The sequence below is a fragment of the Maridesulfovibrio ferrireducens genome, from assembly GCF_016342405.1.
GTDB classification, from domain to species: domain Bacteria; phylum Desulfobacterota; class Desulfovibrionia; order Desulfovibrionales; family Desulfovibrionaceae; genus Maridesulfovibrio; species Maridesulfovibrio ferrireducens_A.
In genome coordinates, this window is the sequence record NZ_JAEINN010000005.1 from 115343 (window position 1) to 170416 (window position 55074).

Consider the following 55074-nt stretch of genomic DNA (forward strand, 5'->3'; position numbering starts at 1 on the left):
ACGCACAGGTCATTAAATGTGATGTTCCTCTTAGTGAGATGTTCGGTTACGCAACCGATCTTCGCTCCAAGACTCAGGGACGTGCAACATTCTCCATGCAGTTCGATCATTACGAGCCGGTTCCAGCAAGTATTGCAGAAGAGTTGATCAATAAAAACTAAGATAAAAATAAGTTTATCCTAGATTTTACTTGACAGCGACAGCTGAAAAGCAGTAAGCCTCCCGAACCCACAGTGTTTGGGAGGCTCTTTATTTTTTACGGGAGTCGCCCGTGAAACCACGGAGATAAGGTATAAGGTCCGGCATGCTGGCTGGACGACCATACCAGGCAATGAGAGGAACCTCACAGCCTTTCAGCCGTTGCAAGCTAGCCGTCTCTGAATCTATTCAGGAGTATTATTATGGTTTCTATGACTAATGATCGAATTCGTATCAAGCTCAAGGCTTACGATTACCGTATCCTTGATAAGGCTGTAACTGAGATTGTGGATACTGCCCGCAATACCGGCGCAGCTATCGCAGGTCCCATCCCATTGCCTACACAGATTCACCGCACAACAGTGCAGAAATCTGTGCACGTAGACAAAAAGTCTCGTGAGCAGTTTGAGATGCGGATTCACAAGCGTCTGCTTGATATCCTTGAACCCACCCAGCAGACAGTTGATGCGCTTGGCAAGCTTAGCCTGCCCGCAGGCGTCGACGTCGAAATTAAGCTATAGGGGGGGCAACATGGCAAAAACTATCGGATTACTCGGTAAAAAATTGGGCATGACCCGCGTGTTCTCTGACGATGGTAGCATTGTACCAGTCACAGTACTCGAAATTGGACCATGCCCTGTCATTCAGGTTAAGACTAAAGAGAAGGAAGGCTATAACGCCATCCAGATCGGATACGACTCACTGCCCGAGCGCAAGGTGAACAAACCCTCTAAGGGACATCAGGATAAAGCCGGCAAAGGCTATTTCCGCCATCTGCGCGAATTCCCGCTTGAGTCTGTAGCTGATTATGAACTTGGCCAGGAAATCTCTGTTGACATCTTTACTCCAGGTGAAAAGGTTAAAGTAACCGGCACATCTAAAGGTAAAGGTTTCCAGGGCGTAATGAAACGTTGGAACTTTAAAGGTATGAAAGCATCTCACGGTGTTGAAAAAGTTCATCGTTCACCTGGTTCAATCGGCCACGCTACTTTCCCTGGTAAAGTCTTTAAGGGTAAAAAAATGCCCGGTCAGATGGGTAACGAGCGCGTCACTGTTTCCAACATTGAGATCGTTGACGTTCGCACCGAGGAAAACGTTCTCGTGGTTAAGGGACAAGTTCCTGGAGCCAAGAACGGATTGGTGATGATCCGCAAGACCAGCTAGAGGGAAAAAACATGGCTACCATTACTATATACGATCAAACGAAAAAGGAAGTAGGGAGCATGGATCTTGCTCCGGAAGTATTTGAAGTTCCGGTCAAGCCCGAAATCCTGAACCTTGTTGTCCGCGCTCAGCTCGCTGCAAAGCGTAGCGGAACTCATGCCACGAAAACTCGTGCTATGAAACGCGGCGGCGGCGCCAAACCTTGGCGTCAGAAAGGAACAGGACGTGCACGTGCCGGTTCCACCCGTTCTCCGCTTTGGCGGGGTGGTGGTGTGACTTTCGGTCCACAGCCCAGAGACTACTCCTTCAAGGTTAATAAAAAGGTCCGTCGTCTTGCTCTCAAGATGGCTCTTACTTCAAGATTCAGCGAAGAACAGCTGATGATTATTAAGGATATAGACCTTCCCGAGATTAAAACTAAGCTTTTCGCTCAAGTTGCAGAAACTCTCGGACTTTACAAGGCCTTGATTATTGTCAAGGATGCTGATAATAAACTCCTCCTTTCTGCGAGGAATATCCCAGGCATCAAGATGATCTCCGCTGACCAGATAAATGTTTATGACATTTTGCGTCATCGTCAGGTTGTTATGCTTGAGAATGCAGCACAGGATCTGCAGGAGAGGTTAAAATAGTCATGGACTATACTCAGATTCTTATCAAACCGGTCATTTCGGAAAAGGCTACCGACATTAAAGAGACTTCTAATCAAGTCACTTTTTATGTGCTACCTTCTGCCAATAAGGTTGAAATCAAAAAAGCTGTTGAAAGCGCTTTTGATGTTAAAGTCGATTCCGTTCGTGTTATTAGGAAAAGACCCGGTCTTCGCAGAAAGTTCGGTCGCGTTGTCGGTAAGCAGTCCGGCTATAAAAAAGCTTATGTTAAGCTTTTTGCGGGCGAAAAAATCGAATTCTTCGAGGGAGTTTAAGAGATGGCTACTCGTAAACTGAAACCAACCTCACCTGGTCGCCGGTTCCAGACGATCTCAACATTTGATGAGATCACTAAGTCTACACCGGAAAAGGCTCTTACTAAAGGGTTGACCAAAAAGGCTGGTAGAAACAATAACGGTAGAGTTACCTCACGTCATCGTGGCGGTGGTACTAAGCGTCTTTACCGTATCATCGACTTCAAGCGTAATAAAGTTGAAGTCCCAGCAACTGTTGCTTCAATAGAATACGATCCCAACAGAAGTGCTCGCATCGCTCTGCTTAATTACGCAGACGGTGACAAACGCTATATTCTCGCTCCGGTTGGTCTCAACCAGGGTGATAAAATTATTGCAGGAGAAAAAGCCGATATCAAACCCGGCAATGCTCTCCTTCTTAAGAATATCCCTGTTGGTACTATCGTTCATAATATAGAATTGCATCCCGGTAAGGGCGGACAGTTTTGTCGCGCTGCCGGTACTTACGCTCAGCTTGTGGCTAAAGAAGGCAAATATGCTCTTATGCGTATGCCTTCCGGTGAAGTCCGCAAGGTTCTCGCAACATGTTGTGCTACCATTGGTCAAGTTGGAAATATCCAGCACGAAAAGATCACTATAGGTAAAGCAGGACGTAATCGCTGGCTTGGTCGTAGACCTAAAGTCAGAGGTGTTGCTATGAACCCTGTTGACCATCCACTCGGTGGTGGTGAAGGTCGTAGCTCCGGTGGTAGACACCCTTGCTCTCCGTGGGGTATGCCTGCTAAGGGATACAAAACACGTAGTAAGAAGAAACCTTCTTCCAAGCTCATCGTTAAACGCCGCGGGCAGAAGTAGGAGACTGTAATGCCAAGATCACTGAAAAAAGGCCCGTTTATAGACGATCATCTGCTTAAAAAGGTCGTAAAGGCTCAGGACTCTGGAGACCGCAAGGTAATTCAGACCTGGTCCAGACGTTCAACCATCATTCCAGAAATGGTGGGACTGACCTTCGCAGTTCACAATGGCCGTAAGTTTATTCCTGTCTTCGTCACAGAAAACATGGTAGGACACAAGTTGGGTGAGTTTTCACCTACTCGTACTTATTATGGACATGCGGCAGACAAGAAAAGCAAAGCCAAACGCTAGAAGGGTTAAGCAATGGAAGCTAGAGCTATTGCAAAATATATGCGCATTTCTGCACAGAAAGTGCGCTTGGTAGCGGAAAACATCAAAGGGAAGCCTGTTGAGGAAGCTCTCAACATACTGAAATTCACACCTAAAAAGGGTGCCGAAATGCTCAGTAAAGTGCTATATTCTGCTGTTGCTAATGCAGAGCAGATTCCCGGAGTGGATGTTGACACTCTCCGAGTATCCGTCGTCAAAATTGACGAAGGTCCTACTTGGAAGAGGATTCAGCCCAGGGCTATGGGACGTGCGTTCAGAATTCTGAAGCGTACGAGCCATATAACCGTCGTAGTAAAAGAATCGTAGGGTAGTGTCATGGGTCAGAAAGTACATCCATACGGGTTCAGGCTTGGTTACACCAAGAACTGGCTTTCCAGGTGGTTCAGCAAAAAGGACTACCCCGCTTTCGTCTGTGAAGACGACAGCATTCGTAAATATGTTAAAGAGAAGATCTTTCATGCAGGCGTAGCGAAGATCGAGATCGAACGTGCCGGTGGCAAAATTCGTCTCATCATTCACACTGCTCGTCCCGGTATTGTTATCGGTCGTAAAGGTGTTGAAATCGAAAAACTCCGCAATGATCTTCGTCAAAAATATAATAAAGAATTTGCCCTTGAAGTAAGTGAAATTCGCCGTCCTGAAACAGACGCGCAGCTCGTTGCAGAGAATATTGCTCAGCAACTCGAACGCCGTGTAGCTTTCCGTCGTGCGATGAAACGTACTGTAGGTCTTGCTCGCAAATTTGGAGCAGAGGGAATCAAGGTTGCATGTGCTGGTCGTTTGGCCGGTGCTGAAATCGCTCGTACTGAATGGTACCGCGATGGCCGCGTTCCTCTTCAGACCCTTAGAGCTGACATTGATTATGGTGTTGCGAGAGCAAGTACCACTTACGGTGTCATCGGCGTTAAGGTCTGGATCTTTAAAGGAGAAATTCTTGATCACGAGGTGAAACAGTAATGCTTTCACCTAAAAAAATGAAATTCCGTAAACGCCAGAAAGGTCGTAACAAGGGTAAAGCTCAGCGTGGTTCCACAATCGCATTTGGTGATATCGCCATTAAGACTTTGGAGCACGGAAAACTGAGTAACAACCAGATTGAAGCCGCACGTATCGCTATTATGCGACACATTAAACGTGGTGGACAAGTCTGGATCAGGATTTTTCCTGATGTGCCAGTTACTGCCAAGCCTGCTGAAGTCAGACAGGGTAAAGGTAAAGGTTCCGTAGTTGGTTGGTGCGCACCAGTCAAACCAGGACGCATTCTTTACGAAGTAAAAGGTGTAGACCTTGCGCTCGCTAAAGAAGCCCTAGTTCGTGCATCTCACAAGCTTTCTGTCAAGACTACTATTGTAGTTAAGGAGGGTTTGTAAAATGAAGACTAAAGAACTACGTGAACTCGATACTGCTGCTCTAACTGAGAAACTTGCTGCTGCTAGATTGGAGCTTTTTAATCTCCGCTTCAAGCACGCAACTGCTCAGTTGGAAAATACCCAGAGACTAGTCGAAGTCAAAAAAGACATCGCCAAGATTCAGACACTTCAGCGTGAAAAGGAACTGGGAGCATAAGCCATGGCAGAGCTTAATTTAAAAGGAAACAGGCGTGTGCTTAGCGGTAAAGTCGTCAGCGATAAGGGTGACAAGACTATTGTCGTCCGTGTTGAGACTCTCGTTAAACACCCCTTGTATAAAAAATTCATTCGTCGTCACACCAAATTCATGGCACATGATCCTGCTAATGAATGCGTTATTGGCGATAAAGTACAGATTGTAGAATTCCGTCCCCTTAGCCGGCGCAAAAGGTGGCATTTGGATAAAATTCTGGAAAAAGCAGTTTAGGGGTATACGCCATGATTCAGACAGAATCCAGACTAGACGTAGCAGATAACTCCGGCGCCAAAAAGGTTCTTTGTATAAAAGTCCTTGGGGGCTCAAAGAGACGTTACGCAAGTGTCGGAGACATTATTGTGGTTTCCATTAAGGAAGCTATGCCCCATTCCAAAGTGAAGAAGGGCTCTGTAATGAAAGCAGTCGTAGTACGCACCAAGAAAGAAATTGGTCGTCCTGACGGGTCTTACATCAAGTTTGACAATAACTCTGCCGTTCTTCTGAACAGCTCAATGGAACCAGTAGGGACTCGTATTTTCGGTCCCGTAGCAAGAGAATTGAGGTCAAGCGGCTTCATGAAAATAGTTTCTCTTGCTCCTGAGGTTCTTTAAAATCCTTATCACGAGAGAAGGTTATACGGCATGAACAAGATACATGTTGATGACAAGGTAATGGTCATCGCCGGCAAGGATAAGGGGAAGATCGGCAAGGTCATAAAGATCAACCGCAAAAAGGACACTGTCCTTGTTGAGCAGGTTAATACGGTTTCTAGGCATACTAAGCCTAATCCGTATGCTAATCAGCCCGGCGGTATTGTTGAGAAAGAAGCCCCTCTTCACATCTCCAACATTCAGGTTGTGTGCCCATTGTGCACAAAAGCAACCAGAGTTGGAGTTCGTGAAACCAATGACGGAATTAATGTCCGTTTTTGTAAAAAATGTAACGAAATCATCGACTAGGGTCTTGCGATGACACGTCTCGAAAAAATATATACGGACAAGGTCGCCTCGGTTCTTAACAAAGAATTCGGGTACAAGAGTTCAATGGAGATTCCTTGCATAAAGGCTATATCTCTTAACATTGGACTCGGCGAAGCAAGCCAGAACGCAAAGCTCATTGACGGTGCTGTATCTGAACTTACTGCTCTTGCAGGTCAGAAAGCAGTTGTCACCAGAGCCAAGAAATCCATTGCAGCATTTAAGCTGCGTGAGGGTATGCCAGTAGGCGCCCGTGTGACCCTTCGCAGGGATTACATGTGGGATTTTCTTGATAAACTCGTTAGTTTTGCGCTCCCGCGCGTACGTGACTTCCGCGGAATTCCTGACAAAGGATTCGACGGACGCGGTAACTTCACTCTGGGAATCAAGGAATTAACCATATTTCCTGAGATTCGGCTTGATCAGATCGAGCTTACCAAAGGGATGAATGTGACTATCGTCACCTCCGCTAAAACTGACAAAGAAGGCAAGATGCTCCTCGAGCTTCTTGGTATGCCCTTCAAGAAATAGGAGGTCGGTGTGGCCAGAACAGCGTTAAAAGTTAAGGCTAGACGTAAGCCTAAGTTCAAGGTGCGCGGTTATAATAGATGTCCCATATGCGGACGTCCACGTGCATTCCTGCGGAAATATGGCGTATGCCGTATTTGTTTCAGGGAAAAGGCCCTCGCGGGTGAACTTCCCGGCGTGCGTAAAGCCAGCTGGTAATATAAGGAGTTTGAAATGCCTGTTGTCGATCCAATCGCCGATATGCTGACCCGCATTCGTAATGCGCACGGTGCTTACCATAAGTCCGTGTTCATTCCCGGGTCAAAAATTAAAACCGCAATCGCCGGAATCCTTAAGGATGAAGGTTATATCGTTGACTTCACTACTGAAGACAAAGATATTACCGTGACACTTAAGTATGTTGATGGAAAATCGCTTATTAGCGGTATGAAAAAAATCAGCACACCCGGAAGGCGCGTATTTGTAGGCGTTGAAGATATTCCCAGTGTCCTTAATGGACTCGGGATTTGCATACTTTCCACTTCAAAGGGCGTAGTTGACGGAGTCAAGGCGAAAGACTTGAATGTCGGTGGCGAGCTCTTGTGCGAAATCTGGTAGAGAGGGTTTAAGATGTCCAGAATTGGAAAAAAACCTATTGATATACCTTCTGGTGTAGAAGTGACTATCGGAGCTGATGCAGTTTCGGTTAAAGGTCCTAAGGGATCTATTTCTACTCCTATACACCCCATGGTCAGCTATAAAATAGCTGACGGTGTGGTTGAGGTAATGAGGTCTGGCGAAACTCGCCAGGAATGTGCACAACACGGCCTGCATCGCACACTTCTTTTCAATTGTATTGAAGGAGTCTCTAAAGGCTACTCCAAAACATTGGAAGTTGTAGGTGTCGGTTATAAGGTATCCGTTCAGGGCAAGAACATCATACTTAACGTAGGATATTCTCACCCTGTACAGTTCCCGCTTCCTGCTGGCATAGAAGCCAAAGCAGAAGGTAGCAAGCTTACCGTTAACGGGATTGATAAACAACTCGTTGGCGAAGTTGCCGCACAAGTTCGTCGTGTACGTCCACCTGAACCTTACAAAGGCAAGGGTATTAAATACATTGATGAACAGATCAGACGTAAAGCCGGTAAGTCCGGTAAAAAATAGGGTACAGCCATGAAAATGACTAAAGAACAGGCAAGACGTCGTAAAAAAGTACGTATCCGTAAAAAGATTAGTGGTACTGCTTCGCGTCCTCGTCTTGTTGTTTTCCGTTCAAACAAGTACATCTACGCTCAGCTCGTAGATGATCTGATTGGCAAAACCGTGACCGCTTCCTCTTCTTGCGCTCTTGTTAAGGGTGACGATGCTGTGAAGCTCACCTGCAAGACCGCTGAAGCTGTTGGTAAGGATATTGCTGCCAAGGCTAAGGAATTGAATATCGACAAGGTCGTTTTCGACCGCGGCGGATATATCTATCACGGCAGGGTCAAGGCCCTTGCAGACGGCGCTCGTGAGGGTGGCCTGAAATTCTAAACTTATGGGAATCTCCATGGAACAGAATGATCTGGGTCTGATTGAAAAAATCGTTTATCTCAACCGAGTCGCTAAAGTGGTAAAGGGCGGTAGAAGGTTCTCCTTCAGTGCCCTGGTTGTGGTAGGTGACGGTAAAGGTCAAGTCGGTTTTGGACTTGGTAAGGCTAACGAAGTTCCTGAAGCTATTAGAAAAGCTTCAGAAAGAGCACGGAAAGACATGATTTCCGTACCTCTTCTCGACGGAACTCTTCCTTATGAAGTTCTGGGCCGTTATGGTGCCGGACGTGTTATGCTTAAACCCGCTTCAAAGGGTACCGGAATTATTGCCGGTGGTCCTGTCCGTGCGGTGCTTGAAGTTGTAGGCGTTCATGATATCCTTACTAAGGCTATCGGCACCAATAATCCGCATAATGTACTTCGCGCGACTATCGCCGGGCTTGCTTCTCTGCGTAGCGCAGATGAAGTTTCTCTGCTTCGCGGGAAGAAAGTTGTGACTCCCAGAAAGTAGGAGTACTGAAATGCTTAAAGTTAAACTTATTCGCAGCAAGATCGGTTGCAATCCTAAACAGCGCAAGACTCTTGTGGCTCTGGGATTGCGTAAGATCAGGCAAGAGAAAAGCTTTGAAGATAACCTCGTTATTCGAGGCATGATCAATAAAGTTTCGCACCTTGTGGAGGTAACAGAATCATGAGGCTGCATGAATTATATCCGTTCCCTGAGGAACGCAAAAATCGCAAACGCGTAGGTCGCGGTGGTGGATCTGGAATGGGGGGAACCTCAGGAAAAGGTCATAAAGGTCAGAACGCACGTTCTGGCGGTGGTGTCCCTGCCTGGTTCGAAGGTGGACAGATGCCTCTAGCTCGCCGCTTGCCTAAACGCGGTTTCAAGAATCCTTTCCGTGAGGAATATGTTGCTTTGAATATTGGAGCAATTCTTGGAGCCTTTGAAGGTAAAACTGAAATCACTCTTCAGGATATTTATGATCGTGGTCTTTGCAAAAAGACAGCTCTCGTAAAAGTTCTTGGAATGGGTGAAGTCAGTGCAGCGATAACTATCGAAGCACACCGTTTCAGCGCGTCTGCAACTGAAAAAATCACCAAGGCCGGCGGAACGGCCACAGCTCTGGAAGGATAATTGTGGCAACTGCTGGAGTTGACAATCTTTCCCGACTGCCGGAACTGAAGAAAAAAATCCTTTGGACTTTTCTTCTTCTGGCTGTCTACCGGGCCGGGATTCATATCCCGGTTCCCGGTGTAGACAGCGCTGCATTGGCCGACTTTTTTGAGAGTGTTTCAAACACTCTCTTCGGCCTTTTTGACATGTTCTCCGGTGGCGGGTTGCGTAATCTGTCTATATTCGCGTTAGGCATCATGCCCTATATCTCCGCGTCTATTATCATCCAACTTCTTAATGTAGTAAGTCCGGACCTTAAAAGACTTAGTCAGGAAGGGGCTCAGGGACGCAAGAAGATTACCCAGTATACCAGGTACGCCACTGTACTCATTACGATAGTGCAGGGGTTTGGAATAGCCATGGGACTGGAAAGTATGGTCAGTCCTACTGGTGCGCCTGTTGTCCTTTATGCTGGATGGACCTTCCGCTTAATAACCATTCTCACTTTAACAGCTGGAACCGTTTTCTTGATGTGGCTCGGTGAACAAATGACCGACCGCGGTATTGGAAACGGTATATCAATGATCATTTTTGCTGGTATCGTAGCAGGTCTTCCATCTGCTATTTTTAATACCGTTAGATTGATGCAGGCTGGAGAGATTACTCTCTTTCTGCTTATTTTTATTTTAGCATTCATGATCGCGATTTTAGCTTTTATCGTGTTTATGGAACGAGGTCAGCGTAGAATACCGATTCATTATGCTAAGCGTATGATGGGACGGAAAATGATGGGAGGGCAGACTACACATTTGCCTCTTAGAATTAACACTGCCGGTGTTATTCCTCCTATCTTTGCTTCAAGTATTCTGCTCTTTCCTACCACTTTGGCTAGTTTCTCTAATAACGAGTGGCTGTCAAAGATGTCCGCGCATTTTACGCCGGACTCCATAATTTATAACCTTATATTCATCTCCCTGATTATCTTTTTCTGCTACTTCTATACAGCGATCATTTTTGATCCTAAAGGAATTGCAGAAAATATTCAGAAACAGGGTGGCTTTATTCCTGGTATCCGCCCGGGCACAAAAACTCGCGAGTACATCGACCGAGTTCTTGCAAGGATTACTCTTTGGGGTTCTTTGTATGTTGCCGCGATCTGCGTACTTCCCATGTTGTTAATATCTCAGTTCAATGTTCCTTTCTATTTCGGAGGAACTGCACTGTTGATTGTAGTAGGTGTGTCCATGGATTTCATGGGCAAGATAGAATCTTACTTGATTTCACGTCAATATGACGGACTCATGGGCAAAGGAAGCAAGGTTAAGGGCAGGTAGTAGTTTTGAAGAAGTATAGAGGGATATACCTCAAAAATGAAAAAGAGATTGGCCTCATGCGTGAGGCCAATCGTCTTGTTTCTACAATTCTCGATATGTTAAGCGAAGCAGTTAGGCCAGGTATCAGTACTATGGCACTCGAGGAAATTGCTGATAAAGCTTGTGAAGATTTTGGGGTAGTACCCGCCTTTAAGGGGTATCACGGTTTTCCTTTTGCTTTGTGTTGTTCCGTCAATGAGGAAATTGTTCATGGGTTTCCATCCAACGAACGAATCCTTAATGAAGGCGATATCGTCAGCATTGATATGGGTGTTGTGTACAAAGGTTTTTACGGAGACTCTGCACGCACTTATCCCGTAGGTTTAGTTCCTGCTACCACTCAGATGTTGCTTGACGTGACTCGTGAGTCGCTTATGAAAGGGATTGAACAAGCGCATCCCGGGAATAATCTTTATGATGTTTCCCGTGCGATTCAAGAGTATGCAGAGTCATTTGGATATGGAATTGTTCGAAGGTTCGTTGGGCACGGCATTGGCCGTAACTTGCATGAGAAGCCTGAAGTTCCGAATTTTGTTCCTGCCGGATTACCTGGTGTGAATCTCAGAACTGGAATGGTTATAGCTATCGAACCGATGGTTACAGCAGGTACATATGAGGTAGAAGTTCTATCTGATAAGTGGACAGCTGTTACTAAGGACAGGAAGCTGTCCGCCCATTTTGAGCACACAATTGCCATTACATCAGATGGCCCGATTATATTGAGCCTGTCTTAATTTTAGATAATTTCCTGTCAGGGCTTGATTTTTGTAGAATAGTTCTGTATAAATCTTTTTTTTGAATTTTCGTGGCAACGGAAGACTTAAGCATGGACTCAACTGCCTTTTAGCCGGGTGGTTTTGAGACATCATTGGCCCACAGTCGGCTAGCTCCCGATTGGTTAAACTGTTAAACTGCATTATTTGGAGACGGTCATGAAAGTAAGACCATCTGTTAAGAAGATTTGTCCCAAATGCAAAGTAATCAGACGCAAAGGTGTTCTTCGGGTGATATGTGAAAACCCAAGACACAAACAGCGTCAAGGATAGAGAGGTATAACTGTGGCTCGTATCGCTGGAGTAGACCTTCCGAAAAATAAGCGTTTGGATATTGCGTTGACTTACATCTTTGGTGTAGGTCGCACTACCGCACTCAAGGTTCTTGATACCGCTGGTATCGACTGGATGTTGAAAACTGATGACCTTAGTGGTGATCAAGTCAACACCATTCGTAAAGAACTTGAAGATAACTATAAAGTTGAAGGTGACCTCCGTCGCAATCAAGTTGCTGATATTAAGCGCTTGATGGACATTGGTAGTTACCGTGGACTCCGCCATCGTCGCGGACTGCCCGTACGCGGTCAGAGTTCCAAAACCAACGCAAGGACTCGTAAGGGTCCACGTCGCTCAGTAATGAGTAGGAAGAAGAAGTAAATAAGACCAATCCGCAGTTTTGGGACCCGGCTTTATCAGGTCTTCGTTCTGCTGGTATAAATTCAACTCATCTGGAGAGAATGGTATGGCTAGACCTCGCCGTTCCGGCAAGAAAAAAGAAAAAAAGAATGTTCCTGTGGGCCTCGCTCACGTTAAAGCAACATTCAATAATACTATAATTACCTTCACTGATTTAAAAGGTAACGTAATCAGTTGGGCTACTTCCGGCGCATCCGGTTTTAAAGGATCTAGAAAATCTACTCCTTTTGCTGCACAGATTGCTGCAGAAACCGCCGCTAGAAAAGCTCAAGACCAGGGTATGCGTACCGTGGGAATCTTTGTAAAAGGCCCCGGTTCCGGTCGTGAGGCTGCTATGCGCGCCATCGGTAACATCGGTATGAAGGTTAACTTCATTCGCGATATCACGCCCATACCGCACAACGGCTGTCGTCCGCCGAAGCGCCGCAGGGTCTAACGTTCGCAGGAGAAAAACCTTGGCTAGATATACAAAAGCAAAATGCAGACTCTGCCGCAGAGAAGGCGAAAAGCTCTTCATCAAAGGCGACCGCTGCTTTACTGATAAGTGTTCATATGAACGTCGTCCCTATGCGCCTGGTATTGCTGGACGCATGAGAAAGAAAATGAGTGACTACGCAATTCAGCTTCGTGAGAAGCAGAAAGTGCGTCGCATGTACGGTATCCTTGAAGGTCAGTTCCGCGGTTATTTTAAGCGCGCTGATTCCATGAAGGGTGTAACCGGTGCGAACCTTCTCATTATTCTTGAAAGTCGCCTTGACAACACTATTTACCGTTTGGGATTTGCCAATTCTCGCAATCAGGCTCGCCAGCTTGTTAGACACGGCATCTTCAATAAAAATGGAAGGCGTGTAGACATTCCTTCCATGCAGGTAAAGCCCGGTGATGTTATTGAAGTTCGCGAAGAATCCCGTAAAATTCCGGTAATTCTCGAAGCTCAAGAAGTTATTGCTCGTCGTGGATGTCCTGAATGGCTCCAGTCCGACGGTGCAGCCTTTAAGGGTGAAGTAAAAGCGATGCCGACTAGGGAAGACATACAGTTCCCTATCAACGAACAGCTGATTGTCGAGCTGTACTCCAAATAAGAAGGATTAGTGCATGCTTATTCAAGACGGTGACAAACTCATCAACACACGCAACTGGGCCGAGCTTGTCAAGCCGGAACAGCTCGTGCGCGATTCCAAGTCCAACGAGCTATATGGCAAGTTCATTTGTGAACCCTTGGAGCGTGGATTTGGCACAACCATAGGTAACTCCCTTCGACGGGTACTCCTGTCTTCTATGCAGGGAGCAGCTGTGGTTGCTGTTAAGATCGAAGGCGTCCAGCACGAATTCACCACCATTGAAGGTGTGATGGAAGATGTCACTGAAGTCGTGCTGAACATCAAACAGATTAGATTCGCAATGACTACTGATGAACCCCAGTTCTTAACCCTTGCGGTTAATAAGCAGGGTGTCGTCACCGCAGCTGATATTCAGGAAAACCAGAACGTCAAAGTCCTCAATCCTGAGCAGACTATTGCGACTCTCTCTGAGAAAATGGTACTCGATATGACTTTCGAGATCCGTATGGGTAAGGGATACGTTCCTGCCGATATGCATGAGGGTTTTGTAAACGAAATTGGTCACATTCAGACTGATTCAAGCTTCTCTCCTATCCGTAAGGTTGCTTACAGTGTAGAGCAGGCTCGTGTCGGACAAATGACCAACTACGACAAGCTCGTACTTGAAGTCTTTACCGATGGTTCCGTCACTCCTGAAGATGCTGTCGCTTATAGCGCCAAAATTCTTAAGGAGCAGCTCTCCGTCTTCATCAATTTTGATGAAATGGGCTCTGAACAAGAAGAGTCTAAGGAAAGCGACCTCGACCTGAACCCGAATCTGTTTAAAAGTATCGATGAACTTGAATTGTCCGTTCGTGCGACTAACTGTCTCAAGGCTGCTAACATTCGTATTGTTGGTGAACTTGTACAGCGTACAGAGCAGGCCATGCTTAAGACCAAGAACTTTGGACGTAAGTCTCTTGATGAAATCCGTAGAGTTCTTGACAGTATGGAACTTAAGTTCGGGATGCCCTTAGAGGATTTCGACAAAAAGCATCAGGAATGGCTGAAGAGGAAAGAGAAAAATGAGGCATAATAAATCCGGAAGAAAGCTCAACAGAACAGCTTCTCATAGAAAAGCCATGTTCCGTAACATGGTCCGCTCTCTGTTGACTTATGAACATATCCGTACCACCGAGCCAAAGGCGAAAGAACTGAGAAGTTTTGCTGACAAGCTGATAACTCTAGCTCTTCGTGATGACCTTCACTCAAGACGTCTTGCTTACAAGACTCTCGAGAATCATAGTCTCGTACAGAGACTTTTTGATGAAATCGGCCCCCGCTTTATTGGCGGAGGTGGTGGTTACACCCGTATTATCAAGCTCGCTGAACCACGTAAGGGCGATTGCGCTCCTATGGTGATCATCGAACTTACAAAACGTGCTGAAGCTCCTGTAGCTGCGGCGACTGAGACTCCTGCTGAGGAAACTCAGGAAGCATAAATTATGCTACTTAAAAAGGGGCGGAATTCTTTCCGTCCCTTTTTTTTAATCGAATGTATAGATATTTCTGATGCGAGGTATTGGGATGGACTTACGAAGACTGGAAGCTTTTTGTAAAGTTTACGAATTGAAAAGTTTTTCTAAAGCTGGACGAGAGCTTTATCTTTCGCAGCCTACTATCAGTGCGCATATTTCTACTCTTGAAGAAGAGTTAGGAGTGCAGCTCTTTGACAGACTCGGCAGATCTATTATGTCAACTCAGGCCGGAGAGGTGCTTTATCGAAACGCCAAAGATATTTATGAGCTAATCGGGAAAGCTCATTCTGAGATAAATTTACTTCGTGATAAAGTTGTAGGTGATTTAGATATCGGCGGGAGTACTATTCCTTCGCATTATCTACTGCCTGGAATTTTGTATGATTATTGTAAAAGATTTCCAGATGTACGAGTCCATATGTCGGTTGGTGATACTTCCGAAATTTTACAGAAGATCCGCTCCGGGGATTTGATTCTCGGCATTGTCGGAGCTACCAGCGATTCTCCAAACGTAGAGTTTATTCCTATCATGAGAGATGAGTTGGTAATTGTTGCGCCGCCGGTTCTCGTTAAAAATTATGAAGGTATCGTAGATATCCAGCAATTGGCAGAGTTACCGTGGGTGATGCGCGAAGGTGGATCTGGAACTCGTAAAGCTCTTGAACAGGGTCTTGCTGAGCTAGGTACCAATGTTCGCGACCTGAATGTAACTGTATGGGTTGAGTCCACTCAGGCTGTTGTACAATGTGTTAAAGCGGGACTTGGCATTAGTGTTACATCACGTTTAGCCGCTCAGTCTTTGATAGACTCAGGTGAATTGGTACATATTAGCGATCTTCCACTTAATCTTGAGCGCAGTTTTTATCTCGCGCATCTTAAAGGGAGAGAGTTTTTCCCTGCCGTTCGTTATTTCATTGAGCATGTTAAGAGCAAGTCTTTCGAGTTCAAATAGAACTTGGCCAATAAAAAAGAGCCGGAGTGTTGTTTAACATCTCCGGCTCTTTTAGTTTTTATTATATTTTAATAAACTTAAGTTCAGGAACTTGCGAAATTTGACCGCTTTTTTTCAAATACTCTGCAAAAACTTTAAGACCTTTAATTTCTTTTTCCTTCAAATTATAGACAAGTCCTTCAAAGTAAGACTTCATTTCATCAGGCGAAAGAATACTTTTTTCTGCTGTAATTTCTGACATGCGGTCAATATTAGACTGTCCCCATTCTTTCCCTTTTATTAAAGTGCGGACGGCCTCTTTTATTTCTTGTTTATCAGCTACATCTTTACGAACAAGCCAGACTCCGAAAATAAAGGGCAGTCCAGTCCATTCTCTCCAAGCTTCACCCAGATCCAATTTGTAAGGATAGTCTTCGTGATGGCGAAGGTTTAGAGCTTCATCACCGATTGCAAGGATAGCCTCGGGTCTTTCTCCTGCCTCAAGAAGTTCTGTCGCATTGCCTGTTTCATATTGAGGATTTACCGGAATATACTCAGTCAATAAAATTTCAAGCAGGGCTGCCGAGGTATGAGTCTGCGAACTAACTAGAATTTTACATCCTTTCATATCTGCAATTGGCTTGCGGCTGATTAGTAAAACCGATTGTACAGGCCCGCAACTTCCTATTGCGATGTCGGGAACAAGTTCATACTGTTCAGCGTGGCGTAAATATTCAATTGAAGATGTTGATGCAATATGAAGCAATCCTTCCGCCATCAACTTATTAAGTTGCGCAGGAGGTCCATAGAAAAAATTAAAATTATTTCTAATCAGCCCGGATTCAAGTGGATAATAGATTGGCAGTACATTTAAATATGAAATTCTGCCGACCTTAATTTCTTCAGACATTGCGACTCTCCATCAAAGTGTAATCCATGCGTCGCTGTTTGGGAACGAAACCTGCTTTTGTTATAAGATCAGCTATTTCATTTTCAGACAGTCTGAAACTTACTCCTGCTGCTTTGACAACATTTTCTTCAATCATAGTTGATCCAAAATCGTTGCCGCCATAATTCAATGCAAGCTGAGAAATTTTAGGCCCCATTGTGACCCACGATACCTGCACGTTGTCAAAGTTATCGAGCACAATTCTAGAGACAGCTAACAAGCGTAGATATTCAACGCTGGTCATTCTGCGGGCATTTGGAATATTTGTATTGTCGGGCTGGAAAGTCCAAGGAATAAAAGCTGTAAATCCTCTGGTGCGATCCTGCACTTCACGAAGGGCTAAAAGATGTTTTATCCTGTCAGAAGGTTGCTCCTCGTGTCCGAACATCATGGTCGCAGTGGTTCTGATTCCCATGTTATGGGCTGTTTCCATCACGTCAAGCCATTGTTCGGTTGTGCATTTGTTGGGTGCAATTTTGCTTCTCACTTCATCTACAAGTATTTCAGCTCCGCCGCCGGGGATGGAAGCAAGTCCAGCGTCAATGAGTCTCCTAAGTACTTCTTTTACAGAAATACCTTCAAGTTCACTGAAATAAACTATTTCAGGAGGTGAGAATGCATGTATATGGACCGGATAATTATCTTTTATAAACCGGAGCATGTCTTCGTAATAAGTAAGAGGCAGGTCCGGATTATGTCCCCCTTGCATGAGAATTTGTGTGCCGCCAAGATCAACAGTTTCCTGAAGTTTTTGTGCGAGCTCTTCTCTACTGATGACAAAACCGCCATCTTGACCGGGGGCCACGTAAAATGCGCAAAATTTGCAACCGCATGAGCAAATATTTGAGTAGTTTATATTTCTATCAACGACGTAGGTGACATTCAGGTCAGGATGTTTAGCCATTCTGATTTGATTCGCTAAGCTGGCTAAATCGAATAAGTCCGCTTTTTCAAGCAGCGTCATTGCTTCATCAAAATTTATGCGTTCACCCGCTGAAACTTTAGCTCCGATTTCGAGTACTTCAGCCGGACTTTGAGTAAGATTTGTCATATTAAATATCCTTTTAACTCAGGAAATTTCATTAAAAGCAGCATCGCGTTCAACCGGGGTAAAACCGCAACCGATAATCATTTCTTCTAATTCTTTTCTGCCCAGAACTTGCTCTGATGTTGCTCCGGCCATATGACCGATTTTTTCTTCGACAACTGTTCCGTCAAAATCATCAGCTCCATAATGAAGAGCAACCTGAGCCTGTTTAACAGTGAGCATCACCCAGTAGGCTTTTATGTGCGGAATGTTGTCCAGCATCAATCTGCTTATGGCGATTGTTTTCAGTTCGTCGATTCCGGTCAGCGGGTTGTCAATTTTCAGTTTGCTGTTTTCAGTAAGAAAAGGAAGCGGGATGAAACAGTTAAAACCGCCAGTGGCATCCTGTTGCTTGCGGAGTTGGTCGAGGTGATCGAGGCGGTTTTCTATTGTTTCGACATGTCCGAAAAGCATTGTGCAGTTAGTAGTGTATCCCAGAGAATGAGCTTCCCCATGAATTTTAAGCCAACTGTCACCGTCTATCTTTTTAGGACATATTTTGTTGCGTGTTTCAGGATCGAAAATTTCAGCGCCTCCACCGGGAAGCATTTCAACTCCGACAGCACGCAGTCTTTCAAGTGTTTCGATTGTAGAAATTCCGTCTATTTTTGCAAGATGGGCAATTTCCACTGCTGTGAAACATTTTAATGTTGCCTGCGGAAATTCTTTTTTAATCGCAGTAAAAGTATCTTCAAAAAATGAAAGAGGGATGTCGGGGTGGCAGCCTCCGACCACATGAATTTCACGCGGAGTAACTGGCGCGCTGCGTAGCTTTTCAAGGATATCTTCTTTAGATAGCTGGAATGATCCTTCCTCGCCGCGTTCACGGGCGTAAGCACAGAACTTACAGCCGTTAATACAAATGTTTGTATAGTTGATATGGCGATTGAGAACATAGAAAGTTTTGTTTCCATGCAGTCTGCGTCTGACTATTGATGCAAGAGCACCCAGTGCTGTCAAGTCCGCGCAATCATAAAGGGTGTGACCATCTTCTATAGAGAGTCTGTCACCAGCCAGAACTTTCTCCAGAATGGAGCCGAGTCCTACATTATCAAAATATTTTTTTGAAATCATAAGTTCACCTTTGTTGAACCGTAAATAAAAGTCGGTTCGAACCATGTCAATACTGGATTTTCAATCAATAAAAATATAAAACTCATTTCCATGAGTAAAATACTAGAAATGGGCTATTCACCATGCCCTAACGATACTTTTATATTTCACGCTCTCGCAAGCGGAGCGATCAATATTGAACCTTACAAATTAAACATTACTCTTGCGGATGTAGAGGAGTTGAATTCCCTGGCCCGTGCAGGGCGGATGGATATTTGTAAAGTTTCAGTTCATGCGGCCGCGCATATTTTGAATGACTATATTCTCCTACGCGCTGGCGGTGCCATGGGCAGAGGAGTCGGTCCGCTTCTACTGACTCAGGAACCTTGCACTATAGAGGCCCTTAATGGCAAGCGTATCGCAATACCCGGACGACATACGACTGCAAATTTATTGTTTAATCTGATGTGCCGCGAAGCCGGAATACAGGTTGAAACGGTTGAAAAGGTTTTCGATGAAATTATGCCCGCAATTGTTTCGGGTGAAGTTGACGGCGGAGTGGTTATTCACGAAGGGCGATTCACCTTTAAGGGGCTTGGTTTGTCAAAGGTAGCCGACCTCGGCAAGTGGTGGGAGGATTATTCTGGTCTTCCGATTCCACTTGGTTGTATCGCGATAAAAAGATCTCTCGGAAGCAAGGTCGCCTTCTTAATAAATTCCGCAATACGTAGAAGTTTGACGTTATCATACGTAGATCCGGACCAGTCGTGGTCTTATATCAAAGAGCATGCTCAGGAAATGGATGATGATGTGGTCAGTGAGCATATTGATACTTTCGTGACCGATTACAGCATGGATGTCGGAGAAGAAGGGGAGAAGGCTGTTTCTAGACTTCTCCATGAAGCTGCTCAAATGGATTCGATTGAACTTCCTGCCGGTCCTTTTTTTATTGAGGAAGAATAAATCTCATTATATTAGTTCTGATTTTTTGCGGCTACGATTGTCCTGACTGAGTATTACACCGCACATGACCAGTCCTGCGGCTATGAACTGCATGGTGTTTAATTTCTCGTCCAGTATTGTCCAGCCCATAATCAGAGTAAAAACCGGAATCAGATTAACGTATGCTGTAGTCTGATTCGCAGGTAATCGGCTCATTCCGTAGTTATACAATCCGTACGCACCGAGGGTGATACCAATTCCTAGATATATAATGGAAAAGGCTGCAGCGGGGTGAAATGTTGTCGGCATAACAGTTGTCGGAAGCGCTAAAAGGGGAAGATAAAAGATCGCCCCCATAAAAGCTTGGAACGCGGTGATAAAAAGAGCTGAATAATGGGCTGTCATTTTTTTTAAAATGGTCATGTAGCCGACTGCGCAACACATTGCTAAAAATTCTAAAAAATTACCTAGCATAGGGTCGGGGGATGCTTCTGTGGAACTGCCGTAGATAGAAAGCCAGATTCCTCCGATTACAGCCATCACGAAACCGATGAGAGTTTTTCTACTCAGCTTTTCGCCTAGAATAAATCTTGCAGACACAGCCATAAGCAGCGGAAGAGTTGCCACAATCATTCCGGCTTGTGAGGCGGAAGTGTATATCATGGCGTGGCTTTCGAAGACGAAGTACATACATGGCTCACAAAATGCCATGACGAGCAGCCATTTTAGATCACCTTTTTGAAATTTTTGTTTTCGAAAGGTTGGAATAAAAAATACAAAACATAGTGAAGCCAGAATCATTCTTCCAAAAATTACAATCATGGGATCGTAAACAGCTAAAGCTATTTTTAGAACGACAAAGGAACTGGCCCAGAGAAAAACAGCAATGACAAGGGCTACTACAGGTAGATATTTTGAATCAGAGACGGACATTTTATTTCTCGTAATGGCAATTATTTTACACGGTGTAAGTGAAAAATGAACATTGGGTTGATTTTAGGAAAAAGGGAGTATTTCGCAGATCCGTATTGCGTGGCTGATAGAATTGTGTTGCTCGGATAAATGGAATAGAGATTGTTATTTTGTTTGTCAATGGATTGATCTATGTATTCAGGCAGCAAATATTTCGGTTTAAAAAACAAGAAAACCCCGGAAGAATTTCTTCTTCCGGGGTTTTAGTAATTTTAAAGAAGATTCAGACTATTTGCACCATGCAAGCAGGTTGAACGGGGTATATTTGTTATCGGGATTTTCTGCGTAACGGCAGCCGAGGTTTGAGTCCTCGCGTTTGTTAATGATGTCTGAATCAGAACCTACAAAAAATGAACATTTGTTATTATTACAGACAACAATAACTCCCCATCCTGATTCAGGAGGAGCAATCCACGGGGAAAGAGGTTCGTTGCAATGAGGGCAAGTTCTTTCTTCTAATTCTACACCGCTATAAATATAGGTCATGGCCTGTCTCCTTGGTATATACAAAAACAGATTGATGATGTGAATTAATTCACAACAAGCATAAGATAATGATCGTTACGAGAACGTCAAGAGGCTGATTCAATTACTTCGCGTAAAGCCTTGAAAAGAGCTTTAGAAGATTTGGGAGGTTTTCCTGCCTCTATTTCTTTTTTAGCATTTCTGGCAAGTTGCGCGATTCTTTGTCTTTCGGCATGTGGATGAAGTTCCATAATTTCATCAAGCGTTGTCTGATCGCCTTCGAGCAGTTTTTCTCTCCACTTCTCAAGTTGATGAAACCTCATGTTCTTTTCACTGTTGCCGAATTCGAGGTCGTTCAGAAAATCGATTACGGGTTGCGTTTCAATTTCGCGCATCAGTTTGCCGAGATACTGAGTCTGACGTCTTTTTGCTTCGTGTGCTGTGATGGCTTTGGCAGTCAGGACTTCATCAATGAAGTATTTAGGGAGTTCCGATTTTTTTATTGCTTCAGAACCTACTTTCATCAACTGTTCGGCCAGTTTTTGTAACTTGGTCATATCCCTTTTTTTCTGGGAGCGACTAGGTCCTGAATATTCCTCTTCGTCATCGTATAAATCTTCTGTGTTATGCATAATTTTGTTGTTTTGTAGTTATGGATAATCATAATAAAATGATGTTTTAGAAAAAAGGCATCATCTACTTTTTTACGAAGAACCACAAGCTAAGAAATTTAGCTTCGATTAGTGATCCAAACCCCGGAAATAGTAAGAGTACCGCCAATTATCAGTGACATCCCAATTTGCTCGTCAAGAATAATAGCTCCAAGAAGGATAGCTGTGATCGGTACCAGATTGATGAAAATACCTGTTTTTGACGGACCTATTTTACCGATAGCTTCACAATACCAACTGAAAGCCAGACTTGTACCGAGAAAAGCAAGAAACAGGAGGCAGCCTAGGTCCAGTAATGACATGACCTTAACTTCAGCAATCAGGCCGTGTGAAAAAGCCGGAATCGAGAGCATCATGGCTCCGAATAAACATGACCAGTATACTGCGTTGAGCGGGGAAACTCTTTTCATTACGGGCTTTCCAGCCAAAGAATAAGCCGTCCAGCTGAAAACACAGCCGATAATACAGAGATCTCCGAAGCTGATTCCTTTAGTCAGAATCGCAAGAGGGTTTCCATCTCCGACAACGGTACTTACTCCGACAAGAGCAATTAGAAATCCGGCCGCTTTTGATAGAGTGAATTTCTCTTTAAATATGATGGCGGAGCCGATGGCTATTACTGTCGGGACAGCCGCAATAATCAGGGCGGCTCGCCCGGCTGTAACGGTTTGAAGTCCAGTAAAGAACATTATGTTGTATAGAGCGACTCCGGTTATACCCAGAAATATCAATGGAAGCACGTCTTCTTTGTTGCACTTTGGAGCTTTTCCGGTTGCTCTGCATACGAGTATGAACATAAAAAATGTTGCGAACAGGAAGCGAAGAAAAGCCGCCGAATAAGGAGTCATATCTCCGGCGAGAATTCTTCCGGCAATCCATGTTCCGCCCCAGAATATAACAGATCCGATCAGTTTGAGATAAAGAATGCTGGATGATGACATTTATTTTTAATGCTCTCTTTAAGGAGTTTAAGGGAGATAAGGTCTCTAGCTTTTTAGATTTAAAGATGAATTATTTTGTTGGATGAAATGTGTCAAGGAAATGTATATGTGATTTGTACGAAAATGCTGGAGTTCTTGGTAATACTGTTTTACGAATATTATGCTGTAAATACTTCTAATTGGCTTTCAAAAGTTCTAATGATTATCAAGATTAGGGTTTTTTTAGTGGATTATTGTGTATAGTGGTTATTGTGCATTCATAGTTTTTTACTCTTAAGATGAATGCTTAGTTGCTGATTTGTGTTCTTTACTTTATTGACGTTGAAATATCTTGGTCTGATTTATGTTCTTAAAAAACAGGGTTTAGCTAAATTTTAGTCTGCTTAGGGTGGTGTGTGGCGTCTTTTATCTTGACAAAACCTTTAAAATTGAATTTTATTCGTATAAATACATGAGTAAGAGAAAGATTGACGAAACTGACAGAAGAATTCTGACAATACTTCAGAATAGTGGAAGGATTTCTAATGCCGATATCGCAAGAAAAGTCGGAATGGCACCTTCTGCTGTACTTGAACGAGTGCGCAAGCTGGAAAGCAAGGGCATACTTGTCGGATATGAAGCCATTGTGGACCCTAAATCTGTAGGCAGATCGCTTACAGCTTTCATTTATGTTAACGCAAGTGAAGGGGTAGGGGCTACAAAGACCGGCGCAGAATTAGCCAATGTTCCTGGAGTATTGGAAGTTCATTATTGCGCAGGACGGGACAGCTATCTTATTAAGGTCCGGTGCGAAGATACTGACGGCCTGGCTATCATGCTTGGCATTATCGGGCGCATTGAAACCGTAAGAGATACTAATTCCACCATCGTTTTAAATACGATTAAGGAATCCCGTGCTATCCCCCTGGGCGAGGATATTGATGACGGTTTTTAGCAGGCCGGAGAAATCTTCTGCTGAAATTTTGTAGCATAGTATGAATTGGAGATGTGAACGCTCCAGTTCTTGAAAGCCGCGAAACTTCGGTATGATTTTTAATCAGTCTGCGAAAAGTTTTTCAAAGACTAACATTAAAAATCATGGAGAAGATTTATGAGTGTAGAAATATCTACCCTTGACCCTCAGGTTATTGAGCGCGGTAAAGTCTTTTTTAAATCCATTTCCGGAGAAGCTCCATCCGTTTTTAATAAAGGCTGGTGGACTGGTAAGGTTATGGACTGGGCTATGAAGAATGAAGACTTTAAAGTTCAGATGTTCCGTTTTGTCGATGTTCTGCCTTACCTGAACACCTCAGAATCTCTTTCAAGACATATTGAAGAGTATTTTGCCGCAGACGATAGTAACATCCCGGACGTTTTGAAATGGGGCGCTACTAAAACCGGATTCGGCGGCGGACTTGTTGCAAAGGTTTTGAACAAAACCATCCGTTCAAATATTGAAGGTATGGCTCGTCAGTTCATTATCGGACAGAAGGCTAAAGAGGCTGTGAAAGGAATTCGCAAGCTGCGTAAAGACGGCTTTGCTTTTGTTCTGGATCTGCTCGGCGAGGCTACCGTCAGTCAGGAAGAGGCTCAGGCTTATCTTGATGGTTATCTTGAAGTTCTTGATGCCCTTGAGGGTGAATATAAAAAATGGGACGCTCTTGATGCTCCCGGCGATCTGGACTGGGGAAGTGCTCCTAAAATTAACGTCGCTGTAAAACCTTCTGCCTTTTATTCACAGTCCAAGCCTGTTGACCTTGAAGGGACAGTGCAGGGAATGATAAAAAGCATCGAGCCTGTCTATCAGAAAGTAATGGGTATGAACGGGTTCATGTGCATAGATATGGAAGCTCTTAAATATAAAGAACCTACCATTGAAATGTATAAAAGGCTTAGAAAGAAGTACCCTGAATATCAGCATCTCGGAATAGTTTTTCAGGCTTACCTTAAGTGCGTTGACCATGATGTCAAAGACTTGATCGATTGGGCTCGGGAAGAAAATCTACCAATCTCTATCCGTCTGGTTAAAGGCGCTTACTGGGATTATGAAACAGTCATTGCCAAGCAGAATGATTGGGAAGTTCCGGTGTGGACTCATAAGCCGGAGTCCGACATGGCTTTTGAACGCGTTTCCAAAATGATTCTTGAAAATCATGACATCTGTCACTTCGCCTGTGCTTCTCATAATATCCGTTCCATTTCAGCTATAATGGAAATAGCCAGCACAATGAATGTTCCAGATGAAAGATATGAATTCCAGGTACTTTACGGAATGGCTGAGCCTGTTCGTAAAGGACTCAGAAATGTAGCTAAGCGCGTTCGTTTATATTGCCCTTATGGCGATCTGATTCCCGGAATGGCTTACCTTGTTCGCCGTTTACTTGAAAACACAGCTAACGAATCTTTTTTGAAACAGACCTTTGCTGATGAAGCAGACATAAGTGTTCTTCTCAAGAATCCTGAACTGACTCTTGAGAGTGAATTGGCTAATAAACCCGCTGCTAAACCAGACAAAAGAATTCGCTATAAAGGCGTTGACGGAGAACTTGAGCCTTTCTCTAATTTTCCCCCTTCAGATTTTACTGAAAAAGAACAGCGCGACGCATTTCCTGTTGCGATGAGTAAGATTCGTAAGGAATTCGGCAAGCAGTATCCTCTTTATATTAACGGGCAGGATGTTGTTACCGGAGACACTCTCGATTCTTACAACCCTGCGGACCCTTCCGAGATTATCGGAACAGTTTGTCAGGCCGGGGTTGTCGAGGTTGATAAGGCTGTTGGCGTAGCTAAAGAGGCTTATATTGATTGGCGCAACGTTGAACCGAGAGTGCGTGCTCAATATTTGTTGAAAGCTTCTGCGTATTGCAAGGAGAATATTAATGATCTGTGTGCCATGCAGATTCTTGAAGTCGGCAAGCAGTGGGATCAGGCTCAGGCGGATGTAGGCGAGGCTATCGATTTCATGGAATATTATGCCCGTGAAATGATCCGCCTCGGTGATCCGAAACGTATGGGTAATTCTCCCGGTGAATTCAGTCAGTATTTTTATCAGGGTAAAGGTGTTGCTGCTGTTATTGCTCCTTGGAATTTTCCTCTGGCAATCAGCGTAGGAATGGTTTCAGCCGCGATTGTCTGCGGTTGTCCGGTTGTCTATAAGCCTGCGGGAATTGCTTCAGCAGTAGGACACGGACTTGTTGATATGTTTAAGGCCGCAGGTCTGCCGGATGGTGTATTCAATTATATTCCCGGTCGCGGGTCAGTTATGGGTGATCATCTCGTAGATCATCCTGATATAGCTGTAATAGCTTTCACAGGTTCAATGGAAGTCGGGCTGAGAATTCAGGAGCGTGCTGCAAAAGTTCATCCCGGACAGGAACACTGCAAAAAAGTTATCGCTGAGATGGGCGGCAAGAATGCAATCATTATTGATGATGATGCTGATCTTGATGAAGCCGTGCTCGGAGTTCTTTATGCTTCTTTCGGATTTCAGGGGCAGAAATGTTCAGCTTGTTCCCGCGTAATTGTGCTTGATTCCATCTACGACAGATTTGTTCATCGTTTGAAGGAAGCCGCTGAATCCGTTAAGCTCGGACCAGCCGAAGATCCTTCAAATTATATGGGACCAGTTGTCGATAAGGCTGCCCAGAAGAATGTACTTAATTACGGTAAAATTGCTGAAGAGGAAGGAAAGGTTCTTGTTAAACTTGAAGCTCCCGCCGAATACACATCAAAGGGCGGATGCTATACTCCTCTTCTGATAGTAGAAGGAATAACCAAAAATCACCGCATTGCGCAGGAAGAAGTCTTCGGACCTGTACTTGCTGTTATGCGGGCAGCGAACTTCTCCGAGGCTATAGACATTGCTAACTCAACACGTTTTGCGCTGACCGGAGCAGTTTACTCCAGAAGTCCTAAGAATCTGGAATATGCCTCCAAAGAATTCAGAGTCGGTAACTTGTATCTTAACAAACCGAGCGTTGGTGCTCTTGTTGAAAGACACGCCTTCGGTGGATTTAAAATGTCAGGTGTCGGATCAAAATCCGGTGGACCTGACTACTTGTTACAGTTTATGGACCCACGGTTAGTTTGTGAAAATACTATGCGCCGCGGATTTGCTCCAATTTCTGAAGACGATGACTGGGTAGCATAGCTACTACTTGGTGATTTACGAATATTGAAAAGGGGACTGCTTTTGCAGTCCCCTTTTTTTGTGAGTGATGTGTAGGTAAGTCTTACAGGATATGATTCTTTAATTGTTACAATTATTTAGTTTTCCTATCAATGAGTGGAGAGATCCTGCAAGAGATTTAATGCTGTTAACAGTATGAATTGATTTATCAACGCTTTCTGATGTTTCAGAAGAGATAGTGTTGATTTCCATGGTTGCTACATTTATTTGTTCGCAGGCTGCGGACTGCTCTTCTGTTGCGGTTGCAATAGAACGAACCTGATCAGCAGAGTCATTAACGATATCCACGATAGTTTTGAGAGATTGCCCTGCATCTGTAGCAAGGTCTGAGCACTGTCGGACAGACTCTTCAGTTGCTTCCATTATAGAAATGCTCGAAGCTGTGCCGGTTTGGATGCGGGAAATTGCATTGCCGACTTCCTGTGTGGCAGTCATCGTCTTTTCAGCAAGTTTGCGCACTTCGTCTGCAACGACAGCAAAGCCTCGTCCCGCATCACCTGCACGGGCAGCTTCAATTGCGGCATTTAATGCCAGCAGGTTGGTCTGGTCGGCAATATCAGAAATAACTCCCATAATTTGACCTATTGATTCCGCTTGGTGGCTGTGTTCAGCAAGGGCATTTTTTAAAGAAGCTGTGTGTTCCTGAACTTTATCTGTGGAGGTTACAACCTGTTCTACAATTGTAAAACCTTCGTTTGCTTTTTGGGTTGCTTCCTCTGTTCCGCTTGATGCGCTTGCTGAACTGCCTGCAACTTCTAAGATTGTTGCGTTCATTTGCTCGATAGCTGTAGCTGTTTCATGGGTGCGGTCTTTTTGATTGTCGGCACCAGTTTTTATTTCACGGCTCTGTTCGGAGAGTTCTTCGGTTGCTGTATTCAGATCAACAGTAATAGTCTCAATTTCTCCTGAAATTATTGACATTTTATCAATTAGAGAGGTTGCGTATTCTTTTTCTTTATGTGCTTCCAGCATGGACTGCTCAGCTTTTTCGGCTTGTGCATTAGCTTCAACACTTTTTTGCTGAGCTTCTTTCATGCTCAGTTCGAGTTTCACAATCATTTGGGCCATGGTGAAACGAAGCGATTCCAGTTCTCCTGTAAGCTCCATTTCGCTACAGGCTTTATAGTAGCCTTCACTTACCTGCAGAGCGCATTTTTCAAGTGCATTCAGCGGATTAAGTATTGATTTTATAATAAGTGTTATTGCAATTAACAGTAAAAGAGTTGTCGCAATTTCAACACTTATTACAATAGTTGATATTAGATTTTGTTGGTTCTCAAGAAATGCGCCGGCCTCGGTTGTCAGTTTTTTAAGGATCGGCTCCATTTGGCGTGCTATTTGAATAAATTTAACGTCGTCTTTTTTTATTTTTATTGTAAGACGGGCATATTCATCCATGTTGCGTTGGTATTCATCGAGATGCAGTAATAGTTCTTGTTTTCTTTCTTCTGTAAAATATGATCCGTTTATCTTAGAAACCAGATCAGTCATAATCGATTTGAAGTTTTCGAGTTGTTCGACTTCTACCCACATCATGAAATTCTTTTCATAGCGGCGCAGCATGTTAATGGAGGCTTTAAATGAATTGCCTTCTTCAAGTAAGTCTTTTTCAACATTACGGATTGCATCACGCAGTTTACCTTGTACTCCATCTTTATGTGTCAATCCGAGGCTTATATAATCATCCGATATTTGAGAAAAGGCAGACATGTAGATTGAAGAGTGTTTTATTCCTTCAATAGAAATTTTTTGTAAATTAGGGTCATCAATTTTTTTTAGATATTGCACCATTTTTTCAGAATTTGATTTCATTCTATCAAGGTACAGAGTTTCTTTACGCATTAGGAAATTCTTTTCCTGTCTGCGAGTTTGCAACAAATAAATGTCTGCGTTAACAGCATTTTCCTCAATAGTCATAGCTTTGTTGATTAATTTTTCTCCAACATAATTAACTGTGAAGATAGTTACTAATCCTAAGATTGCTAATAAGCCTATGAGCCATAATTTTATTCTAATTGTCATCAATTGTTTCCTTTTGCTATGCAATTGGCGATTCAGATGTCCGGAGAATAAAATACAAGCTATTAAACTTCAACACTAATAATATAATAATGTTACTTGGAGTTAGGAAAAGTATATTGGATGGTCGGGTTTTAATTTACCTGTTAAATAAGCGGGGTAGATTCATAAAAAAAGGGGACTGCTTTTGCAGTCCCCTTTTGAGTTAGATGGGTAATGAATGTATTTATTTTTTACAATTGTTTAATTTTTCAATTAATGAATGAAGATCAGAGGCCAGCCTTGTGATGTCTTCAACTGCTTCAACAGATTGATCAACACTTGCTGATGTTTCAGTGGAGATGGTGTTGATTTCCATAGTAGCAACATTAATCTGTTCACATGCCGCCGATTGTTCCTCCGCAGCTGTTGCAATAGATTGAACCCGGTCAGATGAATCGGTTACAAGATCAACGATTGACTTAAGGGCTTCTCCTGCTTTGGTGGCCTGTTTAGCACAGACTGTTACAGCGTTTTCAGTTTGTGTCATTATGTTAAGGCTTGAGGTTGTACCTGTTTGAATACCGGTAATTGCTGTGCCGACTTCTTGAGTCGCAACCATGGTTTTTTCTGCAAGCTTGCGGACTTCGTCTGCAACAACCGCAAAACCACGTCCTGCATCACCCGCGCGAGCAGCTTCAATTGCGGCGTTTAAGGCAAGCAGGTTGGTCTGGTCTGCAATGTCGGAAATAACACTCATGATTTGACCGATAGCGTTAGCTCGTGTGCTTTGCTCGGCCAGTGCATTTTTCAAATCTTTCGTGCGCGCTTGTACTTCTTCGGTGGAGGACACAACTTCTTCTACTATTGCGGAACCTTCCTGTGCTTTATTTGAAGCTTCTATTGTTCCGGTGGAAGCATCGGATGAGTTGCGGGCCACTTCCAGAATGGTGGCGCTCATTTCGTCCACTGCTGTTGCTGTTTCCTGAGTTCTGTCTCTTTGGTTATCAGCTCCGTCTTTAATCCCTTTAGCCTGCATTGAAAGTTCTTCGGCAGCTGAGTTCAGGCTGACTGCGATAGTTGCGGCCTGATCTGAAATTATAGACATTGTATCAAGCAGAGATGTTGCATATTCTTTTTCCGAGTGTGCTTCTTTCATTGCTTTTTTAGCATTTTCAGCCTGATGATCAGCTTCAATGCTCTTTTGTTCAGCTGTGTCCATACTTTTCTTTAGCACTACAACCATCTGAGCGATGATATTGCGAAGTGTTTCAAGTTCACCCGTAAGCTTTATCTCTTCGCAGGCTTCATATTTTCCTTCGCTGACATCTCGGGCACATTTTTGTAGCAAGTCAAGCTGGGTGATAATTGATTTTATAATGAGAGCTATCGTAAAAAACAGTATGATTGCCGTTGCCAACTCTACTCCGATAATCGTGTATGATATCTGGCTTTGGCGAGCGTGAAGAAATTTTTCAGCTTCAAGAGTCAACTCTTCAAGAATCGGCTCCATTTCATGCACTGTTTTTCTGAATTCGTTTTCATTATTTTTGATTTTTAGAATTAAGTTCGCATAATTATTCATATCTTCCTGATAAGAATTCAAGTGGCTAATTAATGACTCGGTGATATTTGGTGAATAGTCAGCCTCTTTTATTTGAGAGATCAGAAGTGACATGTTGGATTTGAATTTGTCAATATATTTGGTGTCTTGCCGCATAATGAAATCTTTTTCGTTTCGACGTAATTTCAAAACCATGACTTCAAGAGAGCTGTCCTTTTCCAGAATTACTTTTTCAACAAGATTTATTGTGTCGCGTAGTTGTTTTTGTAATCCGTCATTTTCTGAAAGACCTAATCTTATGTGGTCCTCTGTTGTTTTTAAAAAACTGTCCACATATAATGAAGCATGATCCAATCCCTCAATAGCGATATTGTTAAGGTGGGATCCTTTTAGGGCTTCAAGATCCTTTAACATTGTTTTTGATTTTTCTTTAAATGTTGAAATGTATTTTAGATCTTTTCGCATTAGGAAATCTTTTTCTGTTCTGCGGCTTTGCAACATGCTTATTTCAGCTTGAAATGCGTATTCTTCAATGTTCATAGCATCTTTCATGAGACTAGAGCCAACTATATCTACTATAAAAATGGCAAATAAACCCATAATTGCAAGCAATCCGATCAACCATAGTTTTACTTTAACTGTCATTCTGTTCATTCTCTTTTTTTATGATTTAATTGTTTTGTTTAAAAGAAATTACCTAATCAATTTAGTAGCTCAATGTTACTGTAATATTAAGATGCTACTTATTTGTATTATTATTTTCTAGTTAATTAAAAAGGACTCACTCATTAAGGGAATAAGTCTATTTGTTGCTTCCCATTCACCTTTTCTCCTGCTAAATGTTTAGATTGATAATTAGAAAAATTAAATTACGAAGGGTATATGGGGTCAGATTTTATTAAACTTGAAAAATCAGGTAGCAATCTTAAGCTTTCAGGTAGGCTTGATGCTGAGGGTGCAGGGAAAGTCTGGGAACAGGCTCGCTCAGAAGTCTCTTCCGGCGTAAATTCTATTGATTGTTCTGATATTGAATATATGGATGGAGGCGGAGCTTCTCTTTTCATGATGATGGATGCTGCTTGCCGCGATAGAGGTGTATCTCTGGCTATCAATAGTCTGGATCCTGAATTTACTAAATTTCTTGAACTTTTTGATGTCGAAAAAGCTTCACCGCCTCCGGCTTCCAGGGCTAAAAGAGGCGGCGTATACGGCTGGATTTATTCTATAGGAGAATCTGGTCAAATAGTTGCGAAGGATATGAGGCAGCAGATCGAGTTTGCCGGTAATTGTGTTCTTGCTTTTTTAGATATAGTTACCGGTCGTCGCCGTTTACGCTGGCCGGATTTTTGGCTGACAGCTGAAAAAGTAGGATCTGATGGATTGCCGATTATTTTGCTGATCGGTTTTTTGATGGGACTGATTATGTCATTTCAATCAGCAGTCTCTCTTCGCCGTTTCGGCGGGGAAATTTTTGTCCCTAATATGCTCGGTTTAGTAATGTTCAGAGAGTTGGGACCTATGGTTACCGCCATTTTACTAGCCGGTAGAACCGGCTCTGCATTTGCTGCTGAAATCGGGACAATGAAGGTAAATGAAGAGCTGGATGCATTAAGCACAATGGGGCTTAATCCGGTAAGCTTTTTAGTTGTCCCGAGAGTCCTTGCTACAATTTTAGTTACACCGCTTCTCACTTTATTTTTTAATTTTATGAGTCTTGTGGGAGGAGCTTTGGTCATGCTGTCCATGGGCTATCCTCTTGCTACCTTTTGCGGCAGAGTTTTTCAAAATGTGCAGTGGATGGATTTTTCCGGTGGAATGATGAAAGCTTTTGTATTCAGCTTTCTTGTTGCGGGAATAGGGTGTCAACGCGGCCTTGTTACTAAGTCCGGAGCCAGTGCTGTCGGTGATTCCGCGACGAGTGCGGTGGTCAGCGGAATTGTTTTGATCGCTGTTTTTGATGGACTTTTTGCCGTAATATTCTTTATGGCGGGTATTTAAATTGAGCCAGCCAGTCAAAAATATAATAGAGGTAGAAAATCTTACCTGTGCATACGGTGAGTTAGTTATAGTAAAGGATATTTCATTCGGCGTTAAGAGTGGGGAAATATTCGTTATCCTCGGTGGATCTGGATGCGGTAAAAGTACAGTACTGAAGCATCTGATAGGCCTTTTTCCACCGGCACAGGGGAAGATCTTAATTGACGGTGACGATATCGGTTCCGCTCATGGAAGTGATAAGCTTGATATTTTACGCCGTATCGGGGTGATGTATCAAACGGGAGCTTTGTTCGGTTCTATGACATTGCTTGAAAATGTGCGGCTTCCTTTAGAAGAATTTACCTCCATGCCGCTTGATGCCATGAATTATGTTGCCAGAATGAAGCTGTCACTTGTGGGGCTTGAAGGTTCTGCGGAAAAGATGCCATCGGAATTATCCGGGGGAATGATTAAGCGAGGGGCAATTGCCCGCGCAATGGCGCTTGATCCTAAAATTTTATTTCTTGATGAACCGTCAGCTGGCCTTGACCCTATTACATCTGCAGAACTTGATGAATTGATACGCAGTCTTTCGCGCTCGCTGGGGGTTACTTTTGTAATTGTAACTCATGAGCTTCAATCAATATTTTCCATAGCGGATAGAATTATAATGCTTGATAAAGGTACAAAAGGCATCATTGCCGAAGGTGATCCCCGCAAGTTGCGGGATGAATCTGATATTCCGTTAGTCCGCAGTTTTTTTCACAGAGAATTGGCTGATAAGACAAGTAATGCAACACCGGTCGTGGAGACAATATGAGCCGTAAGACAAATCCCTTCAGACTGGGACTTTTTGTAATAATTGGAACTCTTTTGTTCGTAATTGCACTTGCAATTTTAGGCGCAGGACAAATATTTGAAAAAACAATTAAAATGGAAACCTATATTAATGAGTCAGTCAATGGACTTGAAGTAGGCTCTCCCATAAAATTTCGCGGTGTAAAGATCGGGTCAGTCAGTACTATCGGTTTTGTAACTGATGAATATGTAACAATAAATGAAAGTGAATTAAGATATGTTTATATCCTTGGGGAACTTGACAGTAAGATGTTTAATTCTCTCGAAGGGGAGGATATGATAGAATCTCTGAAAATAGAGGTTCAGCGCGGCCTTCGTGCCCGTCCGGTTTCACTTGGCCTGACCGGTCAGCTATTTCTTGAAATTGACTATGTTAATCCCCAAAGAAATCCGCCACTCCAGATAACCTGGGATCCTGAATATCTTTATGTTCCTTCAGCTCCATCCATGCTCAGCAGGGTTGAAGGTGCTGTTGCTTCGATCAGTGAGACTCTGGAGGATATTAATCAAGCTAAGATTGCCGAAGCTGTTGATGATGTCCGTGCGGTAGCGCAAACTGTAAATGGATTTTTAAAGAAATCCGATGCCGCAGAAATCAGCAAAAATCTTACTGGAACATTGGCTCAGGCAGAAAAATTTATTGCCCGTATAAATACTCTGCTGGCAGATCCTGAAGTTGATCACTTGGTGCCGGATGTTGCTTCTGCTGCACATAAATTAAAAATTATCATGGATTCTACTTCCGGAGATATAATCGGAGCATTGAAAGATATTCGCAAAGCATCAGCAAGTGCCAAAAATGTAACCGGTGACATGGAAGGTTATCTGGAAAGTCCTGAGGGAAAGAAGACCTTAAGCGATCTGTCAAAGACCCTGAACAATATAGGACAGGCGTCGGATAAAATTAAGGACGCTGCAACCAGATTTGAAGGAACTCTATCACGGGTTAATGTTATGGTTGCAGGACAACAGGGAAACATTGAAGCTATTTTAGACAATGTACGAAGACTGGTAGAAAATTTACGGGAACTTAGCAGTGAAGCCAAACAATATCCTTCCGGAGTTCTTTTCGGAGATCCTCCTAAGAAAGGGCTGGTTAAATAATGGAGTGGACTGTGAAAGATTATATTTCAAAAAAAGCGTTAATACTGTTTCTTGCAGCAAGTATTTTAATTGTTGCTGTTTCCGGATGTGTAAAGCTCGAACGACCTTCGCTGGATCGTAAATATTATACGTTGTCGGCAGTTCGAAGTGGGCAGGGCGTATTTACGAATGGTACAACAAAAAATTTAATTGTCCGTCGTATTAAAGTTTCATCCCGGTATGAAGATAGAGATTTAGTGTATCACGTTTCTGAAAATGTATATGAAGCGGATTATTATAATGCGTTCTTCGTACCTCCTGCATCGATGCTGACACAGGAGCTGAAAGTCTGGATGGCTGATTCCGGTATTTTTGCCAATGTACTGGGGCCGGAAAGTATGGGAACCGGCGAGTTTTTGCTGGAGGGTGTAGTTAATTCTATTTATGGTGATTTTAGCGGACCTTCACCGAAGGCTGTAATTAATATGCAATTTTTCATGCTTGATAATTCCAGCCCGGAGATGCCGATAATTTATTCGCGTAGTTTCAATAGGGACGTTGTTGCAAAATCAGCTACCGCATCAGCGCTTGTCGTGGCAATGAATGAAGGACTCACCGATATTTTTAGTGAGCTTGAGAAAGATATAGCTAAAGTCGTAAACGTTAAGAATTAGGAAGCAGGGGCGCTACCAGTCTCACATGAAAAGTAGACTCTGTTTTTACCTTTTATTTTAGCCTGATACATGTTGTCATCCGCTCGTTTAAGCATTTTATCAAGACATTCGCCTGGTTCATATTCAGCAACACCTATACTAATGGTTTTATGAACAGGTGCTCCTTCATTAGGGGTATACTGTTCTTCTGCCATTGCTACGCGTATTTTTTCGGCTGTAAGTATAGCCTGTTTGCATTCCGTTTCAGGTAAAAGAATAATAAACTCTTCTCCTCCGTATCTAAAGGCTCTGTCTGAGTCGCGGATGGATTGCCGGAGGAGCTTGCCTACACGCTCCAGGACTTCATCTCCTGCGGAATGTCCGTAGGTGTCATTGAAATGTTTAAAGTCGTCTACATCCATTAGCAGGGCGCATAATGGTTTGTTGTCGCGCTTGCAGCGGTCAAATTCTGCGTGTGCAACGTCTTGTAGGTGTCTGCGGTTGTAAAGTCCGGTCAACTGGTCTGTGATGCTTAGACTTTTGAATCTTTCTTCACTTTCCCGTAACTTGTTTTCCGCTTTTTTCCTTTCAGATATTTCTTTTTTGAGTTTTAAATTTTTATCATCAAGTTCATGAAGCAAGAGGTTAAGTTGTGCAGAGTTGTCTTCCTGCAGTTCTTTAACTTCCATGAGTTCTTCGATAAGTTCTTCTTTACGAAGTTCGCTTTCTTTTTCTTTGGTGATATCTTTAAATATACATATTGAACTTTTGCATGAATTACTGTCGTCAGTGATATTTTTGACAGACATATCTACCCAAATTTCGTCATGGTTTTTATGCACCATGGGGAAAATTAAGTTGGTACTATATTCAGAATTTGAAGAAATATTTTTTATGAAATTAGCTGTATCCAGATCAGAGGATAGCATAATCTGATGAATTGGACTTTTTAAGGATTCTTCTTGTGAAAATCCGGTAATATCATTGAAACTTTTATTAGTAAAAATTATATTGCCGTTCTCATCGAGAACAACAATAGCACACGCCGCGTGTGCAAAAAGTTCTTTAAATTGGGCCTGTTCGCATTCTGGACATTTCTTTAAAATTTTATGTTTGAGTGTTTCATGCTTTTCACGCATGAGTACTAGCTCAGACGAAATCGATTTTAAGTCTAATTCATTGTTCATGTCACCCCTCCTAATACCACCCTTCGTATTATTGAGAAGAAACTTACGCTTATTTTTTCACTAATCAAGCTTTTTCTGCCGCTTATAATATAATTAATTAGGGGTTTAGGGAAAAAGTAATATAATTAAAGTGGTTGGTATAACCTTGCACTTTTGTAATTTTTAGACAACTATGTCGACGCACTTTGCTGATAAAGCAAGGCAGTAAAATAGTTAAGGGAATACAATACAATGATTACAATGAAGCTTCTTCTTTCGCCGATTATATGTGCGTTGATCGGTTGGGTCACAAATTTTCTTGCTGTTAAAATGCTTTTTCATCCGTACAAACCGATTAAAATCGGTCCATTTGTTCTTCAGGGGATTTTTCCTAAAAGACAGAAAGAGCTGGCGGAAAGTCTCGGTAAAATGATCGAGCGGGAACTGATATCTCATACTGATATCAAAAACGTTATTCATGATCCTGCTTTTATTGAAAAACATAAAGGGGTTATTCTTGAATATCTTGATGTCTTTTTTAGAGAAAAGCTGACAACTCTTCACCCTATGGTCGGAATGTTTCTGAATGATGAGAATCTTAAGACTGTCAAAGTAATGCTTTCCAAAGAACTTGATGAGATGTTGCCTAAATTGATTGAAACAACGGCTTCTGAGCTTGAGTGTTCGCTTGATTTTAAATGTTTGGTTCAGGATAAAGTTGAATGTTTTTCCATGGAGCAGCTTGAAGCAATTCTTTTCGGCATAATGAAGAAAGAATTCAGGTTTATTGAAGTAATCGGTGGTGTACTTGGGTTCATTATAGGTCTTATTCAGGTTTTCATTTTTATTATATAAATAATTTCTATAAAGATTTGTTAAGCCCATCATTATGAATTATCATTAATGATGGGTTTTTTTTATTGGGGGCCGGGGGTAATTGCGAAATGTCCGCAGGAGGTTCTGGTGAAAAAAATTATTTCTGTAGTGCAAGTCATGCTGCTGCTTATGATGGCATCATGTGCTCAGCTTACAGGTCCTTACTACCTTGAACAGGAAAAATACGATCAAGGAATTGCTGCTCTAGGCGAACAACTGAAAGAGAACCCCGAGGATGCTTCTTCAGCATATTATGTCGGGCGGTATTATCTTGCTTTGGAAAAACAGAAACAAGCTCAGCCTTATCTGCAACGCGCAGTCAAACTTGATCCGGAAAATGCCAATTATCATTTTTGGTTGGGAGTAGATTACTGGGCGTTAAAAGATTTTAAAAAGGAACGTGTTGCTTACGGGCGTGCGCTCACTTTAGACCCAAAGCATATTTCAGCAAATCTTTATCTTGGGCACAGTTACCTTGATAAGGGGAAATGGGCTGAAGCTCTGGTTCAGTATGATAAAGTTATTAAATTGGATAAATATAATCCAGAAGCTTTATATAACCGGGCAGATGCTTTGAAACATTTAGGACGATCTTCTGAAGAAATTACGGCTTGGAAAAAATTTCTAGAATATTATCCTGATGGGATTTTGGCTATGCGTGCTACCGAAAATCTTAATTTGCACGGAGATTTTACCTACCGTAATTTTATTTTAGGTAAGCGTAATGTTACATTAAAAACAATGAAATTTAAGACTGAATCAGCTCGTCTTGATGTTGCCAGTAAAAAATCGCTGCATGTGCTTGCTGCGATGCTTGAATCAAATAAAAAACTTAGTTTTCATATAGTGGCTTATAAGAAAGGAGACGTTGCTTTGGCTAACAAGCGTGCCCAAAGTGTTCGTGATTATATTATGGGAGGCCACCCACGGTTAGACTCTAAAAGAATGGAGCTGAGTTGGTTCGGTTCTGCAGAGCGCATTAAACGGGGAGGCAAAACCTTCTCCATTGATGACTCCGTTCAATTTATTACCGATGTTCAATAGAACCAATAGGAAATTATTATGAAAAAATTATTTAAAGTACTCTTTGGCGGTTTTGCCGTGCTGACTCTTTGTGTTGTATTAGTAGCTCCTTCCGTTTTAGCTCAAGAGGTTACTGCAACGGATGAAGCAGGCATAACTGAAACAACGACTGACGATACGACAACGACTGACGATACCACGACGACTGACGATACTACTGCGACTGACGATACGACAACTACGGACGAGACGACGACGGATGAAGGAACTGAAGAAGTTTCGGCTCCTTCATTTTCAAGTCCTGCTCAGGCAGCAAAAGCTGAAGCTTTAGCCGAAGCCGCATCGTCCGCTGCTGCGGAAATAAGTGCTGAAGAAATTGCAGAAGCAGAAGCTGTCGTGGATACTGCCAAGTCAGCTGTTGATGAAGCTCAGGCTGCTGTTGATGAAGCTGCTGCATCAGGTGATGAAGATGCCTTGGCTGCCGCAGAGGCTGATTTTGCGACGGCGCAGGAAGCGCTTGAAGCCGCACAGGGTGCAGCTGATAATACCCTTGCCGGAGCTGCCTCCGTTGATGTTGAAACAATTTCTTCTATGCGTGCTTCTGGTATGGGATGGGGCGTAATTGCTCAGGAGCTGGGAGTTCATCCAAGTACTTTGGGTCTAGGGCTTCAAAAACAGACTCGTGAACGTGAAGCTCGTGCCACAGCAAAGTCCACTAAGAGTAATCGGGCCACCGGACGTAACACCAAAGAAGGTGTATCAAAGACCCCCGGAGTTTCCGGTGGTAAAGGTGATAAGTCTATCGGTTTGAGCCGAGCTTCGAGTACTGCGAAGAGTGGCGGCAAGGGGTCTAAGTCTTCTAACGACAGTTCAGTCTCAGGTGGCCGCGGTAATTCCGGTTCAAAAGGCTCAAGTGCTGGAAATACTGGAAACGTCGGTGGTGGAAACAGCGGTAAGAGCAGTGGAAAAGGAAATAGCGGAAATAATGGTAAGGGCGGCGGAAACAGCGGTGGTAAAAAGTAACTGACCACTGTTTTTCTGTTCGTTAATAAGATAGTAAAAAAAGCGTCTCTGAAGTAATCTTCAGAGACGCTTTTTCTGTTGTGAAACATACCGTAAGAGGTAATGGAGATGCTTAATGGAATGGGGTGAAGTAATCAGGGTAACTCTTTTTCTCGGGACGGGGATAGGTCTTGCATTATGGGAGAAAGCCGTCCCTCGCCGTAATGGTTTGCCTGATCGGGGTTGGAGGTGGAGTAGTAATCTGGGGATGGTGGTAATTTCAGCTATCCTTGTCCGGTTTATATTTCCTGTCCTGCCTGTTGCTTTGGCTTTTATTGTCCTTAAAAATGGCTGGGGCTTGATTCCTTTAGTGGGATTGCCATTCTGGGGGGAGGGTGTACTAGGCTTTGTTCTTTTGGATTTGGCAATTTACTTTCAACATCGGGCTTTTCATTTCTGGCGCCCTTTGTGGTTATTGCATCGTATGCATCATGCCGATACATTTTATGATTTTACAACGGGAGTTCGCTTTCATCCTTTAGAATTTATTTTGTCCATGACCTTTAAACTTATTTTGGTTGTCGTGTTCGGTATCCAGCCGTTAGCAGTGCTTTGTTTTGAAGTGGTTTTGAACTGTCTGGCTATGTTTAATCATGGCAATATCCGGCTTCCGCAGAGAGTGGACGAGGTTATGCGTTTATTGGTTGTTACGCCGGATATGCACCGGGTGCATCATTCTACAGATATGCGCGAGATGAATCAAAATTTCGGTTTTAATTTACCATGGTGGGACAGGCTTTTCGCAACTTACAAAGCTCAGCCGGATTTGGGACACGAAAAGATGGTTATCGGGCTTAATATTTTTAGAGATAAAAAATATCGTTCACTACACCTGATGCTGGCGATGCCGTTTATTAAAGCAGGAGCCACGAAGCTAAAAGTAGAAAAGCCAGAGAAAGTAGAAAAGTTAGAGTAGGAAAGATAAATTAAGAAATTAGAGCAGGGCGAGTAGAACAGATATATAAAGTAGTTATAAGTAGATTAGTAATAAAAAAGCGTCCCAGGATTAAAATCCGGGGACGCTTTTTGTGTTTTTATGGAAACTAGAATTATTTTCCGGCGCAACGTTCTAAGAATAATTTGTGACGTTTTGCATAAGGAGGGAAGTTAAAGAAAGCTGATCCTGAAACAAGCACATCTGCGCCCGCTTCAACCAATTCTCTGCAATTATCGATGGTGACACCACCGTCGAGCTGAATAAGGGTATCTGCTCCCTGTTCAGTAATCATTGCTTTTAAATCCCTGACTTTGTCTGTGCAGAAAGGAATATATTTCTGCCCACCGAAGCCGGGGTTAACACTCATTATGAGAACCATGTATAACTGCGGAATCAGATACTTAATTGATTCCAGAGGAGTTGCCGGATTGAGAGCAATGGCGGGTTTCGCACCTGCTTCAACGATGGCGGCAACAGTTCTTTCAAGGTGATTTGTAGATTCAGCGTGAATGCAGATAAGATCTGCACCGGCATTAGCAAAGTCAGTGATATATCTTTCAGGCTGTTCAATCATAAGATGACAGTCGAAAAACAGATTGCATTCTTTACGCATGGACTTGATGACGGGCGGACCAAAGGTGATGTTCGGCACGAAATTACCGTCCATAACATCAAGATGAGCCCATTTCAGTCCTGCTTCTTCAAGAGCCTTAAGTTCGTTTGCCAATCTGCTGAAATCGCATGAAAGCAGCGAAGGTGAAATTATGGTTTCTTTTTCAGCCATTAGTCATTCTCCTTGCTTTCGCCGTCCATATTAAAATCTACTTTGATTTTAAACATAGTGCTTGCTGGCAGATTGAGGATATCAATTCCGGTTTTATCAGTGATGGACTGGAGTGTGTTTACAACATTATCCCAGTCCGGGCCGATGTAAGTGAACCATATGTTGAATTCATTTTCACGAAGATAATTATGAGTGACACCTTTGTGTTTATTAACTTCGGCAACGAATTCTTCGATTTTTTCTTCGGGTACTTTAGCCGCGCAAAGGGTTGATCTCCAGCCAAGTTCTCTTGAACCGAAGTTTGCTCCTATCCTGCGGATTACACCCTCTTCTCTAAGCTTCGCAACCCTGTTCAGGGCTTCATCTTCGTTAATCCCTACCTGTTCGCCGATGACAGCGTATGGACGGGAGGCGATAGGAAATCCTGATTGGATGATGGCAAGTATCTGCTTATCTAAAGCGTCCATTTAGGAGTCCTTTTTCGGTTTTTTCTTTGGAGTGTATGAACACAGCGGTTCAGGTCCGAGGTAGTTGCCTTCCATTGTGGCAGCGCGGGCGCGGCAGCCTCCGCAGACTTTTTCAAATTCGCAGTATCCGCATTTACCGTCATAGGTTGCCGGATTTCTGAGATTTAAAAATTGCTGAGATTTGCTCCAGATCTGCGGGAAAGGAATGTCGCGGACGTTTCCGCAATCAAGGTCAAGGTAACCGCAAGGCTGAACTTGTCCGGTGTGAGAAATAAAACAGAAACCGACTCCGCCGAGACAGCCGCGGCTTACTGCGTCGAGGCCGAAATTCTCGAAATTAACTGGGATTCCGTCTTCTTTAGCACGTTGTCTCAGGATGCGGTGATAGTGAGGAGCACATGTTGCTTTAAGCTGCATGTCAGTGGTTTTCTGGAAGTCATAGAACCAGTTCAGCACTTCTTCGTACTCATCGGCACTGATAACCTGCTCGCCAAGTTCAGAAGCTCTGCCTGTAGGAACCAGCAGGAAAATATGCCATGCCGAGGCTCCGAGGTCTCTGGCAAGGTGGAAGATTTCCTTGAACATGTGCAGATTGTTACGAGTTACCGTGGTGTTGATCTGGAACTCAATTCCTGCATCTTTAAGGAACTGAATGCCGCGCATTGATGAATCATACGCACCTTTCTCACCTCTGAATTCATCGTGAAGCTCAGCAGAAGCGGCATCAATTGAGATTGAACACCGTTCAATTCCGATTTCTTTGAGGGTAACGGAGTTTTCAGCGGTAAGAAGTGTTCCGTTAGGTGCCATTACGCAGCGCAAATCTTTTGTCTTGGCGTAGGCGACCAGCTCGAAAACATCTTTTCTGAGCAGAGGTTCTCCGCCTGTGAAAATAATGATGGGGTTTCCAGTTTCAGGGAAAGTATCGATGAGAGCTTTTGCTTCATCAGTGGAAAGTTCACCGGGATAAGGTTCCGGATGGGCTTCCGCGCGGCAATGCTTACACGCAAGGTTGCATGAACGGGTTACTTCCCATGCAATCAGTCGCAGAGGTGGTGATCCGTCAGCGTTTTTCTGAGGGATGGGATTAACGCCCGGATGACCAGCAGGATGTCCGGCTGGATGTGAATTGTTATTATCACTCATATTATTTATTACCCATGTATTTGAGTACGTCTTCTGTGAAGTAGGTCAGGATTAAATCTGCTCCGGCACGTTTAAGCCCGATAAGAGATTCCATGACTACAGCTTTTTCGTCAATCCAGCCGTTTATTCCGGCTGCTTTGATCATCGAATATTCGCCGCTGACTTGATAAGCCGCAACAGGCAAATCAAAGGAGTCGCGGACCATGCGGATGACATCCTGATACGGTCCTGCCGGTTTGACCATGAGAATATCCGCACCTTCGATAACGTCTGCGGCTGCCTCGCGAAGTCCTTCGCGTGCGTTTGCAGGGTCCATCTGGTAGGTTTTGCGGTCGCCGAACTGAGGAGAGCTTTCCGCTGCTTCCCTGAAAGGTCCGTAGTATGCAGATGCGTATTTCACAGCGTAAGACATTATGGGAAGTTCTTCAAATCCAGACTCATCAAGCAACTCGCGAATGGCGGCAACGCGTCCGTCCATCATATCGGAAGGGGCTACTATGTCAGCTCCTGCTTTTGCATGAGAGAGAGCTGTTTTTGCAAGAAGATCAAGGGTCGGATCATTAAGAACTCTACCGTCCTTGATTAACCCGCAGTGCCCGTGCGACGTGAATTCGCAAAGACAGACATCAGTACAGACAACGAGGTCCGGCCAGAGCCCTTTAATCATTTTAACAGCCTGCTGAACAATGCCTTCTTCAGCATAGGCCTGTGAACCTACGGAGTCTTTTTCTGCAGGAATTCCGAAAAGTATCAGGCTCTTAAGTCCGTTTTCAACCGCTTCACGAACTTGCAGTTCAAGCTGTTTAAGGCTTAGTTGAAACTGGCCGGGCATGGAAGAGATAGGTTTTTTAAAGTTTTGATTGTCTGTTTCAACGACAAAATAAGGCATCATTAAATCAGCGGGGGAAAGGGACGTTTCTCTGACTATATCGCGAATTACAGCGGTTCGTCTGAGTCTGCGCCCTCTGTGAAAGTCGAATACCATAGCTTTCTCCGTTATAAACGGTGAAACGTTGCAGAAATCCGGTAAGTGTTGGCCGGAAAAGCTTTATACCGCAAATCCCGGCGGACCTCAAAGAAGGCCGCCGGGATTAATATATCGTCGTCTGGGCGACTACTGAGTGTCTGTTGTGAGCAACAGAATGCAGCAGCTAGTCTTTTTTGATTTCTTCGTCGGTGAGGTAACATGCCGGGTCTTGAGCCCAAATGTCATCGTAAACAGCTTCAGCTCTGGCGCGGAAGTTACCGGCACAGATGTTGAGGTAACGACATTCTGCACATCTACCGCCTACGTAAGGCTTTTTATCTTTAAGTTTGTGGAGCAGTTCAATTTTGGGATCGGTCCAGATTTCGGAGAATGGGCGTTCAAGCACGTTTCCGAAAGTATGGTTACGCCAGAACTGGTCTGCGTGAACCTGTCCGTCCCAAGAGATACAGCCGATACCGCGACCGGAGCTGTTTCCTTCATTGTACTGGAGAAGCTTAAGAACTTCTTTAGCTCTTTCAGGATCTTCTTTAAGCATACGCAGGTAAACGTATGGTCCGTCAGCGTGGTTGTCTACAGTCAGGATTTCTTTAGGAGTTCCTGCATCAGCCATGGCTCTTGTTTCGTCCATAATCAGATCGACAACCTGACGTGTTTCTGCGTGAGATAGATCTTCTTTGATCATTTCAGAACCACGGCCTGAATATACCAGATGGTAGAAACATGCTCTTGGAACTTCGAGTTCTTTAAGAAGTTTGAAAATGGTCGGAACTTCTTTCCAGTTATGTTTGTTGAGTGTGAAGCGCAGACCTACTTTAAGTCCTTCAGCTTTACAGTTTTCAACACCTTGAAGAGCTTTTTTGAAAGATCCTTTTACACCGCGGAACTTATCGTGAGTTTCTTCTCCGCCGTCGAGGGAGATACCTACGTAAGAAAGGCCGACTTCTTTAAGTTCTTTAGCCTTATCTTTGGTGATGAGAGTTCCGTTAGTAGAAATAACAGCTCTCATACCCTTGCCTACTGTGTAATGAGCAAGTTCAACCAAGTCTTTGCGGACAAGTGGTTCGCCGCCGGAGAAAAGCATAACTGGAGCACCGAATTGTGCAAGGTCGTCAATTATGGTTTTTGCCTGAGAGGTTGAAATCTCGTCTTTACCGTCAGGGTCAACAGCCTGAGCGTAACAATGAACGCATTTAAGGTTGCATCTTCTGGTCATGTTCCAGACGACAACAGGTTTTTTATCTTCGGAAAACTGGAGAAGATGGGAAGGGAGTTTTGCTGAATCACGTCCGTAGCGCAGGACATCAGAAGGTTCAACAGCGCCACAGTAAAGTTTTGAAATACCAATCATTTAAAAAGTCCTCACTAGCCGGGGAAATAGTTTCCGTGCCAGGTTATTGGGTTAGAACGATTTTTTTCAGGGACGGAGGCCTATTCATTAAATCTCGATTCCGTCGACTCGTGAAATTATCGATTATTCATACTGAATGAGTGGTTTGGATTACCACAAATGACGACAGGGGAAAAGTCGAAATTAAGTGTATTGTTTAATATATGTAATTATTTGAAATTAAAGTAATATTTGTTGGATATGATATGTTTTGAGAAGGTGGACCCCAAAAAAAACATCCTCCTTAGGTTCTAAACTGAAGGAGGATGAGTGAAACATGTAATTATTTAAAAGCTAAGGTGTAATTGAGACTTGTACTCTGCGGTTCAAAAGTTTGTTATATTTAGTGCTGTTGGGGACCAGAGGTTTCGATTCTCCAAATCCCGTGGTTGCGATGCGGGTTGCGGAGATAGGGAAGTTGTCAGCAAGATATTTCTTAACGGCGTCAGCTCTTTTTTTGCTCAAGTCCAAATTATATTCTGCGGACGCGTCTGAATCTGTGTGCCCGGCAATAATGACGCTTTTATCTTTTAGCTTATCACTGATCAGTGCTTTTCCAAGTTCGTTTAAAAGCGGATAGGATTCCGGTTTAATTGTCGCAGAATCTACATCAAACTGAACAGCCAGGTTAATCGATTTGGCTTTTGGCGGAGAAACTGGCGCACGGGTCTGTGCAGGAGCTATCTCTTTATTGGGTTCTTGCGGAGCGATTTGTTTGTCTGTTGAAGAAGGTACGTTCTGCTCAGGATTGTATGACTGTATTTGCGGTTTATCCGCTTCAGCCATAGCTGCTGAAAGTCCGGCTATAATACCTTTATTGGTGTTTTCATAACGTGCCCATGAAGTCAGCGGAACAGCCATGTCAGTGGCAATAGTTTGAACTATTTCGAAAAAGGCTGAATCAGGCATGCGGTGTTCACGTTTAACAAGGATAAAATCATCATCCATGCGTTTTGGTACGCGCCCGGACTGTTCGAAAGAGCAAACCATATGTCCGCGCTTTGTCTCATAAATTTTAACTTGAAGAGTCACCGCAGAGTCGTCCATTGTATGCCCTAGGTAGAGATACGGAACAAAGCCGACCACTAGTAAATCGAATCCTCTTGCACGCGCTGTAAACATGGCATCATCCAGTCCGCGATATACAAGCCTTTCGTCAAAAACCATTGAAGGAAATATTTGGAGGCTGGTCCAGTTTTGCCAGACATTTTTACCGATGAGTTTGCCCCAGTCTTTTCCGTCATTCATAGTCTGAGTCACATGATATGGATAGAATAGAGCTGAAAGTGGACCGTAATGCGGTTTTTCCGGTCTGGAATAAACCATAAGCTGAGATAACTGCACTTTCACATCTTCGTAATAGATGGATTGAGCTGTCAGCTGAGGTTCAAATTTCGTGCATGCAGATAACAGCAAAACTAATATTATCAGATACTTTTTCATTATATATATCTTAGGTGAAAGGTTTCGCTTCATTGCGTCCGAAAAATGACTATACTCCGTATGTCTTAAATGAAGCAATATTCATGCCGTATGATCGTTATTTTTTGAAAAGAGGATAATAAAAAATGAGCGATCCTTTTGGGAAAGGATCGCTCATTTTTTATTGAATCAGTTTTGTCGGGGAAGGGGCCGTCTGCATTGATTCCAGAATCTGCTCTCTGGATTGTATCAGGCTTTCACGCAGTTCAAGTTTTCTCTGTGTGGATAGTTTTTTAAATTCAGGCTGCATTGTCAGCTTGGTAAGCTGTTCCATTTCATCCTTTATTCTTTCCACCCTTTGCAGAACATTACCTTCCGGCTGACATACTTGTGAGCAGGCATCGGCAAGTTCGGATATTTCTTTTGCCATGCTCTGGAAGCTTTTAGGATTAATATCTTTTGCTAATTGTATTCGTTCTTTAGCTTGATAAATAAGTTCGTTAATCCATCCAAACATATGTATGCCCTCGAGCTGTTATATTGTCGGTTGGCTAAAGTGTGAGAAAAAGCCAAGTATGACTAACATTAACATTACAGGCATGATCATTGAGAGAACAACCCGTAAATATGATGTGTTGTGTATGTTTTTATAGGCAATAATAGAAATGGCCATACAGGCAACAGCTCCGACCATATCACCGATAACGGGTATTATGCAAAAGACTATAGGAGCATATGAGTATGCTGTGGCCCTGAACGTTGCTTGATATCCACGATCCCCAGCTCCAAAAATCATAAGCATTACGTGGGTTATCCCGATAAGAGGAAAACTCATACCGGCTAATAATAGTGGATATATAAATAATGACATTAACCCTGAAAGACTGCCCTCAGCAAGGGAATTTGCGATCATTGAATCGTTCATAATCTGACCGACGTCGGAACCAATGGTGGTATCAACTCCGGCTGTAGCCCATATGAAATTACAAATTTCTTGAAATTCTGCTAAAAGGATGAAGAAAATAAGAGGTTTGATGAATCCAGTAAGAGGCATGTCTTTAAAAAAAGTATTAGGAGAAAGAAAAACTTTTTTTATTGTAAGAAATAGAGCCGGGAAAAATCCGTATTTTTCCATGAATTCAAAAGGAACTTCGTTGTCCGCAGGTTCCTCATCTTTATTTTTAGTTTCTTTATTAGTGGGGCTTTCGTCGGGAGACATGGAATTAAGGCTTTTCCATATGTCAGAATCCGTTTCTGATTTAGTCTCTTCCTGAATGTCTTCTTGGTTATGCTTAATTTCCTGATCCAAATCCTCATCTTTATCTTGATACATGTTTACTGATTCGGCTGGGGCCTGCTGTGGGGGGAAATTATTTTCCTCGTGTGCAACAGGTTGTTGTACTTCTTCAGAATCGATATCCGGATTTTCATCCAAAGATCTGAATTTGAATTTGATTTGGCATCTGGGGCAGGTTGCAAGCTGTGCGTTTGCAGGTATTTTATCATCCGGAATTTCACTGGTGAAATTACACTCGGGGCAAATAACTTTCATATTAATTCCTTAAGGCTGATTGTCTGAATAGTTTGGTCAGACCTAATAAATTTTATATTGTAAGGCAATGGTAATTGTTCACGAACATCATCTATATAATTATTGAGGGAAGAATTATAGGCAGTAGTGGAACATTTTTTTGCGGTTTAAGTAAGTCTGAAGCTAGCTTTGGAAATTCAGAACCTAGTTTGTGATTGAATTTTCCGGCTGTCGCGTTATTAAAATTCGCTAGTTTTGACTCAATTTCATCTCGATTTTTAATTAGATGGGTAAGGTGCCTGATAGGCGACCCCGCAATTATTCCTGTTTGTCCTTCCAATCCGACAATTTGTTCATGAACTTTGTTGATGAATTTAATTTTAGAAGATTTGCGAAAGAATCGAAGTTGCAAATCCGGCCAAAGTCCGTATCCCATCCGACAGTAATCTTTGTCGGGGTAAAAGGTTAAGCGCGGAAAATACCATCCCTCACATTGCTTATATGAGGCAATTCTTTTTAGTAACTCCCAGTCTTTATTTAAAAAGCGTTCGTCCGCATCCAGATAAATAATCCAGTCACCGCGACAGTGGTTTAGCATTACATTTCGCTGCGAAGCAAAATCATTATTCAGCGGGTTGCAGATATTTACGATTTTTATGTCCGAGTCGCAAGAGATTCCGGGAATATCTGAATAATTTGTACAGTCCCAGATAAGAACAAGCTCGTAAAGCCATGCGGGAAATGAAGAAATAAATGAATTAAGGTCTGGCTCGTCGGGGCTGACTATTGCTGCCGCAGAAATTTTTACGTCTGTATCGAAATGTTCAGGAATCTGAATGTGATTACATCCTGAAAAAAGTTTTTGTAGGGATTGGTGCTTTTTTTTGCTTTCGCCCTGAATGCAGGGATTAAGAATCAGATGACTTTTTTCTGCTGTGAATCCGTACTGAATCAGAAGCATAAAAATTGCCCATATGGATGAATCAACAAGCAGGTGGGAGTTGGAGTTGTTTGCATCCAAAACAAAATTGCTATCGCTGAGTTTTTGGATGTTTTCTGGGTAAAGATCGCAAATGACGAATTTCATCCATTCAGGTTTAGATTTTGCGAGATCGTCAGCAAGCTTTCCATCTCCAGCTCCGAAAAGAATAATTGATGAAGAACCGGATTTTGTCGCAAATTGCAGGTGTTTCTGGACAATTGCTTCTGTTTCGCAACTTTTTACAACAGCATTGTCCTGCTTTTGTCCTTCAAGTTTAAAGGAAAGGATTTGTTTTGAATATAGATCAAACGGATGTTTCATATTATTTTTGAAAGCCTTTAGATTCTAGCAATTCAATATAAATATTTCCGAGTTTTGTTGCAACGTCCTGCGTTCTGAACAGTTTAGATGCTTTGTTTCTTCCGTTTTCTCCCATTTCTCGAGCTTTATCTGGATGGGTGAGAAGAAGTTTGACTGCTTCTGCGTATTCTTGAGCACTATTGGCTATCAACCCCGTTTCACCGTGATCGACAAGCTCCAGTTGGGCATTGTCACGTAATTCTTTGCAGGGATGAGTTATTACAGGGAGGCCCGCCGCCATTGCTTCTGCTATAACTAGGCCGAAAGATTCTCCGGTGTCATTTGCATGGGCTAGAAATGAAATAGAGTTGAAGAAGTCCGAAAGTTCTTTGTCCGTTAAAATTGGTGTTAAAAAATTAACATACTTGTTGAAGTTGTTTTCCGTTACGAATTTTTCAGCCTCTGGAATTCCTCCGATAATATTGTAACTGAAAGGAGCGAGTTCTTTTTTTTCCACCATTTTGTGTAAATTGGGTAATATTCCAAGTGCGAGAGTTGACCATTTGCCGGGATCTGCTCGAGAAATACGCCCGAATGTGTGCGGTGGGAAGTTACGTTCAGCGGGGCTGTGAGTGGCGAAGAAATCTGTATCAACCGGATTATAAAGTACAGAGTATTTGGGAGGTAAAGCTGGAATGAAATTTATTTTTTCAAACCGTTCCGCGCAAAAGTGAGATACGAACAGGTGTCGGTCAATTATCTTCCCGTCCGGGCTGGGATCGTGATGCCCGAAGACGTTGGTTTCAACAATAACGGGTATGCGGGCAAGTTTAAAAGGGCGTAAATATCCCGGTTCGGCCCATCCGGCGCGATGCAGATGAACCACATTCGGTCGAAATTTTTCAAGAAGAGGCAGAATATCGAGTCCGATGAATGTTTCTATACCGGAATCTCGCAACAGTTTTGCTCGAGGTCCGTTGGTCGGGGAAAAAACTGCCGTATAAAATTTCCCTTTATCAAGGTTGGTGACAAATGATTGCATCACCTTTTCTGTGCCTCCAAGTCCGAGCGAAGAGGCTACGTGCAGTACTTTGATTTTTTCTTCTGCCATGATTAATATTAAGTGACAGATAAGAGGTCGGAAGTAAAGAAATCAGCATTAAAAAAGCCCCTGAAAACAGAGGCTTTGAGAGTTTATTTGTTGATAGTCATCGTAATTGCTTATCGGCTGGTACCGTAGGCATTGGCTGCTTTTTTAAGGCGCATGGAATTCGGGGCAGGCATGTTTTTAGCCGCTGTGGGAAGTCCGTATCCTGGATCATTAACGAAGCTGGCATTAATGTTTGTTGATCCGCTTGAAGACGTGGAATATGTCTGTAAGGGGACAGCATTCTGTGCTTCCATTGTCGGAATGATCTCTCTGTAGGCAGAGGCAATTCCGTCAATTATCCTGACAACTTCATCTATTTTTTCATTGTCCATCTTTAAATTTGCCTGCAACAGTCTTGTGTTGCAATAGATATAAAGCTGGCTCAGATTTTCAGCGAGTTCTCCGCCTTTTTCCTTGTTAAGACTAGCGGTCAGTTCTGAAATAACTTCAATAGCCTTTGAAATAAGAATACCTTTGGCAGCGTAGTCCTTCTCGTTAATCTTAACTTTTGCCTGCTTCAAGAATTTAATGGCGGCATCGTAAAGCATCAGGAGAAGTTCTCCCTTGGAAGTGGTGTGTACCTGAGTGGAAAGATATGCTTGTGCGGCTTTATGCATTTATTGCTCCTCCTGCCATATTAATCGGTATGTTTTTTTAAAAACATTAGAGGTTAATTGCATTATTCTGTTAATACTGTTAGTTATTTGTTTATTAAGGAAATATTTTACGATTTAAGTTCTTAGCTGCTGCCAGAACCTAATTGCTTAATACTTGAGGTCAGCTGTGCCTGCATACCTTGATATTTACCGAGTAACGCATCAAGTCGGGCATATTTGTTAGTCAGATTCTTTTCAAAAAGTTCAATTCTGTTTTCTTCATATTCTATCTTTTTATCAATGCTGCTAATGATGCTTTTGTAGTTCTTCTCAAGAATGCTAAGCGGTCCTTCTTCACCGGTAATGTCAGTAATGGCTCCGGACATTTCTCCGGCCTTACCCAGCTTGATATGAACTAGAATCGCGTCATCCGCTTTGCTGCTCGCATTTCCGTAGGTTCCGTCATTATGGTTTTCAACCCGAATAGCTAAACCTGCTTCCGGGTGACCTCCGTTACCGGTAATTTGCCACGTTGCAGCATCTACCAGCGCTGTGTTTCCGTTGATAGTTGCGGAAATCAGCTTACCCCCGGATATTTCATATTGAACATTATAGTCGCCCGGATCTGTCACACCGGTAATGTGGGAAAGATATTCAACATTTGGAGAATCGCTCTCCCCTTTGTTGTTGGCTGCAAAAAGTTCTGCAACAGCATAAGGATCGTCCAGTAAGGCCGCATTCAACTTGTCGCTGTCAATCTCAAGAAGCCCCATTTTATCGCCGCCGGATTCTGCGTTAGTCATGATTCCAAGCTGCGAGAGAGCTGAATATTTATCCCCTTTGAAGTCTCCGCTGGGCAATTGTTCATACCACGAAAAGCCGATACCTTTGCTGGAAACAATATCTTTTAATCTCTGACCGATTAATAGTTCAACACCGTAGTTACCGGTAAGGAGTGATCCTTTAGCTTTTTCAGAGCTGGTATCAACCTTTGTCAGGTCTTTTATGAGGGTTCTTACTGTATTTACTTGATCAACAAATTTTTGGACATTTTCAACCATACCGGATGCATCTGTGGTGATACCAACATTAATAGTAGATCCAGGGGCCGTAGTTTTTTTAAGGTTGATGGTTACGCCGTCTATGACATCATTGATGGAGTTGGTATCCCGTTCAATCCAGTCGCCACCCCCCGGAGGGAATCCGTCTACTTTAATTTTTGAATTTTGTGCTTCCTGGGTTTGTCCGAAATCTCCGGCATTGAAAATCATTCCGGTCGTATTGGAAATTATGACCTGATTATCGGCTCCAAGATCGAGACCGTAAATTTGTAGATGGGTGGTTGTTCCATCATTAATGGTTGTAGCTCTGATTTTGCTTCGCGAGTCCGCATGGGCATTTATCATATTGACAAACCCTTCCATGGTGGTCCCTGCGGCAATGTTGCTGAGGGTTACGGATTCACCTTGATACGAAAAAGTAAACGAGCCGGTTGAAGTAAATATTGGATCTTTAATAGAACTGGCGCCTGAGGCTGTAACATGGATATCATTTTGTGCCAGTTGGCTGATTTCAATTGCGTGAGTGGTAACTAATGCTGCACTTGTTGCCGTGGCTGTGAGTGTATCCGGGTCGGAAGTTGTAACAGCTCTGGTCATGAACTCGTCAAGAGTGTCCATGGACTTAAGTGTAGTCTGTAAAGATAGTAGTGAAGTATTAAGTTCTTGAAACTTATCAATTTTACCGCTCCAAGAACCTCTCCAGTTCTCAAGGCGGTTAATATGCATGCGCTCGACTTTCACCATACCATCGATCATGGCTTTGAAGTCCGTGCCACTACCGAGTCCGGCGAAGTTGATATTTCCAGAAATTGAGTCAGCCATTTTTATCTCCGGGAATAATTTTCCCTAGGTTCTTTACGTATCTTATGGCTTGCAAAGGTAATGCCAAGTGGTCTTGTGTCCCTTTTGGCTGAAATTTAAAATTTTGGAGAAAAAGCCGGGCCGAAATTCTCGACCCGACTTTTATCATTAATCTGACTTTTGTCAGAATGGAGTCTGTCAGATTAAGCGGTTTTTAGTTAACCGATCAACTGCATAGCCATTCTTGGCATGTTGTTCGCCTGCGAGAGCATTGCTACAGCAGCCTGAGTCATAATCTGGTTCTTGGTGAACTCGGTCATTTCTGTTGCTACATCAACGTCAGAGATGCGGGATTCCGCAGCCTGAACATTTTCAGCCTGAATGGACAGGTTGGTAATTGTGTTTTCCAATCTGTTCTGGGTAGAACCGAGGTTCGCGCGAATCTTATCCTTGGAGATGATCGCGTTATTCAACTTGTCCAGAGATGCCTGAGCAAGAGCCTGGGTGGAGATGGAGTTATTAGCTACAAGTCCAACACCGAGAGCTGAAGCTGTAGAAGTGTTAATTGAAACATAGTAGTAGTCTTCTGCGGAGTCGTTGCCGGATCCGAAGTGAACCTTAACCGGACCAGTAGAAGTCAGACCGGCACCGTTGTGCGCAGAATTTGCTCCAGACAAGTTACCATTAAGCAGGTGAATTCCGTTAAAGTCAGTTGCGTTAGCAATACGAGTGATTTCTGATGCCATTGCCTGATACTCGGAGTCGATGATCAAACGCTGGTCAGAGTTGTAGGTACCGGTTGCGGCCTGTGTTGCAAGTTCCTTCATCCTGATGAGCTTTTCATCGATAACTGACAGTGCTCCGTCAGCAGTCTGGATCATGGAAATTGCATCGTTAGCGTTACGAATACCCTGATTAAGTGACTTGACATCAGCACGCATGATTTCGCGAATTGCGAGACCGGCAGCATCGTCAGCCGCAGTTCCGACACGAAGACCTGAAGACAGGCGACGAGTTGAAACAGCTAAGTTGTTATACGAGTCCGAGAGGTTACGGGTCGCATTCATTGCCATTAAGTTGTGGTTAATTACTAAAGCCATGTTTTCCTCCTTGAAGTGATATTGGCGTCCTTGCCAAAAACATTGCTCTGGAACTCAGGTTCACAAAGCTATCTGGTCCTTCCGTGCTAATCTGATCGTCTACTATTTAGATTTCTTTAGAGGAACAGCGGTTTTTTGTTTGTTAAATAAAAAAAGAGGATTTCCAGTAGATACTGGAAATCCTCTTCGTAAAATGCAGGTTGGTTGTGATATTTTAAACTGGAGAAATGTCTTTTAGCAGCTTGCGGGCAGCCTCTAAAGGAATGCCGAGTTTTTTTGTGATAGCTTCAAGGTTGTCTTCTGCGTCAGATCCTCTGAGATACATCGGAAAAGGCATTTCTGTTCCGAATTCAGCCGCATCCGCCGCGGAAAGAATATCTTGAAGTGCCGGTCTGTTGAAACGTTTAGGAAGAGTCTTAAGTTGCGGGTTGGCAGCTAAAAAATCGTCAAAAAAAGCTTTGTTTTTTAGCAGCCCGCTTCCCAGAATAACAGCTCTTTCCTGTTTATAAGATTCGATAATTTGAACTGCTTCCGTGACCGGAACCGGAAGAACCGGCGTCAGGGGCTCGGGATTTTTTTTCCCTTCGCTTAGTGGTTCAAATCCCTGAATGTACACTTGCATTCTGCGTGAATGGGTCACGACCCAAAGCGGATGTCTGGTAAATTTAGCAGGTCCGGCGGCGAGCATCGGAAGATATTCCAGCCCGGTTATGAGGGCCTTGTTTCCGGAAATAATACCTGCGGCAGCAGAAAATGTCAGCCGTAGACCTGTGAAACTTCCGGGGCCGGCAACGCAGGCCAGGTGTGTTATTTCTTTTGCTGAAAAGCCGAAAAGGTCCAGTGCGTTTTTAATGGCTGGAACCATAAAAAACGCAGATCTTCCCGGGACTACCAAAGTTCGAGCGTCGAGGAGTGAGAATGGTTCCTCAGGCTCCTCGCGTTTAGCAAGAATTATCTGTAGAGCTTCTTCTGTCCCGTCGAGGGCCAGCAGAAGCTCTATTTTATTATCTGAAAGTAGATTCATTTATTTGAACGTTCGGACTAAATCGTTAAAGATAGCAAAGGCCATCAGGGAAAAGAGCAAAAGCAGGCCGATACGGGTTGCCGCATTTTGAAGTTTTTCATTGAGGGGTCTGCGTAAAACTGTTTCAAGTCCGAAGAACAGTAAATGTCCACCGTCGAGAACAGGAATAGGCAGCAGATTCAGCAGTCCTAGGTTTATGCTGATGAAAGCCGTAAACTGGAGTAACTCAAGTAATCCGCGTTCAGATTGCTGCTTGATAGCCTGAGCTATCATGATCGGTCCGCCTATTGAATCCATCGGCACAACTCTTTCAACCATTTTAACAATACTTGTGCATATCAGTTTTGTT

Annotated in this window: 67 protein-coding genes (2 of these 67 only partly in view); 42 read left to right on the plus strand and 25 right to left on the minus strand. The window is 43.2% G+C overall.

Annotation, left to right across the window (positions count from 1 at the left end; translation table 11 throughout):
• The 31 genes from fusA to JEY82_RS07380 all read left to right on the plus strand — a co-directional run.
• On the plus strand, positions 1-161 hold the 3' portion of the coding sequence (fusA, locus tag JEY82_RS07230; RefSeq protein ID WP_304084314.1) for an elongation factor G. It extends 1909 nt beyond the left edge of the window; the window shows 161 of its 2070 coding nt (coding positions 1910-2070); its start codon lies beyond the left edge, outside the window; the stop codon is at positions 159-161.
• Between the two features lie 240 nt (positions 162-401).
• Positions 402-719 carry a 30S ribosomal protein S10 gene (rpsJ, locus tag JEY82_RS07235; RefSeq protein ID WP_085100847.1) on the plus strand — a complete coding sequence of 106 codons (318 nt, stop codon included), beginning with the start codon at positions 402-404 and terminating at the stop codon, positions 717-719.
• 10 nt (positions 720-729) lie between these two features.
• Positions 730-1362 carry a 50S ribosomal protein L3 gene (gene rplC / locus JEY82_RS07240; RefSeq protein WP_092159620.1) on the plus strand — a complete coding sequence of 211 codons (633 nt, stop codon included), beginning with the start codon at positions 730-732 and terminating at the stop codon, positions 1360-1362.
• 11 nt (positions 1363-1373) lie between these two features.
• Positions 1374-1994: a 50S ribosomal protein L4 gene (gene rplD / locus JEY82_RS07245; protein WP_092159619.1), complete on the plus strand. Its 621-nt coding sequence runs from the start codon at positions 1374-1376 to the stop codon at positions 1992-1994.
• Between the two features lie 2 nt (positions 1995-1996).
• Positions 1997-2287, plus strand: a complete 291-nt coding sequence (gene rplW / locus JEY82_RS07250; RefSeq protein ID WP_092159617.1) for a 50S ribosomal protein L23 — start codon at positions 1997-1999, stop codon at positions 2285-2287.
• 3 nt (positions 2288-2290) lie between these two features.
• Positions 2291-3121, plus strand: coding sequence for a 50S ribosomal protein L2 (gene rplB / locus JEY82_RS07255; RefSeq protein ID WP_092159616.1), 831 nt, complete (start codon positions 2291-2293; stop codon positions 3119-3121).
• Between the two features lie 9 nt (positions 3122-3130).
• A complete protein-coding gene (gene rpsS / locus JEY82_RS07260) occupies positions 3131-3412 on the plus strand; it encodes a 30S ribosomal protein S19 (protein ID WP_015337856.1) in 282 nt (93 codons plus the stop codon).
• A gap of 12 nt (positions 3413-3424) precedes the next feature.
• Complete coding sequence (gene rplV / locus JEY82_RS07265) at positions 3425-3757, plus strand: 50S ribosomal protein L22 (RefSeq protein ID WP_092159615.1); 333 nt, start codon at positions 3425-3427, stop codon at positions 3755-3757.
• Between the two features lie 9 nt (positions 3758-3766).
• The gene (rpsC, locus tag JEY82_RS07270; RefSeq protein ID WP_092159614.1) at positions 3767-4408 is read left to right on the plus strand and encodes a 30S ribosomal protein S3; all 642 of its coding nucleotides are present in this window, start codon (positions 3767-3769) and stop codon (positions 4406-4408) included.
• Complete coding sequence (gene rplP, locus JEY82_RS07275) at positions 4408-4821, plus strand: 50S ribosomal protein L16 (RefSeq protein ID WP_092159613.1); 414 nt, start codon at positions 4408-4410, stop codon at positions 4819-4821. Before rpsC ends, rplP begins: the two co-directional genes overlap by 1 nt.
• A 1-nt stretch (position 4822) precedes the next feature.
• Entirely contained in the window at positions 4823-5017 is a 195-nt protein-coding gene (rpmC, locus tag JEY82_RS07280; protein ID WP_304084320.1) for a 50S ribosomal protein L29, read from the plus strand.
• A gap of 3 nt (positions 5018-5020) precedes the next feature.
• Entirely contained in the window at positions 5021-5287 is a 267-nt protein-coding gene (rpsQ, locus tag JEY82_RS07285) for a 30S ribosomal protein S17 (protein WP_031479671.1), read from the plus strand.
• 11 nt (positions 5288-5298) lie between these two features.
• Positions 5299-5667: a 50S ribosomal protein L14 gene (rplN, locus tag JEY82_RS07290; protein ID WP_092159611.1), complete on the plus strand. Its 369-nt coding sequence runs from the start codon at positions 5299-5301 to the stop codon at positions 5665-5667.
• 30 nt (positions 5668-5697) lie between these two features.
• Positions 5698-6015 (plus strand): 50S ribosomal protein L24, encoded by a 318-nt coding sequence (gene rplX, locus JEY82_RS07295; RefSeq protein ID WP_304084327.1) that lies wholly within the window; start codon positions 5698-5700, stop codon positions 6013-6015.
• Between the two features lie 9 nt (positions 6016-6024).
• On the plus strand, positions 6025-6564 hold the full coding sequence (gene rplE / locus JEY82_RS07300) for a 50S ribosomal protein L5 (protein ID WP_092159608.1): 540 nt from the start codon (positions 6025-6027) through the stop codon (positions 6562-6564).
• Positions 6565-6573: 9 nt separating this feature from the next.
• Positions 6574-6759, plus strand: coding sequence for a type Z 30S ribosomal protein S14 (locus JEY82_RS07305; protein ID WP_084153995.1), 186 nt, complete (start codon positions 6574-6576; stop codon positions 6757-6759).
• A gap of 15 nt (positions 6760-6774) precedes the next feature.
• Positions 6775-7158 (plus strand): 30S ribosomal protein S8, encoded by a 384-nt coding sequence (gene rpsH, locus JEY82_RS07310; RefSeq protein WP_092159606.1) that lies wholly within the window; start codon positions 6775-6777, stop codon positions 7156-7158.
• A 12-nt stretch (positions 7159-7170) separates the two neighbouring features.
• Positions 7171-7707 (plus strand): 50S ribosomal protein L6, encoded by a 537-nt coding sequence (gene rplF / locus JEY82_RS07315; protein WP_304084332.1) that lies wholly within the window; start codon positions 7171-7173, stop codon positions 7705-7707.
• A gap of 9 nt (positions 7708-7716) precedes the next feature.
• Positions 7717-8076 carry a 50S ribosomal protein L18 gene (rplR, locus tag JEY82_RS07320; RefSeq protein WP_304084334.1) on the plus strand — a complete coding sequence of 120 codons (360 nt, stop codon included), beginning with the start codon at positions 7717-7719 and terminating at the stop codon, positions 8074-8076.
• Positions 8077-8092: 16 nt separating this feature from the next.
• Positions 8093-8584, plus strand: coding sequence for a 30S ribosomal protein S5 (gene rpsE / locus JEY82_RS07325; RefSeq protein WP_092160357.1), 492 nt, complete (start codon positions 8093-8095; stop codon positions 8582-8584).
• A 10-nt stretch (positions 8585-8594) separates the two neighbouring features.
• Positions 8595-8768, plus strand: a complete 174-nt coding sequence (gene rpmD, locus JEY82_RS07330) for a 50S ribosomal protein L30 (protein ID WP_304084337.1) — start codon at positions 8595-8597, stop codon at positions 8766-8768.
• Positions 8765-9211: a 50S ribosomal protein L15 gene (gene rplO, locus JEY82_RS07335; RefSeq protein WP_092159596.1), complete on the plus strand. Its 447-nt coding sequence runs from the start codon at positions 8765-8767 to the stop codon at positions 9209-9211. Before rpmD ends, rplO begins: the two co-directional genes overlap by 4 nt.
• 2 nt (positions 9212-9213) lie before the next feature.
• Complete coding sequence (gene secY / locus JEY82_RS07340; RefSeq protein ID WP_092159594.1) at positions 9214-10524, plus strand: preprotein translocase subunit SecY; 1311 nt, start codon at positions 9214-9216, stop codon at positions 10522-10524.
• A 5-nt stretch (positions 10525-10529) separates the two neighbouring features.
• Entirely contained in the window at positions 10530-11297 is a 768-nt protein-coding gene (gene map / locus JEY82_RS07345; RefSeq protein ID WP_304084342.1) for a type I methionyl aminopeptidase, read from the plus strand.
• A 198-nt stretch (positions 11298-11495) separates the two neighbouring features.
• Entirely contained in the window at positions 11496-11609 is a 114-nt protein-coding gene (rpmJ, locus tag JEY82_RS07350; RefSeq protein ID WP_005027799.1) for a 50S ribosomal protein L36, read from the plus strand.
• 12 nt (positions 11610-11621) lie between these two features.
• Positions 11622-11993, plus strand: a complete 372-nt coding sequence (gene rpsM / locus JEY82_RS07355) for a 30S ribosomal protein S13 (RefSeq protein WP_304084346.1) — start codon at positions 11622-11624, stop codon at positions 11991-11993.
• Positions 11994-12078: 85 nt separating this feature from the next.
• Positions 12079-12468, plus strand: a complete 390-nt coding sequence (rpsK, locus tag JEY82_RS07360) for a 30S ribosomal protein S11 (RefSeq protein WP_092159587.1) — start codon at positions 12079-12081, stop codon at positions 12466-12468.
• A gap of 19 nt (positions 12469-12487) precedes the next feature.
• Complete coding sequence (gene rpsD / locus JEY82_RS07365; protein WP_092159581.1) at positions 12488-13114, plus strand: 30S ribosomal protein S4; 627 nt, start codon at positions 12488-12490, stop codon at positions 13112-13114.
• A gap of 13 nt (positions 13115-13127) precedes the next feature.
• Positions 13128-14168, plus strand: a complete 1041-nt coding sequence (locus tag JEY82_RS07370; protein WP_092159579.1) for a DNA-directed RNA polymerase subunit alpha — start codon at positions 13128-13130, stop codon at positions 14166-14168.
• Positions 14158-14574 carry a 50S ribosomal protein L17 gene (gene rplQ / locus JEY82_RS07375; RefSeq protein ID WP_304084353.1) on the plus strand — a complete coding sequence of 139 codons (417 nt, stop codon included), beginning with the start codon at positions 14158-14160 and terminating at the stop codon, positions 14572-14574. Before JEY82_RS07370 ends, rplQ begins: the two co-directional genes overlap by 11 nt.
• Before the next feature lie 85 nt (positions 14575-14659).
• Positions 14660-15562, plus strand: coding sequence for a selenium metabolism-associated LysR family transcriptional regulator (locus tag JEY82_RS07380; protein WP_304084356.1), 903 nt, complete (start codon positions 14660-14662; stop codon positions 15560-15562).
• 61 nt (positions 15563-15623) lie between these two features.
• On the opposite strand, the gene JEY82_RS07385 is transcribed toward JEY82_RS07380, so the two are convergent.
• Genes JEY82_RS07385 through mqnE form a run of 3 tightly spaced genes read right to left on the minus strand, consistent with a single transcriptional unit; the run spans position 15624 to position 18651 of the window.
• Positions 15624-16451 (minus strand): menaquinone biosynthetic enzyme MqnA/MqnD family protein, encoded by an 828-nt coding sequence (locus JEY82_RS07385; RefSeq protein WP_304084359.1) that lies wholly within the window; start codon positions 16449-16451, stop codon positions 15624-15626.
• Positions 16444-17541 (minus strand): cyclic dehypoxanthinyl futalosine synthase, encoded by a 1098-nt coding sequence (mqnC, locus tag JEY82_RS07390; RefSeq protein WP_304084362.1) that lies wholly within the window; start codon positions 17539-17541, stop codon positions 16444-16446. Before mqnC ends, JEY82_RS07385 begins: the two co-directional genes overlap by 8 nt.
• 18 nt (positions 17542-17559) lie before the next feature.
• A complete protein-coding gene (gene mqnE, locus JEY82_RS07395; protein WP_304084365.1) occupies positions 17560-18651 on the minus strand; it encodes an aminofutalosine synthase MqnE in 1092 nt (363 codons plus the stop codon).
• A gap of 90 nt (positions 18652-18741) precedes the next feature.
• Between mqnE and JEY82_RS07400 the strand changes: the two genes are divergently transcribed.
• Positions 18742-19593: a 1,4-dihydroxy-6-naphthoate synthase gene (locus tag JEY82_RS07400; protein ID WP_304084367.1), complete on the plus strand. Its 852-nt coding sequence runs from the start codon at positions 18742-18744 to the stop codon at positions 19591-19593.
• Between the two features lie 6 nt (positions 19594-19599).
• Here JEY82_RS07400 and JEY82_RS07405 read toward each other — a convergent pair whose 3' ends face one another.
• The 4 genes from JEY82_RS07405 to JEY82_RS07420 form a co-directional block, all read right to left on the minus strand.
• Complete coding sequence (locus JEY82_RS07405; protein ID WP_304084370.1) at positions 19600-20505, minus strand: DMT family transporter; 906 nt, start codon at positions 20503-20505, stop codon at positions 19600-19602.
• A gap of 267 nt (positions 20506-20772) precedes the next feature.
• Positions 20773-21030 carry a hypothetical protein gene (locus tag JEY82_RS07410; RefSeq protein ID WP_304084373.1) on the minus strand — a complete coding sequence of 86 codons (258 nt, stop codon included), beginning with the start codon at positions 21028-21030 and terminating at the stop codon, positions 20773-20775.
• 86 nt (positions 21031-21116) lie between these two features.
• Positions 21117-21641 carry a ribosome biogenesis factor YjgA gene (gene yjgA / locus JEY82_RS07415; protein WP_304084375.1) on the minus strand — a complete coding sequence of 175 codons (525 nt, stop codon included), beginning with the start codon at positions 21639-21641 and terminating at the stop codon, positions 21117-21119.
• A gap of 98 nt (positions 21642-21739) precedes the next feature.
• Complete coding sequence (locus JEY82_RS07420) at positions 21740-22621, minus strand: DMT family transporter (protein WP_304084379.1); 882 nt, start codon at positions 22619-22621, stop codon at positions 21740-21742.
• 451 nt (positions 22622-23072) lie between these two features.
• On the opposite strand from JEY82_RS07420, the gene JEY82_RS07425 reads away from it, so the two are divergent.
• Together JEY82_RS07425 and JEY82_RS07430 are read left to right on the plus strand one after the other, a co-directional pair.
• The gene (locus JEY82_RS07425; protein WP_304084382.1) at positions 23073-23555 is read left to right on the plus strand and encodes an Lrp/AsnC family transcriptional regulator; all 483 of its coding nucleotides are present in this window, start codon (positions 23073-23075) and stop codon (positions 23553-23555) included.
• A gap of 156 nt (positions 23556-23711) precedes the next feature.
• Complete coding sequence (locus JEY82_RS07430; protein ID WP_304084384.1) at positions 23712-26750, plus strand: proline dehydrogenase family protein; 3039 nt, start codon at positions 23712-23714, stop codon at positions 26748-26750.
• Positions 26751-26849: 99 nt separating this feature from the next.
• Here the strand turns inward: JEY82_RS07430 and JEY82_RS07435 are convergent, their stop codons facing one another.
• Both JEY82_RS07435 and JEY82_RS07440 read right to left on the minus strand, forming a co-directional pair.
• Positions 26850-28811: a methyl-accepting chemotaxis protein gene (locus JEY82_RS07435; protein ID WP_304084386.1), complete on the minus strand. Its 1962-nt coding sequence runs from the start codon at positions 28809-28811 to the stop codon at positions 26850-26852.
• A gap of 223 nt (positions 28812-29034) precedes the next feature.
• Positions 29035-30996 carry a methyl-accepting chemotaxis protein gene (locus JEY82_RS07440; RefSeq protein WP_304084389.1) on the minus strand — a complete coding sequence of 654 codons (1962 nt, stop codon included), beginning with the start codon at positions 30994-30996 and terminating at the stop codon, positions 29035-29037.
• Positions 30997-31233: 237 nt separating this feature from the next.
• Here JEY82_RS07440 and JEY82_RS07445 point away from each other — a divergent pair, with 237 nt between their 5' ends.
• The 4 genes from JEY82_RS07445 to JEY82_RS07460 are packed head-to-tail and all read left to right on the plus strand — an operon-like array spanning position 31234 to position 34943.
• Positions 31234-32349: an MlaE family lipid ABC transporter permease subunit gene (locus JEY82_RS07445; RefSeq protein ID WP_304084391.1), complete on the plus strand. Its 1116-nt coding sequence runs from the start codon at positions 31234-31236 to the stop codon at positions 32347-32349.
• 1 nt (position 32350) lies between these two features.
• Positions 32351-33148 carry an ABC transporter ATP-binding protein gene (locus JEY82_RS07450; protein WP_304084395.1) on the plus strand — a complete coding sequence of 266 codons (798 nt, stop codon included), beginning with the start codon at positions 32351-32353 and terminating at the stop codon, positions 33146-33148.
• Entirely contained in the window at positions 33145-34290 is a 1146-nt protein-coding gene (locus tag JEY82_RS07455) for an MlaD family protein (RefSeq protein ID WP_304084398.1), read from the plus strand. The genes JEY82_RS07450 and JEY82_RS07455 overlap by 4 nt, the downstream gene beginning before the upstream one ends.
• Before the next feature lie 11 nt (positions 34291-34301).
• On the plus strand, positions 34302-34943 hold the full coding sequence (locus JEY82_RS07460; protein WP_304084401.1) for an ABC-type transport auxiliary lipoprotein family protein: 642 nt from the start codon (positions 34302-34304) through the stop codon (positions 34941-34943).
• Here JEY82_RS07460 and JEY82_RS07465 read toward each other — a convergent pair.
• Positions 34940-36109, minus strand: coding sequence for a diguanylate cyclase (locus JEY82_RS07465; RefSeq protein WP_304084402.1), 1170 nt, complete (start codon positions 36107-36109; stop codon positions 34940-34942). The genes JEY82_RS07460 and JEY82_RS07465 overlap by 4 nt on opposite strands.
• Before the next feature lie 231 nt (positions 36110-36340).
• Here JEY82_RS07465 and JEY82_RS07470 point away from each other — a divergent pair, with 231 nt between their 5' ends.
• From JEY82_RS07470 to JEY82_RS07485, 4 genes are all read left to right on the plus strand, one after another.
• Positions 36341-36943, plus strand: a complete 603-nt coding sequence (locus tag JEY82_RS07470; protein WP_304084405.1) for a DUF445 domain-containing protein — start codon at positions 36341-36343, stop codon at positions 36941-36943.
• Between the two features lie 108 nt (positions 36944-37051).
• On the plus strand, positions 37052-38008 hold the full coding sequence (locus JEY82_RS07475) for a tetratricopeptide repeat protein (RefSeq protein WP_304084408.1): 957 nt from the start codon (positions 37052-37054) through the stop codon (positions 38006-38008).
• Positions 38009-38026: 18 nt separating this feature from the next.
• Positions 38027-39010 (plus strand): hypothetical protein, encoded by a 984-nt coding sequence (locus JEY82_RS07480; protein ID WP_304084411.1) that lies wholly within the window; start codon positions 38027-38029, stop codon positions 39008-39010.
• Positions 39011-39125: 115 nt separating this feature from the next.
• Positions 39126-39965, plus strand: coding sequence for a sterol desaturase family protein (locus JEY82_RS07485; protein WP_304084414.1), 840 nt, complete (start codon positions 39126-39128; stop codon positions 39963-39965).
• 133 nt (positions 39966-40098) lie between these two features.
• Here JEY82_RS07485 and rpe read toward each other — a convergent pair whose 3' ends face one another.
• The 15 genes from rpe to rseP all read right to left on the minus strand — a co-directional run.
• Positions 40099-40770, minus strand: a complete 672-nt coding sequence (gene rpe / locus JEY82_RS07490) for a ribulose-phosphate 3-epimerase (RefSeq protein ID WP_304084417.1) — start codon at positions 40768-40770, stop codon at positions 40099-40101.
• Positions 40770-41237, minus strand: coding sequence for an AsnC family transcriptional regulator (locus tag JEY82_RS07495; protein ID WP_304084419.1), 468 nt, complete (start codon positions 41235-41237; stop codon positions 40770-40772). Before JEY82_RS07495 ends, rpe begins: the two co-directional genes overlap by 1 nt.
• Positions 41238-42383 (minus strand): heme b synthase, encoded by a 1146-nt coding sequence (gene ahbD / locus JEY82_RS07500; RefSeq protein WP_304084422.1) that lies wholly within the window; start codon positions 42381-42383, stop codon positions 41238-41240. It abuts the gene before it with no gap.
• 1 nt (position 42384) lies between these two features.
• On the minus strand, positions 42385-43368 hold the full coding sequence (gene hemB / locus JEY82_RS07505) for a porphobilinogen synthase (protein WP_304084424.1): 984 nt from the start codon (positions 43366-43368) through the stop codon (positions 42385-42387).
• A 166-nt stretch (positions 43369-43534) separates the two neighbouring features.
• On the minus strand, positions 43535-44719 hold the full coding sequence (ahbC, locus tag JEY82_RS07510; RefSeq protein ID WP_304084427.1) for a 12,18-didecarboxysiroheme deacetylase: 1185 nt from the start codon (positions 44717-44719) through the stop codon (positions 43535-43537).
• A gap of 333 nt (positions 44720-45052) precedes the next feature.
• The gene (locus tag JEY82_RS07515) at positions 45053-46201 is read right to left on the minus strand and encodes an OmpA family protein (protein ID WP_304084429.1); all 1149 of its coding nucleotides are present in this window, start codon (positions 46199-46201) and stop codon (positions 45053-45055) included.
• Between the two features lie 160 nt (positions 46202-46361).
• A complete protein-coding gene (locus JEY82_RS07520; RefSeq protein ID WP_304084431.1) occupies positions 46362-46697 on the minus strand; it encodes a hypothetical protein in 336 nt (111 codons plus the stop codon).
• A gap of 18 nt (positions 46698-46715) precedes the next feature.
• Positions 46716-47732 carry a zinc-ribbon domain-containing protein gene (locus JEY82_RS07525; RefSeq protein WP_304084434.1) on the minus strand — a complete coding sequence of 339 codons (1017 nt, stop codon included), beginning with the start codon at positions 47730-47732 and terminating at the stop codon, positions 46716-46718.
• 91 nt (positions 47733-47823) lie between these two features.
• Entirely contained in the window at positions 47824-49014 is a 1191-nt protein-coding gene (locus tag JEY82_RS07530) for a glycosyltransferase (protein WP_304084437.1), read from the minus strand.
• Position 49015: 1 nt separating this feature from the next.
• Positions 49016-50104: a glycosyltransferase family 4 protein gene (locus tag JEY82_RS07535; RefSeq protein WP_304084439.1), complete on the minus strand. Its 1089-nt coding sequence runs from the start codon at positions 50102-50104 to the stop codon at positions 49016-49018.
• Between the two features lie 110 nt (positions 50105-50214).
• Positions 50215-50760 (minus strand): flagellar export chaperone FliS, encoded by a 546-nt coding sequence (fliS, locus tag JEY82_RS07540; protein ID WP_304084442.1) that lies wholly within the window; start codon positions 50758-50760, stop codon positions 50215-50217.
• Between the two features lie 122 nt (positions 50761-50882).
• A complete protein-coding gene (gene fliD, locus JEY82_RS07545; RefSeq protein ID WP_304084444.1) occupies positions 50883-52622 on the minus strand; it encodes a flagellar filament capping protein FliD in 1740 nt (579 codons plus the stop codon).
• Between the two features lie 197 nt (positions 52623-52819).
• Complete coding sequence (locus JEY82_RS07550; protein WP_304084447.1) at positions 52820-53701, minus strand: flagellin; 882 nt, start codon at positions 53699-53701, stop codon at positions 52820-52822.
• A 214-nt stretch (positions 53702-53915) separates the two neighbouring features.
• On the minus strand, positions 53916-54725 hold the full coding sequence (gene tsaB / locus JEY82_RS07555; protein WP_304084450.1) for a tRNA (adenosine(37)-N6)-threonylcarbamoyltransferase complex dimerization subunit type 1 TsaB: 810 nt from the start codon (positions 54723-54725) through the stop codon (positions 53916-53918).
• Positions 54726-55074 carry the final stretch of an RIP metalloprotease RseP gene (gene rseP, locus JEY82_RS07560; protein WP_304084453.1) on the minus strand. 716 nt of this gene lie beyond the right edge of the window, so the window shows 349 of its 1065 coding nt (coding positions 717-1065); its start codon lies off the right edge, out of view — the gene reads right to left on this strand; its stop codon occupies positions 54726-54728. It abuts the gene before it with no gap.

Excerpts from the sequence above, each read along its gene's own strand:
- rpmC (WP_304084320.1), top strand. The coding sequence starts at position 4,823 with ATGAAGACTAAAGAACTACGTGAACTCGATACTGCTGCTCTAACTGAG.
- JEY82_RS07525 (WP_304084434.1), bottom strand. The coding sequence starts at position 47,732 with ATGAAAGTTATTTGCCCCGAGTGTAATTTCACCAGTGAAATTCCGGAT.
- rplN (WP_092159611.1), top strand. The coding sequence starts at position 5,299 with ATGATTCAGACAGAATCCAGACTAGACGTAGCAGATAACTCCGGCGCC.
- JEY82_RS07515 (WP_304084429.1), bottom strand. The coding sequence starts at position 46,201 with ATGAAAAAGTATCTGATAATATTAGTTTTGCTGTTATCTGCATGCACG.
- rplX (WP_304084327.1), top strand. The coding sequence starts at position 5,698 with ATGAACAAGATACATGTTGATGACAAGGTAATGGTCATCGCCGGCAAG.
- rplE (WP_092159608.1), top strand. The coding sequence starts at position 6,025 with ATGACACGTCTCGAAAAAATATATACGGACAAGGTCGCCTCGGTTCTT.
- rplD (WP_092159619.1), top strand. The coding sequence starts at position 1,374 with ATGGCTACCATTACTATATACGATCAAACGAAAAAGGAAGTAGGGAGC.
- hemB (WP_304084424.1), bottom strand. The coding sequence starts at position 43,368 with ATGGTATTCGACTTTCACAGAGGGCGCAGACTCAGACGAACCGCTGTA.
- rpsS (WP_015337856.1), top strand. The coding sequence starts at position 3,131 with ATGCCAAGATCACTGAAAAAAGGCCCGTTTATAGACGATCATCTGCTT.
- fliS (WP_304084442.1), bottom strand. The coding sequence starts at position 50,760 with ATGCATAAAGCCGCACAAGCATATCTTTCCACTCAGGTACACACCACT.
- JEY82_RS07425 (WP_304084382.1), top strand. The coding sequence starts at position 23,073 with ATGAGTAAGAGAAAGATTGACGAAACTGACAGAAGAATTCTGACAATA.
- rplC (WP_092159620.1), top strand. The coding sequence starts at position 730 with ATGGCAAAAACTATCGGATTACTCGGTAAAAAATTGGGCATGACCCGC.
- JEY82_RS07465 (WP_304084402.1), bottom strand. The coding sequence starts at position 36,109 with ATGAACAATGAATTAGACTTAAAATCGATTTCGTCTGAGCTAGTACTC.
- JEY82_RS07435 (WP_304084386.1), bottom strand. The coding sequence starts at position 28,811 with ATGACAATTAGAATAAAATTATGGCTCATAGGCTTATTAGCAATCTTA.
- rplB (WP_092159616.1), top strand. The coding sequence starts at position 2,291 with ATGGCTACTCGTAAACTGAAACCAACCTCACCTGGTCGCCGGTTCCAG.
- JEY82_RS07455 (WP_304084398.1), top strand. The coding sequence starts at position 33,145 with ATGAGCCGTAAGACAAATCCCTTCAGACTGGGACTTTTTGTAATAATT.
- fliD (WP_304084444.1), bottom strand. The coding sequence starts at position 52,622 with ATGGCTGACTCAATTTCTGGAAATATCAACTTCGCCGGACTCGGTAGT.
- ahbD (WP_304084422.1), bottom strand. The coding sequence starts at position 42,383 with ATGAGTGATAATAACAATTCACATCCAGCCGGACATCCTGCTGGTCAT.
- mqnC (WP_304084362.1), bottom strand. The coding sequence starts at position 17,541 with ATGACAAATCTTACTCAAAGTCCGGCTGAAGTACTCGAAATCGGAGCT.
- ahbC (WP_304084427.1), bottom strand. The coding sequence starts at position 44,719 with ATGATTGGTATTTCAAAACTTTACTGTGGCGCTGTTGAACCTTCTGAT.
- rplV (WP_092159615.1), top strand. The coding sequence starts at position 3,425 with ATGGAAGCTAGAGCTATTGCAAAATATATGCGCATTTCTGCACAGAAA.
- rplP (WP_092159613.1), top strand. The coding sequence starts at position 4,408 with ATGCTTTCACCTAAAAAAATGAAATTCCGTAAACGCCAGAAAGGTCGT.
- JEY82_RS07380 (WP_304084356.1), top strand. The coding sequence starts at position 14,660 with ATGGACTTACGAAGACTGGAAGCTTTTTGTAAAGTTTACGAATTGAAA.
- yjgA (WP_304084375.1), bottom strand. The coding sequence starts at position 21,641 with ATGCATAACACAGAAGATTTATACGATGACGAAGAGGAATATTCAGGA.
- JEY82_RS07430 (WP_304084384.1), top strand. The coding sequence starts at position 23,712 with ATGAGTGTAGAAATATCTACCCTTGACCCTCAGGTTATTGAGCGCGGT.
- rpsQ (WP_031479671.1), top strand. The coding sequence starts at position 5,021 with ATGGCAGAGCTTAATTTAAAAGGAAACAGGCGTGTGCTTAGCGGTAAA.
- rplR (WP_304084334.1), top strand. The coding sequence starts at position 7,717 with ATGAAAATGACTAAAGAACAGGCAAGACGTCGTAAAAAAGTACGTATC.
- rplF (WP_304084332.1), top strand. The coding sequence starts at position 7,171 with ATGTCCAGAATTGGAAAAAAACCTATTGATATACCTTCTGGTGTAGAA.
- JEY82_RS07405 (WP_304084370.1), bottom strand. The coding sequence starts at position 20,505 with ATGTCCGTCTCTGATTCAAAATATCTACCTGTAGTAGCCCTTGTCATT.
- rpsJ (WP_085100847.1), top strand. The coding sequence starts at position 402 with ATGGTTTCTATGACTAATGATCGAATTCGTATCAAGCTCAAGGCTTAC.
- JEY82_RS07470 (WP_304084405.1), top strand. The coding sequence starts at position 36,341 with ATGATTACAATGAAGCTTCTTCTTTCGCCGATTATATGTGCGTTGATC.
- rpmD (WP_304084337.1), top strand. The coding sequence starts at position 8,595 with ATGCTTAAAGTTAAACTTATTCGCAGCAAGATCGGTTGCAATCCTAAA.
- tsaB (WP_304084450.1), bottom strand. The coding sequence starts at position 54,725 with ATGAATCTACTTTCAGATAATAAAATAGAGCTTCTGCTGGCCCTCGAC.
- JEY82_RS07440 (WP_304084389.1), bottom strand. The coding sequence starts at position 30,996 with ATGACAGTTAAAGTAAAACTATGGTTGATCGGATTGCTTGCAATTATG.
- JEY82_RS07530 (WP_304084437.1), bottom strand. The coding sequence starts at position 49,014 with ATGAAACATCCGTTTGATCTATATTCAAAACAAATCCTTTCCTTTAAA.
- rpsE (WP_092160357.1), top strand. The coding sequence starts at position 8,093 with ATGGAACAGAATGATCTGGGTCTGATTGAAAAAATCGTTTATCTCAAC.
- JEY82_RS07535 (WP_304084439.1), bottom strand. The coding sequence starts at position 50,104 with ATGGCAGAAGAAAAAATCAAAGTACTGCACGTAGCCTCTTCGCTCGGA.
- JEY82_RS07445 (WP_304084391.1), top strand. The coding sequence starts at position 31,234 with ATGGGGTCAGATTTTATTAAACTTGAAAAATCAGGTAGCAATCTTAAG.
- JEY82_RS07480 (WP_304084411.1), top strand. The coding sequence starts at position 38,027 with ATGAAAAAATTATTTAAAGTACTCTTTGGCGGTTTTGCCGTGCTGACT.
- JEY82_RS07520 (WP_304084431.1), bottom strand. The coding sequence starts at position 46,697 with ATGTTTGGATGGATTAACGAACTTATTTATCAAGCTAAAGAACGAATA.
- JEY82_RS07550 (WP_304084447.1), bottom strand. The coding sequence starts at position 53,701 with ATGGCTTTAGTAATTAACCACAACTTAATGGCAATGAATGCGACCCGT.
- rpsH (WP_092159606.1), top strand. The coding sequence starts at position 6,775 with ATGCCTGTTGTCGATCCAATCGCCGATATGCTGACCCGCATTCGTAAT.
- rplO (WP_092159596.1), top strand. The coding sequence starts at position 8,765 with ATGAGGCTGCATGAATTATATCCGTTCCCTGAGGAACGCAAAAATCGC.
- rpsC (WP_092159614.1), top strand. The coding sequence starts at position 3,767 with ATGGGTCAGAAAGTACATCCATACGGGTTCAGGCTTGGTTACACCAAG.
- JEY82_RS07385 (WP_304084359.1), bottom strand. The coding sequence starts at position 16,451 with ATGTCTGAAGAAATTAAGGTCGGCAGAATTTCATATTTAAATGTACTG.
- rpsK (WP_092159587.1), top strand. The coding sequence starts at position 12,079 with ATGGCTAGACCTCGCCGTTCCGGCAAGAAAAAAGAAAAAAAGAATGTT.
- mqnE (WP_304084365.1), bottom strand. The coding sequence starts at position 18,651 with ATGATTTCAAAAAAATATTTTGATAATGTAGGACTCGGCTCCATTCTG.
- JEY82_RS07410 (WP_304084373.1), bottom strand. The coding sequence starts at position 21,030 with ATGACCTATATTTATAGCGGTGTAGAATTAGAAGAAAGAACTTGCCCT.
- JEY82_RS07420 (WP_304084379.1), bottom strand. The coding sequence starts at position 22,621 with ATGTCATCATCCAGCATTCTTTATCTCAAACTGATCGGATCTGTTATA.
- rplW (WP_092159617.1), top strand. The coding sequence starts at position 1,997 with ATGGACTATACTCAGATTCTTATCAAACCGGTCATTTCGGAAAAGGCT.
- JEY82_RS07370 (WP_092159579.1), top strand. The coding sequence starts at position 13,128 with ATGCTTATTCAAGACGGTGACAAACTCATCAACACACGCAACTGGGCC.
- rpmJ (WP_005027799.1), top strand. The coding sequence starts at position 11,496 with ATGAAAGTAAGACCATCTGTTAAGAAGATTTGTCCCAAATGCAAAGTA.
- JEY82_RS07485 (WP_304084414.1), top strand. The coding sequence starts at position 39,126 with ATGGAATGGGGTGAAGTAATCAGGGTAACTCTTTTTCTCGGGACGGGG.
- JEY82_RS07400 (WP_304084367.1), top strand. The coding sequence starts at position 18,742 with ATGAGTAAAATACTAGAAATGGGCTATTCACCATGCCCTAACGATACT.
- rpe (WP_304084417.1), bottom strand. The coding sequence starts at position 40,770 with ATGGCTGAAAAAGAAACCATAATTTCACCTTCGCTGCTTTCATGCGAT.
- JEY82_RS07495 (WP_304084419.1), bottom strand. The coding sequence starts at position 41,237 with ATGGACGCTTTAGATAAGCAGATACTTGCCATCATCCAATCAGGATTT.
- rplQ (WP_304084353.1), top strand. The coding sequence starts at position 14,158 with ATGAGGCATAATAAATCCGGAAGAAAGCTCAACAGAACAGCTTCTCAT.